General features: G+C 61.5%; 54 protein-coding genes, 1 tRNA gene and 2 pseudogenes. 13 read left to right on the forward strand and 44 right to left on the reverse strand.

What is annotated here, in order from left to right:
• The first annotated feature begins 607 nt into the window (after nucleotides 1-607).
• The gene (locus HKX24_RS16695; protein WP_271692991.1) at nucleotides 608-1,249 is read left to right on the forward strand and encodes a 2-hydroxychromene-2-carboxylate isomerase; all 642 of its coding nucleotides are present in this window, start codon (nucleotides 608-610) and stop codon (nucleotides 1,247-1,249) included.
• Nucleotides 1,250-1,287: 38 nt separating this feature from the next.
• Here the strand turns inward: HKX24_RS16695 and HKX24_RS16700 are convergent.
• The 4 genes from HKX24_RS16700 to HKX24_RS16715 all read right to left on the reverse strand — a co-directional run bounded on the left by HKX24_RS16700 (nucleotide 1,288) and on the right by HKX24_RS16715 (nucleotide 4,987).
• Nucleotides 1,288-1,364 (reverse strand) — tRNA-Arg (locus tag HKX24_RS16700).
• Nucleotides 1,365-1,440: 76 nt separating this feature from the next.
• Nucleotides 1,441-2,826: a HAMP domain-containing sensor histidine kinase gene (locus HKX24_RS16705; RefSeq protein WP_271692990.1), complete on the reverse strand. Its 1,386-nt coding sequence runs from the start codon at nucleotides 2,824-2,826 to the stop codon at nucleotides 1,441-1,443.
• An 8-nt stretch (nucleotides 2,827-2,834) separates the two neighbouring features.
• Entirely contained in the window at nucleotides 2,835-4,256 is a 1,422-nt protein-coding gene (locus tag HKX24_RS16710; RefSeq protein ID WP_271692989.1) for an FAD-dependent oxidoreductase, read from the reverse strand.
• Nucleotides 4,253-4,987 carry a VTT domain-containing protein gene (locus tag HKX24_RS16715; protein ID WP_271692988.1) on the reverse strand — a complete coding sequence of 245 codons (735 nt, stop codon included), beginning with the start codon at nucleotides 4,985-4,987 and terminating at the stop codon, nucleotides 4,253-4,255. Before HKX24_RS16715 ends, HKX24_RS16710 begins: the two co-directional genes overlap by 4 nt.
• 316 nt (nucleotides 4,988-5,303) lie before the next feature.
• Here HKX24_RS16715 and rpmH point away from each other — a divergent pair, with 316 nt between their 5' ends.
• From rpmH to HKX24_RS16765, 10 genes and pseudogenes are all read left to right on the forward strand, one after another.
• A complete protein-coding gene (gene rpmH / locus HKX24_RS16720; RefSeq protein WP_007118882.1) occupies nucleotides 5,304-5,438 on the forward strand; it encodes a 50S ribosomal protein L34 in 135 nt (44 codons plus the stop codon).
• Between the two features lie 26 nt (nucleotides 5,439-5,464).
• Nucleotides 5,465-5,887 carry a ribonuclease P protein component gene (gene rnpA, locus HKX24_RS16725; RefSeq protein WP_271692987.1) on the forward strand — a complete coding sequence of 141 codons (423 nt, stop codon included), beginning with the start codon at nucleotides 5,465-5,467 and terminating at the stop codon, nucleotides 5,885-5,887.
• Nucleotides 5,884-6,105, forward strand: coding sequence for a membrane protein insertion efficiency factor YidD (yidD, locus tag HKX24_RS16730; RefSeq protein ID WP_067267460.1), 222 nt, complete (start codon nucleotides 5,884-5,886; stop codon nucleotides 6,103-6,105). The genes rnpA and yidD overlap by 4 nt, the downstream gene beginning before the upstream one ends.
• A 66-nt stretch (nucleotides 6,106-6,171) precedes the next feature.
• The gene (gene ttcA / locus HKX24_RS16735) at nucleotides 6,172-7,041 is read left to right on the forward strand and encodes a tRNA 2-thiocytidine(32) synthetase TtcA (RefSeq protein ID WP_067267458.1); all 870 of its coding nucleotides are present in this window, start codon (nucleotides 6,172-6,174) and stop codon (nucleotides 7,039-7,041) included.
• 107 nt (nucleotides 7,042-7,148) lie between these two features.
• Nucleotides 7,149-8,689, forward strand: a pseudogene (locus tag HKX24_RS16740) (bifunctional diguanylate cyclase/phosphodiesterase).
• Nucleotides 8,690-8,993: 304 nt separating this feature from the next.
• Nucleotides 8,994-10,865 carry a membrane protein insertase YidC gene (gene yidC / locus HKX24_RS16745; protein ID WP_271692986.1) on the forward strand — a complete coding sequence of 624 codons (1,872 nt, stop codon included), beginning with the start codon at nucleotides 8,994-8,996 and terminating at the stop codon, nucleotides 10,863-10,865.
• Nucleotides 10,865-11,602, forward strand: a complete 738-nt coding sequence (locus HKX24_RS16750) for an MOSC N-terminal beta barrel domain-containing protein (RefSeq protein ID WP_271692985.1) — start codon at nucleotides 10,865-10,867, stop codon at nucleotides 11,600-11,602. Before yidC ends, HKX24_RS16750 begins: the two co-directional genes overlap by 1 nt.
• Complete coding sequence (gene yihA, locus HKX24_RS16755; RefSeq protein ID WP_271692984.1) at nucleotides 11,602-12,252, forward strand: ribosome biogenesis GTP-binding protein YihA/YsxC; 651 nt, start codon at nucleotides 11,602-11,604, stop codon at nucleotides 12,250-12,252. Before HKX24_RS16750 ends, yihA begins: the two co-directional genes overlap by 1 nt.
• A 37-nt stretch (nucleotides 12,253-12,289) precedes the next feature.
• Nucleotides 12,290-13,153, forward strand: coding sequence for an acetylglutamate kinase (gene argB / locus HKX24_RS16760; protein ID WP_271692983.1), 864 nt, complete (start codon nucleotides 12,290-12,292; stop codon nucleotides 13,151-13,153).
• Nucleotides 13,154-13,219: 66 nt separating this feature from the next.
• Nucleotides 13,220-13,714, forward strand: coding sequence for a histidine phosphatase family protein (locus HKX24_RS16765; RefSeq protein WP_271692982.1), 495 nt, complete (start codon nucleotides 13,220-13,222; stop codon nucleotides 13,712-13,714).
• Nucleotides 13,715-13,776: 62 nt separating this feature from the next.
• On the opposite strand, the gene HKX24_RS16770 is transcribed toward HKX24_RS16765, so the two are convergent.
• The 28 genes from HKX24_RS16770 to rpmC all read right to left on the reverse strand — a co-directional run bounded on the left by HKX24_RS16770 (nucleotide 13,777) and on the right by rpmC (nucleotide 34,303).
• Nucleotides 13,777-14,544 (reverse strand): amino acid ABC transporter ATP-binding protein, encoded by a 768-nt coding sequence (locus HKX24_RS16770; protein ID WP_067263096.1) that lies wholly within the window; start codon nucleotides 14,542-14,544, stop codon nucleotides 13,777-13,779.
• 14 nt (nucleotides 14,545-14,558) lie between these two features.
• Nucleotides 14,559-15,857 (reverse strand): amino acid ABC transporter permease, encoded by a 1,299-nt coding sequence (locus HKX24_RS16775; RefSeq protein WP_271692981.1) that lies wholly within the window; start codon nucleotides 15,855-15,857, stop codon nucleotides 14,559-14,561.
• Between the two features lie 3 nt (nucleotides 15,858-15,860).
• Complete coding sequence (locus tag HKX24_RS16780; RefSeq protein WP_067263100.1) at nucleotides 15,861-17,075, reverse strand: ABC transporter permease subunit; 1,215 nt, start codon at nucleotides 17,073-17,075, stop codon at nucleotides 15,861-15,863.
• A gap of 242 nt (nucleotides 17,076-17,317) precedes the next feature.
• Nucleotides 17,318-18,334, reverse strand: a complete 1,017-nt coding sequence (locus HKX24_RS16785; RefSeq protein WP_209218372.1) for an amino acid ABC transporter substrate-binding protein — start codon at nucleotides 18,332-18,334, stop codon at nucleotides 17,318-17,320.
• A gap of 193 nt (nucleotides 18,335-18,527) precedes the next feature.
• Nucleotides 18,528-19,241, reverse strand: a complete 714-nt coding sequence (locus HKX24_RS16790) for an ATP12 family protein (RefSeq protein WP_271692980.1) — start codon at nucleotides 19,239-19,241, stop codon at nucleotides 18,528-18,530.
• A complete protein-coding gene (locus HKX24_RS16795; protein ID WP_276154167.1) occupies nucleotides 19,238-19,921 on the reverse strand; it encodes an HAD-IA family hydrolase in 684 nt (227 codons plus the stop codon). Before HKX24_RS16795 ends, HKX24_RS16790 begins: the two co-directional genes overlap by 4 nt.
• Nucleotides 19,918-20,964: an RluA family pseudouridine synthase gene (locus HKX24_RS16800; protein WP_271692978.1), complete on the reverse strand. Its 1,047-nt coding sequence runs from the start codon at nucleotides 20,962-20,964 to the stop codon at nucleotides 19,918-19,920. Before HKX24_RS16800 ends, HKX24_RS16795 begins: the two co-directional genes overlap by 4 nt.
• On the reverse strand, nucleotides 20,961-21,314 hold the full coding sequence (locus HKX24_RS16805) for a CrcB family protein (RefSeq protein ID WP_271692977.1): 354 nt from the start codon (nucleotides 21,312-21,314) through the stop codon (nucleotides 20,961-20,963). The genes HKX24_RS16800 and HKX24_RS16805 overlap by 4 nt, the downstream gene beginning before the upstream one ends.
• A gap of 31 nt (nucleotides 21,315-21,345) precedes the next feature.
• Nucleotides 21,346-22,653, reverse strand: a complete 1,308-nt coding sequence (locus HKX24_RS16810) for a replication-associated recombination protein A (RefSeq protein WP_271692976.1) — start codon at nucleotides 22,651-22,653, stop codon at nucleotides 21,346-21,348.
• A gap of 1 nt (nucleotide 22,654) precedes the next feature.
• The gene (locus HKX24_RS16815; RefSeq protein ID WP_271692974.1) at nucleotides 22,655-24,028 is read right to left on the reverse strand and encodes a trypsin-like peptidase domain-containing protein; all 1,374 of its coding nucleotides are present in this window, start codon (nucleotides 24,026-24,028) and stop codon (nucleotides 22,655-22,657) included.
• A gap of 114 nt (nucleotides 24,029-24,142) precedes the next feature.
• Nucleotides 24,143-24,559: a 50S ribosomal protein L17 gene (gene rplQ, locus HKX24_RS16820; protein WP_067263154.1), complete on the reverse strand. Its 417-nt coding sequence runs from the start codon at nucleotides 24,557-24,559 to the stop codon at nucleotides 24,143-24,145.
• Between the two features lie 164 nt (nucleotides 24,560-24,723).
• Nucleotides 24,724-25,740 (reverse strand): DNA-directed RNA polymerase subunit alpha, encoded by a 1,017-nt coding sequence (locus HKX24_RS16825; RefSeq protein WP_007118862.1) that lies wholly within the window; start codon nucleotides 25,738-25,740, stop codon nucleotides 24,724-24,726.
• 114 nt (nucleotides 25,741-25,854) lie between these two features.
• Nucleotides 25,855-26,244, reverse strand: a complete 390-nt coding sequence (gene rpsK / locus HKX24_RS16830; protein ID WP_067263152.1) for a 30S ribosomal protein S11 — start codon at nucleotides 26,242-26,244, stop codon at nucleotides 25,855-25,857.
• 15 nt (nucleotides 26,245-26,259) lie between these two features.
• Nucleotides 26,260-26,628, reverse strand: a complete 369-nt coding sequence (gene rpsM / locus HKX24_RS16835; RefSeq protein WP_067263150.1) for a 30S ribosomal protein S13 — start codon at nucleotides 26,626-26,628, stop codon at nucleotides 26,260-26,262.
• A 262-nt stretch (nucleotides 26,629-26,890) separates the two neighbouring features.
• Nucleotides 26,891-27,538, reverse strand: a complete 648-nt coding sequence (locus tag HKX24_RS16840; protein ID WP_271688297.1) for an adenylate kinase — start codon at nucleotides 27,536-27,538, stop codon at nucleotides 26,891-26,893.
• Entirely contained in the window at nucleotides 27,535-28,917 is a 1,383-nt protein-coding gene (gene secY, locus HKX24_RS16845) for a preprotein translocase subunit SecY (protein WP_271692973.1), read from the reverse strand. The genes HKX24_RS16840 and secY overlap by 4 nt, the downstream gene beginning before the upstream one ends.
• A gap of 119 nt (nucleotides 28,918-29,036) precedes the next feature.
• The gene (gene rplO, locus HKX24_RS16850; protein ID WP_271692972.1) at nucleotides 29,037-29,519 is read right to left on the reverse strand and encodes a 50S ribosomal protein L15; all 483 of its coding nucleotides are present in this window, start codon (nucleotides 29,517-29,519) and stop codon (nucleotides 29,037-29,039) included.
• A gap of 432 nt (nucleotides 29,520-29,951) precedes the next feature.
• Complete coding sequence (gene rpmD / locus HKX24_RS16855) at nucleotides 29,952-30,140, reverse strand: 50S ribosomal protein L30 (RefSeq protein ID WP_067267994.1); 189 nt, start codon at nucleotides 30,138-30,140, stop codon at nucleotides 29,952-29,954.
• A 2-nt stretch (nucleotides 30,141-30,142) separates the two neighbouring features.
• Nucleotides 30,143-30,724, reverse strand: a complete 582-nt coding sequence (gene rpsE, locus HKX24_RS16860; RefSeq protein WP_067267992.1) for a 30S ribosomal protein S5 — start codon at nucleotides 30,722-30,724, stop codon at nucleotides 30,143-30,145.
• Between the two features lie 169 nt (nucleotides 30,725-30,893).
• Entirely contained in the window at nucleotides 30,894-31,253 is a 360-nt protein-coding gene (gene rplR / locus HKX24_RS16865; RefSeq protein WP_271692971.1) for a 50S ribosomal protein L18, read from the reverse strand.
• Nucleotides 31,254-31,264: 11 nt separating this feature from the next.
• Nucleotides 31,265-31,798 carry a 50S ribosomal protein L6 gene (gene rplF / locus HKX24_RS16870; protein WP_067267988.1) on the reverse strand — a complete coding sequence of 178 codons (534 nt, stop codon included), beginning with the start codon at nucleotides 31,796-31,798 and terminating at the stop codon, nucleotides 31,265-31,267.
• Nucleotides 31,799-31,808: 10 nt separating this feature from the next.
• Complete coding sequence (rpsH, locus tag HKX24_RS16875; RefSeq protein WP_271692970.1) at nucleotides 31,809-32,201, reverse strand: 30S ribosomal protein S8; 393 nt, start codon at nucleotides 32,199-32,201, stop codon at nucleotides 31,809-31,811.
• A 12-nt stretch (nucleotides 32,202-32,213) separates the two neighbouring features.
• The gene (rpsN, locus tag HKX24_RS16880; RefSeq protein WP_136720403.1) at nucleotides 32,214-32,519 is read right to left on the reverse strand and encodes a 30S ribosomal protein S14; all 306 of its coding nucleotides are present in this window, start codon (nucleotides 32,517-32,519) and stop codon (nucleotides 32,214-32,216) included.
• A gap of 18 nt (nucleotides 32,520-32,537) precedes the next feature.
• Nucleotides 32,538-33,101 carry a 50S ribosomal protein L5 gene (rplE, locus tag HKX24_RS16885; protein WP_209218383.1) on the reverse strand — a complete coding sequence of 188 codons (564 nt, stop codon included), beginning with the start codon at nucleotides 33,099-33,101 and terminating at the stop codon, nucleotides 32,538-32,540.
• Nucleotides 33,094-33,405, reverse strand: coding sequence for a 50S ribosomal protein L24 (gene rplX, locus HKX24_RS16890; protein ID WP_067267981.1), 312 nt, complete (start codon nucleotides 33,403-33,405; stop codon nucleotides 33,094-33,096). Before rplX ends, rplE begins: the two co-directional genes overlap by 8 nt.
• 2 nt (nucleotides 33,406-33,407) lie before the next feature.
• Nucleotides 33,408-33,776: a 50S ribosomal protein L14 gene (gene rplN, locus HKX24_RS16895; RefSeq protein ID WP_005621870.1), complete on the reverse strand. Its 369-nt coding sequence runs from the start codon at nucleotides 33,774-33,776 to the stop codon at nucleotides 33,408-33,410.
• A 63-nt stretch (nucleotides 33,777-33,839) separates the two neighbouring features.
• Complete coding sequence (gene rpsQ / locus HKX24_RS16900; protein WP_067267977.1) at nucleotides 33,840-34,085, reverse strand: 30S ribosomal protein S17; 246 nt, start codon at nucleotides 34,083-34,085, stop codon at nucleotides 33,840-33,842.
• Nucleotides 34,086-34,099: 14 nt separating this feature from the next.
• Nucleotides 34,100-34,303: a 50S ribosomal protein L29 gene (gene rpmC, locus HKX24_RS16905; protein WP_209218384.1), complete on the reverse strand. Its 204-nt coding sequence runs from the start codon at nucleotides 34,301-34,303 to the stop codon at nucleotides 34,100-34,102.
• Between the two features lie 181 nt (nucleotides 34,304-34,484).
• On the opposite strand from rpmC, the gene HKX24_RS16910 reads away from it, so the two are divergent.
• Complete coding sequence (locus HKX24_RS16910) at nucleotides 34,485-35,108, forward strand: TIGR02466 family protein (protein WP_271692969.1); 624 nt, start codon at nucleotides 34,485-34,487, stop codon at nucleotides 35,106-35,108.
• Nucleotides 35,109-35,219: 111 nt separating this feature from the next.
• On the forward strand, nucleotides 35,220-35,774 hold the full coding sequence (locus tag HKX24_RS16915; protein ID WP_271692968.1) for a hypothetical protein: 555 nt from the start codon (nucleotides 35,220-35,222) through the stop codon (nucleotides 35,772-35,774).
• A gap of 72 nt (nucleotides 35,775-35,846) precedes the next feature.
• Here the strand turns inward: HKX24_RS16915 and rplP are convergent, their stop codons facing one another.
• From rplP to tuf, 12 genes and pseudogenes are all read right to left on the reverse strand, one after another.
• On the reverse strand, nucleotides 35,847-36,260 hold the full coding sequence (gene rplP / locus HKX24_RS16920; protein WP_007118841.1) for a 50S ribosomal protein L16: 414 nt from the start codon (nucleotides 36,258-36,260) through the stop codon (nucleotides 35,847-35,849).
• Between the two features lie 13 nt (nucleotides 36,261-36,273).
• Nucleotides 36,274-36,981, reverse strand: a complete 708-nt coding sequence (gene rpsC / locus HKX24_RS16925; protein WP_067267970.1) for a 30S ribosomal protein S3 — start codon at nucleotides 36,979-36,981, stop codon at nucleotides 36,274-36,276.
• Nucleotides 36,981-37,361 carry a 50S ribosomal protein L22 gene (gene rplV / locus HKX24_RS16930; protein WP_067267968.1) on the reverse strand — a complete coding sequence of 127 codons (381 nt, stop codon included), beginning with the start codon at nucleotides 37,359-37,361 and terminating at the stop codon, nucleotides 36,981-36,983. Before rplV ends, rpsC begins: the two co-directional genes overlap by 1 nt.
• A gap of 3 nt (nucleotides 37,362-37,364) precedes the next feature.
• Nucleotides 37,365-37,643 carry a 30S ribosomal protein S19 gene (rpsS, locus tag HKX24_RS16935; protein WP_067267967.1) on the reverse strand — a complete coding sequence of 93 codons (279 nt, stop codon included), beginning with the start codon at nucleotides 37,641-37,643 and terminating at the stop codon, nucleotides 37,365-37,367.
• Between the two features lie 3 nt (nucleotides 37,644-37,646).
• Entirely contained in the window at nucleotides 37,647-38,489 is an 843-nt protein-coding gene (gene rplB / locus HKX24_RS16940) for a 50S ribosomal protein L2 (RefSeq protein WP_067267965.1), read from the reverse strand.
• Between the two features lie 312 nt (nucleotides 38,490-38,801).
• Nucleotides 38,802-39,944, reverse strand: a complete 1,143-nt coding sequence (locus tag HKX24_RS16945; RefSeq protein ID WP_271692967.1) for a PRC-barrel domain-containing protein — start codon at nucleotides 39,942-39,944, stop codon at nucleotides 38,802-38,804.
• 240 nt (nucleotides 39,945-40,184) lie between these two features.
• Complete coding sequence (locus HKX24_RS16950; RefSeq protein WP_271692966.1) at nucleotides 40,185-41,216, reverse strand: fatty acid desaturase; 1,032 nt, start codon at nucleotides 41,214-41,216, stop codon at nucleotides 40,185-40,187.
• A gap of 233 nt (nucleotides 41,217-41,449) precedes the next feature.
• Nucleotides 41,450-41,746, reverse strand: a complete 297-nt coding sequence (locus HKX24_RS16955; RefSeq protein WP_067267962.1) for a 50S ribosomal protein L23 — start codon at nucleotides 41,744-41,746, stop codon at nucleotides 41,450-41,452.
• The gene (gene rplD / locus HKX24_RS16960; protein WP_067267960.1) at nucleotides 41,743-42,360 is read right to left on the reverse strand and encodes a 50S ribosomal protein L4; all 618 of its coding nucleotides are present in this window, start codon (nucleotides 42,358-42,360) and stop codon (nucleotides 41,743-41,745) included. The genes HKX24_RS16955 and rplD overlap by 4 nt, the downstream gene beginning before the upstream one ends.
• Complete coding sequence (gene rplC / locus HKX24_RS16965; RefSeq protein ID WP_271692965.1) at nucleotides 42,357-43,235, reverse strand: 50S ribosomal protein L3; 879 nt, start codon at nucleotides 43,233-43,235, stop codon at nucleotides 42,357-42,359. Before rplC ends, rplD begins: the two co-directional genes overlap by 4 nt.
• An 18-nt stretch (nucleotides 43,236-43,253) precedes the next feature.
• The gene (rpsJ, locus tag HKX24_RS16970; protein WP_067267998.1) at nucleotides 43,254-43,574 is read right to left on the reverse strand and encodes a 30S ribosomal protein S10; all 321 of its coding nucleotides are present in this window, start codon (nucleotides 43,572-43,574) and stop codon (nucleotides 43,254-43,256) included.
• Between the two features lie 427 nt (nucleotides 43,575-44,001).
• Nucleotides 44,002-44,201, reverse strand: a pseudogene (gene tuf / locus HKX24_RS16975) (elongation factor Tu); the annotation flags it as partial.

Raw genomic sequence — 44,201 nt, forward strand, 5'->3', positions numbered from 1 at the left:
GAGTGGCTCTGGTCCTACAACAACGAACGCCCCAACATGGGCAACGGCGGGATGACCCCCGCCCAGAAATTGAGAATGGCTGCGTAAGTTCTACGATCGAGCCCCCATAAAAATGGGGGGATTACCCTGACCCTGCCTGCCATCGCCACCATGGCCGTGGTGCGGCAGATGGGCTGACGCCCGGAGCGGGCACTGCCGAAAGAAGGCCGTCGCAAAAATGCGGCGGCCTTTTTGACTTGCGGCCCCGGCCAAAGGCCGCCACCATCCCGGCCAAGACGGAACCCATCGGGCATAGCTAAGGTTAACCTTATGAACATGCCCTAGGAGGAATGGCTCATGTGGACTTACGAACTCTTGATCCTGATCATTGCCGCGGTGGCGGCACTGGCATTCATGGCCAAGCAACGCCCCCAGCCTCGAAAGGTCCGCGCAATCGCCCCCCGCCCCCGCGCGAACAGATTGCATAACCGCCGGTATTGAGGCGTCAGCGCGGCTAGAAACGCCCCGCTACGGGCACCCCCGCGATTCCGCACTCGGCTCTCGGCCCCCGTCCTTGTCTCCCCGTCGGTTTCCGCCATGATGCTGGCAAAACCGGAGGGAGCCGACCTTGGACACCATTGAATATTTCTATTCCGCCCATTCCGCCTACGCCTATCTGGGGCATCGCAAGCTCTTGGAGATTTGCACGGCCCGCGGTGCGCGGCTGATGCATCGCCCCTTTGACCTCAACCCCGTGATCGCCTCAGGCCGTGTCAGCCATTTCCGCGGTTTCACGCCCCATTACATCGACTATTTCTTTGGACGAGAGATTGAGCGTTGGGCGCAGTATCGCGGGCTGGAGATTCTCAACCACCGCCCGACCCACCACGACAACCCGCTGAACCTTGCAAACGGCTACCTGATCGCCGCCGCTCAGGCAGGGCGGGATGTCGACGCGCTTTCTTTCGCGATTCTTCAGGCCCATTGGCGCGATGATATCGACCTCGCGAATCCCGAGCATCTGCGCCGCGCGACTGAAACGGTCGATCCCGATTGCGACGGGCTGATCGCACGGGCGATGGAAGAGGATGTGCAGGCAATCCACGCGCAAAACACCGAAGAGGCCATTGCCCGCGGCATCTTTGGCTCGCCCAGCTATTTTCTGAATGGTGACATGTATTACGGCCAAGACCATCTGGAACTGCTGGACCACGCCTTTGACCAGCCCTACCGCGACACGGGCTTCTACAACCCGCCGCGAGACGGATAAGACGCCCCGAAAGGGCCGTGTTCTTCAATTTTGGGTAGTGGCGGACCGAGGAGGATTCGAACCCCCGACCCCCTGATTCGTAGTCAGGTACTCTATCCAGCTGAGCTATCGGTCCACTGAGCGGGGGTTTAGTCTTAGCCCCGGGGAGTTGCAAGCCCTCGTTTCAAGGAAATGCAATTTTCTTCAAAAATCTACAGGGCGCCGTCCCCCTTGGGGAGTGTTATGTCAAAAGCCGTACCTTCCGGCCCGCTGCTGCGCAGCGCGAGGCTGCCACCGTGGCCACGCACCAGTTCGGAGGCGATTACCAGCCCCAAACCGGAGCCACCCTTGCGCGCCCCGCCCTGGAAGGCGGTGAAGAGATGCTCCCGCGCCTTGGGCGGCAGGCCGGGGCCGGTATCGCTGACGGTGATGCACCATGCTTCGCCCATATCCTCGGCCCGCAGATAGACTTCGCCCGGTTTGCCGGTGGCGGTGATCGCCTGCCGGGCGTTACGCATGAGATTTGCCAGCACGCGGTACATTTGTTCAGGATCCGCACGCACGGTGAGATTCGCGGGAATATCAGCGGCAAAGCGCACGATGCTTTCGGGATCGGCAAGGCGTTCGCCGTCTATGACCTCCTCCACCAGTTCTTCGAGCGGCATGAGCGTCAGCGTCGGCCCCGGCTCTTCGGCCTTGCCGAAGGCCAGCGTCGATTCGCATAGGTGCACCGCCCGGGTGATCGACCCCACAAGCTTGGGCGCCATGCGCTTCACGGTCGGGTCTTCGGACATTTCGATCCGGTCGGTGAACAGCTGGGCAGAGGTGAGGATGTTGCGCAGATCATGGCTGATCTTGCTGACGGCGCTGCCCAATTGGGCCAAACGCTCTTTCTGTTTGAGCGCCTGCGTGAGGTCGGTTTGCAGCTTCTGAAGCGCCTCTTCGGCCTCGCGCAATTCGGTCACGCTGGCGGAGGGTTCAATGATCCGCCGCGCATCTTCGGGTGCGGCGGCATAGCGCTGCATATGCCCCGCCACCCGTTTGATCGGTTTCAGCAGCAAGGCCCGCATGGCAAAGAACAAAAGCACCGCCGTGATGACCGAGATCACCGCCGAAAGGATGAGGATGCGAATCCCGTAGTCGAGCATGGCGACACGCATGGGCGCTGTCTCCATCGTGACCTCAATCAGCAGCCCCGCTTCGCGCACCGGCGCGCCGATCACGCGGACCACCTCATTCCCCGGGCGGAACAGCCGCAGCATCGCATCGCGGATCAAGATCGTCGCCGAGGCATCGCGCAAATCATAGGTCTGCGACACCATGCGCGGCATGGGCGACGCCAGCACCAATTGCCGCGCCTCATCCCGGCGCAGCACCACGTTGAACACCTCGGCGTTGCGCAGCAGCTCCTCTTCCAACTCCGGGTCGAGCATATCGTCGGCCAAAAGCGCCAGCGAGGCGATCTGCGCCCGCTCCAACCGGGTCAGCATATATTCCTCGCGGAACCGCGCGATGGAGGGGACAAAGATCAGCACTTCGGCCAGCATCACAAAGATGGTGGTGAGGATCAGCAGGCGGCCAGAAAGCGAGTGGATCATGGGCGATCTCAGGGCAAGAGGCGCTGCACGGCGCGCACCACCGTTTTGACCAGAGCGCTTTCGAACAGGCGCGGGCTGAAATAGGCCCCCGCCGCGCGTTTGTTAATCTCCGAGATCGTGGGGTAAGGGGCAACCATAGCAGCAATCTGGCTCATCTTCATCTTATTGACCAGCGCAAGCGACCACAGGGTGATCAATTCGCCCGCCTGATGGCCGACGATGCTGGCGCCAACCGGGCGGCCCTTGACCACCATGACTTTGATGAACCCTTTGGTCTGACGCTCGGCAATCGCGCGGTCGTTGTGGTTATAGTGGAACCGCACGACCTCCAGCTTGTCGCCATGCTCTTCGCGCGCCTGCGCTTCGGTCAGCCCCACCTGCGCCAGCTCCGGCGCGGCATAGGTGACCCATGGGATATGGTGCAGCTTCGTCTTGCTCGGCAGACCAAAGAGGATCGAGCGGATCACCACCCCGGCATGATAGCCCGCCACATGGGTAAATTGCAGCCCGCCTGCCACATCGCCGATGGCATAGACCCGGCGGTTGCTGCTGCGCAGGCTGTCGTCGACCTTGATGCCTGCCTTGGTGGTCTCCACTCCTGCCTTATCCAGATCGAGCCGGTCGATGTTGCTCTTGCGCCCCACGGCCATCAGCAAATGCGAGCCCTTGATCACGCGGCCATCCTTGGTCTCGACCGTGATCGCCCCCGCCGCACCGCTGACCTTGGCCGCATCGCTGCCTTCCTCGAAAACCACCCCCTCGTCCCGCATGGTCTGCAACACCACCTCGGACAATTCGGGGTCATCCTTGCCAAGCGCGCGACTGCCTTCGATCACGGTGACCTTGCAGCCCATCCGCACATGGGCCTGCGCCATCTCGATGCCGATAGGGCCGCCCCCGATGATAATCAGATGCTCGGGCTTCTCGCGCAGATCAAAGAGGGTCTCGTTCGTCTCATAGGGCACATCCTCCAGCCCCGGAATCGGCGGCACCAGCGGAGAGGAGCCGGTGGCCACGACGATGCGCCGCGCGGTTATGATAGTATCGCCCGCCTGCACCTCTTTATCGGAAATGAAACGCCCGTACTCGCGGATCACCCGCACGCCCAAGCCCTCGAACCGCTCAACCGAATCGACCGGCGCGATTTGCGAGATGACATCGGCCACGTGATCCTTGGCGGCAGCGTAATCCACCACCCCGGCGGCAGCCTCCACCCCGTATTGCGCGCTGTGTTGCTGGGTATAGGCGGCCTTGCCGGTCTTGATCAGCGCCTTCGAGGGCACGCAGCCATAGTTCAGGCAATCGCCGCCCATCTTGTGCCCTTCCAGCAGGGTCACATCCGCGCCCATCTGCACGGCCCCCGCTGCCACCGACAACCCGCCAGAGCCTGCGCCGATGATCAGAACGTCGGTCTTGATACGGTTGGTCATTTCAGCAGATCCTTCTTACCGGTAAATGTCTTGATCGCCACGGGCAGCAGCGACAGCACGCAAAGACCCAGAATGGGCAATAAAATATGAGGCTCGAAAATAATCCCAAGGTCGGGCGACTCACCCCGGGCGAAAACCGCACCTAGCCCTGCGCCCACCGAGGTAAAGACCAAGGCCCCCGGCATGATCCCGAAAAACGTCGAGATCACGAAGCGAAACAGCGGCACACCGAGAAAGGCCGGCAGCAGATTCGCGACAAAGAAGGGCACCACCGGCACCAGCCGGATAAAGAAGAGCATCGACCACTGGTTGTCGTCGATCCCCGCCTTGATCTTGCGCACCATGCCCTCAGAGGCGTCCATCCGCTCTTTCAACCGTGCGCCAAGGCCCCATTGCGCGGCCAGAAAGATCACCACCGCGCCCAAGGTCGCAGCACTGACGTTATAAAGCACGCCCGGAAACAGCCCGAAGAGGAAACCGCCCGTCAAAGTGGCCGCCGTGGCCCCCGGCAGGGAGAAAGCCACGATCACCACATAGGCGGCGACAAAGACAAGCGCGGTCAGCAGGTAGTTGCTGTCGCGAAAGGCGATCAGCGCCTCGCGATTGTCGCGCAGCGCGTCGAAACTCAGGTAATCGCGCAGGGTAAAGGCCCCGATGGCTGCGACGACGGCGATCAGCGCAAGGGGCAGATAGCGCATCAGCGCGGGTTTACTTTGGTCATTGCGGCTCATTTTCACACTTCCTTGGGCCTGCATCAGACCAATTTCGCTTTCCTCAATGATGGCGTGAAGCGGGGCGCGGGAACAGGCTCCTCACGCGCGCTTGATGGGACTTGTGCGGGAAAGGGCGATTTTGCAAAGTTACGGGGTGAACTGAAACAATTCCGGCCCCGCAAACCGGCATTTTGTTGCAAAGCGCGGTTTTTCCCTATCAGGGGGTTTGACTTGCGCGTCACGCCGCATTAGAGGACGGGCTTGAATTGACGCTGGCCGCGGTGGAACCTTCAAGTGATTCCGTGCCCAGCCAGCTTTAGATGGAGACGGAGCGATGAAACGCACCTTTCAACCCTCGAACCTCGTGCGCAAGCGGCGCCATGGTTTCCGCGCGCGCATGGCCACCAAAGCCGGCCGTAAGATCATCAACGCACGCCGCGCACAGGGCCGGAAATCGCTGAGCGCATAAGCGCCCTCGATCTTCGGAACCAGAATATGACACCGCCGGAGGCACCCTTGAATGGCACTTGCGCCACGAAGGGGAACCCTGCCCCGGCGGTTTCCCTGCGTCTGGAGACCCTGACCAAACGGGCTGATTTCCAACGTGCCAGCCGCGCCAAACGCGTGGCCACCCCCGGCTTCATTCTACAAATGCGACCCCGCCGGGAGGATGAGCCCAGCGCGGCGCCCATTCGCGTGGGATTCACCTGTTCCAGGAAGGTCGGCAATGCCGTGGCCCGCAACCGCGCCAAGCGCCGCCTGCGCGAGATCGCGCGGCTCACCCTGCCGCAGGCCGGGCGCGCGGGCATGGACTATGTCTTTGTCGGGCGGCGCGAGGCGACAGCCACCCTGCCCTTTGATCAGTTGCTCGCCGATCTGGCCCGCGCGCTGGATATCCTGCATGGGGTCCGAAAATGACTCCCCTGGCCGCGCTTCTTGCCCTGCCGGTGCGCGGCTATCGGCTGATCTTCAGCCCATGGGTCGGGCATAACTGCCGCTATCAGCCCACCTGCAGCGCCTATGCGCTGGAAGCCTTGCAAAAACACGGCGGGCTACGGGGCGGATGGCTGGCCGCCCGCCGGATCGCGCGCTGCCACCCTTGGGGGCAAAGCGGGATCGATAACGTTCCCGATTAGCACCGAGCTTGCGGCAAAGGGGCAAAATGCCCTAGGTGAAGCCAAGCTGATAGTGAGAGACCGACGATGCTGGACGAAACCGACGAGATTCACCCCCTCTTTGCCGGTGCACCGCAAAGCACCGAGTTCAAGAAACTGCGCAAACGCATCGTACGCATGACCCGCGAGGCGATTGATCAATACGGCATGGTTGAGCCGACCGCCCAAGGCGCACCCAAGCCGAAATGGCTGGTCTGCCTGTCAGGCGGCAAAGACAGCTATACCCTGCTGGCGGTTCTGCACGAGCTGCAATGGCGCGGCCTGCTGCCGGTGGAGCTTTTGGCCTGCAACCTCGATCAGGGGCAGCCAAATTTCCCGGCGACCGTGCTGCCGGAATTTCTTGAAAAGATGGGCGTCCCGCATCGCATCGAATATCAAGACACCTATTCAATCGTGATGGACAAGGTCCCCGCCGGGCGCACCTTCTGCGCGCTCTGCTCCCGCCTGCGCCGGGGCAATCTCTACCGGATCGCGCGGGAGGAGGGCTGCTCTGCCGTGGTGCTGGGGCATCACCGCGACGACATCCTCGAAACCTTTTTTATGAACCTTTTCCATGGCGGTCGACTGGCAACCATGCCGCCCAAATTGGTTAACGAAGAAGGCGATCTTTTTGTCTACCGCCCCCTCGCCCATGTCGCGGAAAGCGATTGCGAGCGTTTTGCCACGGCGATGAACTACCCGATCATTCCCTGCGATCTCTGCGGCTCGCAGGACGGGCTTCAGCGGCAGCAGGTGAAGGCGATTCTCGACGGGTGGGAGGCCAATAGCCCGGGTCGTCGGCAAGTCATGTTCCGCGCGCTGATGAACGCCCGCCCCTCCCACCTGCTGGATCCCAAGCTTTTTGACTTCGCCGGGCTCATGCGGAACGTTGAGGGTACGGAGCAAGAACAATTTTAGATAACAATCCGCAAAAAAGCGGGTTCTGTTAACCCACAGCACACCCTAAAGGCGATATCCCTCCCCCGTCAGCGCAGGCATTGCGCGTATTGGGAAGGGATATCGCGATGGCAATTCACCGGCTTTCCGGGCTCACGCAACTGCGCCAGTCGTTCGCCGCTTTGCTCAGCGGTCAGGCTGCTTTGGCCTTCTTCCCCGCGCTGACGCTGCTGGCCTTTTGGATCGGCGGCGAAATGGCCCTGATCGCCGCCTCCGCTGCGCTGCCGCTTCTTTTTCTTGCGAGGCAGCGCTTTGGCGGGAATTCTCAGCCCCCCAAGACGCGCGCGGCGGCATCCTACAGCGCAGCGCTTTTGAGGAGTTGGCCGAACAAGTTTTTCAAACCGCCCAATCTCGGGGGCGTTTGTCGGCCACATGTTTCATTGCGCTCGAAGGGCTTGACCAAATCTTCGAACGCCACGGTCAGACCGCCGCCGACACGGTCCTGCGGCAAAGCGGCGAACGATTGCAAGGGGCCCTGCGCGACGATGATCTCATCGGCAAGATGGGAGAGGCGCGGTTCGCCGTCTGCACGGCCCCTGTACGGCAGCTTGACCTTGAACTCTGCATTCAACTGGCCGGGCGGCTACAATCCGCTTTGGAAGAACCGTTTTTCGTCGATGGGGTTACGATCTACCTCACGGCCTCCGTCGGCTTTTGCCTTAACACCCGCACCCCGGGCGGGGATGCCGCCGCATGGCTTGCCGCCGCTGCCACCGCCCTGCGCAGTGCGCAGCGGCGCGGCCCCTCCTCCATTCGCGCCTTTTCCGACCAGATGCGCCGGGAAACCGAAAGCCGCGCCGAACTGCGCGAAGAGGTCGCGCAGGCCTTAGACAGTGGCCAAATACAACCCTGGTTCCAGCCGCAAATCTCAACCGACACAGGCCAGATCACCGGCTTTGAAGCCTTGGCGCGCTGGAACCATCCGGTACAGGGCATGATCCCACCATCGGATTTCCTGCCCGCCTTCGAAGAGGCCGGTCTGTTGGAGCGTTTGGCCGAAGTCATGATGTACCACTCTTTCGCGGCCCTCAAAGCCTGGGATGGGTCCGGCACCGTGGTGCCGCAGATCGGGGTGAATTTCGCCGGAGGTGAACTTGCCAACCCCCGGCTCATCGACAAAATCACTTGGGAGCTGGACCGGTTCGACCTGTCCCCCGACCGGCTCGCGATCGAAGTGCTGGAAACCGTCGTCGCCTCAACTGCCGACGATGTGATCACCCGCAATATCAACGCCCTGCGCAAGCTCGGATGCCGCATCGATCTTGACGACTTCGGCACGGGCCATGCCTCCATCGCATCCATCCGCCGCTTTTTCGTCAGCCGGATCAAGATTGACCGCTCTTTCGTCATGAAAGCCGACCGCGACCCCGACCAACAGCGCATGATCAGCGCCATTCTCACCATGGCCGAACGACTGGGCATTGAGACCCTCGCCGAAGGGGTGGAAACGGTGGGGGAGCATGTCTTGCTCGCCCAACTCGGCTGCGACCATGTGCAGGGATTCGGCATCGCCCGCCCCATGCCCTTTGAACAAACACTCGATTGGATCGCCCGCCACAACGCGAAACTGCAAGACGTGCCGCGCATCATGAATGGGCGTGCCACCTAGCGGGCTCTGTGCTTAGCCCGGGCCCGGGGGTATTAAGCGACGGAGGTCGCGACTGGCGAAGAGGTCTGAGGCAGAGGAGAACACCCCGCGCCCCGAATTACGGTCACACCCTTCGCCCCCTGCCCCGTTCAATGCCGAGGCCACCGCTCCCCCGCAACCGCCCCCGGCGAAACTCCGCAAAACCCATGCCAGATGGACCAAAACCACCCTGCATCCCCCTTCATCCCGCCCGATTCCACTTGACCTTTGGTCCCGCACTCTGTTGAACCCCCGTGATATTCAAAGACATCAGGTGGCGGTCCCCATGGACGAACAGAACAAGAATCTCATCCTTGCCACGGCGCTCAGCTTTGCCGTCATCCTCGTGTGGTTCCTTCTGTTCCCGCCCCCTGAAGCCGACCCAGCATTGGAGCCCGGCAGTGAGATCAGCGATACTGTCGAAGGCACTTCGGTTCCCGCCTCCACCGCCGATACCGCGGCCGCGCCCGGCACGGAAGATGGCGAAGGCGCCGCCCCCGAAGGCCGCCGCGCGGCACTGGCGGCAGCGCCCCGCGTGGCAATCGCGACCGACAAGGTCAGCGGCTCCATCTCGCTCATGGGCGGTCGGATCGACGATCTGAAACTGAACGATTACCAAACCACGCTCGACGCGGACGCCGAAATCGTGACCCTGCTCTCCCCCGAAGGATCGAGCGATGCCTACTACGCGCTTCACGGTTGGGCCGCCGGTTCGGGCCTCGCCCCCGATGCCGTCCCGGGTGTCGACACGCTTTGGACCCTGAGCGAGGGCGAAACGCTGGGCGTCGACAGCCCCGTGACCCTCACTTGGGACAATGGCGCCGGGCAGGTCTTTACCCGCACCATCTCGGTCGATGACCAATATATGTTCGACATCACTCAGAGCGTGACCAACAACGGCGAAGGCGCAGTGAACCTCGCCCCCTTCGGCATGATCGCGCAGCACGGGCTGCCCGAAGACCTGAAAAGCTTCTTCATCCTGCATGAAGGCGCCGTGGCCATGGCCAATGGTGAACTTTCCGAAGTCGATTGGGACGATATCACCGAAGCCGATGTGAACAGCACCTGGGGCCGTCCCGCCGTGGTCACCGAAGGCGTCACCGAGGGCTGGGTCGGCTTTACCGATCACTATTGGCAGGCGGTGCTAATCCCCGATGCGGGCGAAACCTTTGAACAGGCGCTCACCTATGATCCGCGCGCGGACACCTACCGCGCCTTCACCCGCCAGCCGACCCGCTCGGTCGCGGCAGGCGAAAGCGTAAGCACCTCCAGCAAGTTCTTCGCCGGTGCCAAGGAATGGGAAACCCTTCAGAATTACCAATCCTCCGGTGTTGCCAAATTCATCGACAGCATCGACTGGGGCTGGTTCTTCTTCCTGACCAAGCCGATCTTCTGGCTGCTGCATGAGCTGAACAAACTTATTGGCAACATGGGTGTCGCCATCATCGGCCTGACGCTGCTGATCAAGGCGGTCCTCTTCCCGCTGGCCTATAAATCCTACGTCTCCATGGCGCGGATGAAAGAGCTTCAGCCCGAGATGGAAAAGCTGAAGAAAGAAGCGGGCGACGACCGTCAGAAGATGCAACAGGGCATGATGGAGCTCTATAAGAAGAACAAGGTGAACCCCGCTGCGGGCTGCCTGCCGATCCTGTTGCAAATTCCGATCTTCTTTTCGCTCTACAAGGTGATTTTCGTCACGATCGAGTTGCGCCACGCGCCCTTCTTTGGCCCGTTCCAAGACCTCAGCGCGCCCGATCCGACATCGATCATGAACCTCTGGGGCCTCTTGCCCTATGCCGCGCCCGAGCCGGGCTCGATGCTGGCGCTGATCTTCATCGGCATCCTGCCGCTGCTCTTGGGTATCTCCATGTTCTTGCAGCAAAAGCTGAACCCGGCGCCCACCGACCCGACACAGCAGATGATCTTTGCATGGATGCCTTGGGTCTTCATGTTCATGCTGGGCGGTTTCGCGAGCGGCTTGGTGGTGTACTGGATCGCCAACAACACGATCACTTTCACCCAGCAATATCTGATCATGCGCAGCCAGGGGTACAAACCTGACCTTTGGGGCAACATCAAAGGCGGCTTCAAACGCACGCCCAAGAGCGCTGCCGCCAATGCGGATGCCAAGCCCAAATCGGGCAAGTCGAAAAAGTGATGCAGGTCACCGCGCTCAACCGGCATCCGCTCAAGGCCCATGGCCGCGAGACGGTTGAGCATGTGACCCTGCGCGCCGGGCAAGCCATGCCCTATGACCGGCTCTGGGCCGTGGCCCATGATGCCTCCAAAGCCGCGCCCGGAGACTGGGCGCGGTGTTTGAATTTCACCCGGGGGGCCTCTTCGCCGCAGTTGCAGGCGATCACGGCCAAGCTGGATGAGACCACTGAAATGCTCACCCTGCGCCACCCGATGCGCGGCGAAATCACCTTCCTCCCGGATCGCGAACAGGCTGCCTTCCTCGACTGGGTGCGCCCGCTGGTGGCCGAAGGCCGCGCTGCCCCGGTGGATATCCTCCGCCTTGATGGCCGCGGCTATACCGACAGCGCGGAGCCAACGCTGTCGCTTAACAGCCTCACCTCCCATCGCGCGGTCGAAGAATTGGCGAATGCCCCGCTGCAAACCGCCCGCTGGCGCGGCAACATCTGGTTTGATGGCGCCGCCCCTTGGGCCGAGTTCGACTGGCTGGGGCGTGACTTGAAAATCGGCGAAGCACGGCTGCATGTCTCCAAACGCATCACCCGCTGCCTTGCCACCACCGTAAACACCGACACCGGCGCGCGCGACGTGGACACGCTCGCCGCACTCGACCAATTGGGTCACCGGGATTTCGGTGTTACCCTGACCGTCACCAAAGGCGGAGAGATCGCCGTGCGCGACGAACTGGAGCTGATCTGATGCAAGTGAACTACACCATCGCCGAAGAGCCCGACGCCCCGAGCGCCGAGAAGGGCCGGATGCTTTTCGCCGGGGAGACGACATTCGTCAAAGGCGTGGTGGCGATGGATGGGTTGCCGCCCCCCGACCGGATGGAGGTCTGCTTTGCCGGGCGCTCCAACGTCGGGAAATCGACGCTGATCAACGCGCTGACAGGGATGAAAGCGCTGGCACGGGCGTCGAACACACCGGGCCGGACGCAAGAGATTAACTTTTTCACCGCGGGGGAAGAGCACTACCTCGTCGACCTGCCGGGCTATGGCTATGCCAATGCGCCGCTGCCGGTGGTCGAGAAGTGGCAGCGCCTGCTGAAACAATACCTCTCGGGCCGCCAGACCCTGCGCCGCGCCTTCGTGCTGATCGACGCGCGCCATGGTGTGAAGAAGGTCGATGATGAGATCATGTCTCTGCTCGACAGTTCCGCCGTCACCTTTCAGGTCGTGCTGACCAAGGCGGATAAGGTTAAAGAAGCCGAACGCGCAAAGATCCTGTCACAGGTGAAAGACGCGCTGAGCAAACACCCCGCCGCCTTCCCGGAGATTGTCGTGACATCTTCGGAAAAGGGCTGGGGCATCCCTACGCTGCGTGCCATCATCGCCACGCTGGTATAGCACCTCCCGCCGCTATCGGCTTCCCATAGGTCAACAGATGAGAACGCAAGACATGAACCGCGACTGGATCGCCACCGCCCAAACCCTCAGCCAAGCTCTGCCCTTTTTGCAACGCTACGCCGATGCCACCGTGGTCATCAAACTGGGCGGCCATGCGATGGGCAGCGACGAAGCGATGGACGAATTTGCCCGCGATGTCGCGCTGATGCGGCAGGTGGGGGTGAACCCGGTGATCGTCCATGGCGGCGGCCCGATGATCAACGACATGCTGGCACGGTTGAACATCAAATCCGAATTCGTGAACGGCAAACGGGTGACCGATGCCGCGACCATGGAAGTGGTCGAGATGGTGCTCTCGGGCCTTGTCAACGCGCGAATCGTGCAGGCGATCTCGGAGCAAGGCGGCCGTGCGGTCGGTGTTTCGGGCAAAGACAGCGGGTTGATCGTTTGCGACCCCGAAGACCCCGCTCTGGGCCTCGTGGGCAACCCGACACAGGTCAACCCGCGCATCCTGCGGGACTTTGCCGACAAGGGCATCATTCCCGTCATCGCGCCGCTCGGTATGGGCCACGGGGGGGAGACCTATAACATCAACGGCGACACCGCCGCTGGCGCCATCGCAGGCGCGTTGGAGGCCGACCGCTTGCTGCTGCTGACAGATGTGGCGGGCGTCAAAGACGGCAAGGGCGAGGTTGTGACCGACCTCACAGCGAGCCAAATCAACGAGATGATCGCCGATGGCACTATTGCGGGCGGGATGATTCCCAAGGTTCAGACCGCGCTGGACGCGCTCGAAGGCGGTGTGCGGGCGGCGGTCATCCTCGACGGGCGCGCGCCCAATGCCTGCCTGTTGGAGCTTTTCACCGAACACGGCGCGGGCAGCATCATTCGCCAGGGCTAGGCCCAAAGCGCTTGCCCCCTGCCCCTGCTTCGCGCCTATGATGGGCTGAGCAGTGAAAGGAACGACATGCGCCGCCTGATCCTGATGCGACACGCGAAATCGGACTGGTCCCATGGGACCAGCGATCATGACCGCCCCCTGAATGCCCGCGGGCGCGGGGCGGCCCAAGCCCTTGGCAACTGGCTGCGCGCAGAAGCGCTGCTGCCTGATGCGGTGCTCTGCTCAACGGCGGCCCGCACCCGCGAAACCTGCGCCCGCTTGGCGCTGCCTGAGGGCTGTCAGGTGGAGTACCTTCGCCAACTTTACCTCGCCGAGCCTGATCAGATCATCACCAGCCTGCGCCAGCGCGGCACGGGCAATACCCTGCTGCTGGTGGCGCATAACCCCGGCATCGCCGCTGCCGCCGCTGGACTGTTGCAGCAGCCGCCCGAACAGGAAGCCTTTGATCGCTACCCCTCGGGCGCGACGACGGTGATGGATTTCGCGGTTGAATGCTGGGCCGAGGTGGCCCCCAGCAGCGGAGTGCTGCACGCCTTCACCGTCCCCAAACAACTGGTTTGAAACGCAAACGCCCCGACCAAATGGCCGGGGCGCAGGTTTTACCTTGGTCCGATTTTCCCGGTTCAGTGCCCGAGGATCTGGCTCAGGAACAGCTGCGTGCGCGGGCTTTGCGGGTTGTTGAAGAAAGCCTCAGGCTCGTTTTGCTCAACAATTTGGCCTTCGTCCATGAAGATCACCCGGTTCGCCACCTGACGGGCAAAGCCCATCTCGTGGGTCACGCAGAGCATGGTCATGCCCTCTTCGGCAAGCTCGATCATCGTGTCGAGCACCTCCTTGATCATCTCGGGGTCGAGGGCCGATGTCGGCTCGTCGAACAGCATGACCCGCGGGCGCATGCAGAGCGAACGGGCAATCGCCACACGCTGCTGCTGACCGCCCGAAAGCTGGCCGGGATACTTATTGGCCTGATCGGGGATCTTCACCTTTTCAAGGAAATGCATCGCCGTTTCTTCGGCTTCCTTCTTGGGCGTCTTGCGGACCCAGATCGGCGCCAGCGTGCAGTTCTCAAGGATCGTCAGATGCGGGAAGAGGTTGAAGTGCTGGAAGCACATGCCGACCTCGGAGCGGATCTTGTCGATGTTCTTGAGGTCCGAGCTCAGCAGCGTGCCGTCGACCTCAATGGTGCCCTTTTGATGCTCTTCGAGCGCGTTGATGCAGCGGATCAGCGTCGACTTGCCCGAACCCGAAGGCCCGCAGATCACGATCCGCTCGCCCCGATGCACGGTCAGGTTGATGTCGCGCAGCACGTGGAAGGCCCCGTACCACTTGTTCATGTTGTCGATGCGGATCGCGACTTCGTCGGATACTTTCATTTGTGCGGTCTCAGCCATGCGAGAACCCTCCCTTAACGATGGTCAGTCGCAAGACGGCGTTCCAGCCACTGCGAGTATTGAGAAATGCCGTAGCAGACGATGAAGAACAGCACGGAAGCAAAGAGGAAAAGCTCCCAGTAAACGCCGTTCCAGTCGGTCGAGGCGAGGATCGGACCGCGGATCATGCCGATGATGTCGAACAGCGAGATCACCGAGACCAGCGTGGTGTCCTTAAACAGGCCCACCGCGATGTTCACGATGCCCGGGATCGAGATCTTCAGCGCCTGCGGCAGGATGATCAGCCGCATCGCCTGCGGGTAGTCGAGGCCAAGGCTGTCGGCGGCCTCGTACTGGCCCTTCGGCAGCGCGGCGAGGCCACCCCGGATCACCTCGGCGATATAGGCCGAGGAGAACATGGTGATCATGATCACAACACGGATGAAGAGGTCCACCCCCGAGCCCGGCGGGAAGAAATAGGCCAGCATCACGTTCGCCACGAACAGCAGCGTGATCAGCGGCACGCCGCGGACGAATTCGATAAAGACCACGCAGATGCCCTTGACGATCGGCAGATGCGACTGACGCCCAAGCGCCAGCGCGATGCCGATGGGCAGCGACAGCGACACGCAGGTGATGCCCAGCATCATGTTGAGCATGAAGCCACCAAGGTCACGGCTCGGGATCGCTTGCAGCAGCGGCGATGCGGGGCGCAGCGCCTCGCCAATAAAGCCGCCGATATACCAGACAATCACCGCAGCGACGACGCCGCCCGCCAGCGCCATGGCAAAGCTCTTCTGCACCAGACGGCTATAGACGACATAGCCCGCCACGACGCCCAAGAGCGCGAAGATCGGCCCCCAGATCGGCCCGCCCCAGATCAGCCAGAAGGCAAGGAACGGGTAGACGCCGGTGAAAAGCAGCAGCTTGCGCGGCAGGTCGATGAAGAGCACGGGAGCCGCGGCAAGGAACAGCAGCACCAGCGCGAGGGTGGGACGCCAGTATTGATCGCTGGGATATTTGAAGCCGAAGAGCAGTTGATGCCAACGCTCGCTCAGCACCGAGAAACAGGCCCCGGTCGCGCCGTCCAAAATCTCACGACATTCCGACAGGCTGCTTGCCGACCAGACGCCGTTCAACAGCCACGGCAGAGAGCCGGAGACCAGAAGATAGAGGAAATAGAGCGCTACAATCGTCAGGATCGCATTCGCCCATGTCGGGAAAAGGTTGTCCTTCACCCATTTCAGCGGGCCGCCGACCTTATCCGGCGGGGCCGCAGGCGGCAGCGAGGTTTCACGCACGAAGGCGATGGATTCAGCATGTGTGTCTGACATGGCTTAACGCTCCTTCAGCTTCGTTGCGTTGTTGTAGACGTTCATCACCATGGAGATGCCCAGCGAGATGACGAGGTAGAAGAGCATCAGAAGAACCACGCATTCGATCGCCCGCCCGGTCTGGTTCAGGGTGATCCCGCCCAGCGTCGCGGTGATGTCGGCATAGCCCACGAGGATCGCCAGCGAGGAGTTCTTGGTGATGTTGAGGTAGTTCGAAATAAGCGGCGGGATGATCACCCGGAGCGCCTGCGGCAGCACCACAAGGTTCATGATCCGGCCCGACCGCAGGCCCAAGGCGGCAGCGGCTTCGGACTGGCCCTTGCTGACCGCTTGAATGCCGGCGCGGACGTTCTCGGCAATGAAGGCACCGGTGTAGATCGACAAGGCGAACCACAGCGCGATCAGCGGCGCGCCGATCTGGATGCCGCCGCGGAAGTTGAAGCCCTTCAGCGCGGGGTAGTCGAGCCCGATCGGCATGCCCATGATGAAGAACATGATGATCGTCGGCAGCAACAGGATCGCGACCGAAGGCCAAAGCATCGGCAGCAGGCGACCGGTGTCATAAAGCAGCTTGGTCGCATAGCGGCGGTAGGCAAAGACGCCGATCACCGAGGCGACAAAGGTCGCCACCACGATCATCGACCCCGGCCCCCAGACCGGCCCGGGAATATAGACGCCCCGGTTGGTAAAGGCGAAAGAGCCCAGCATCATGGTCGAGGCCGGATCGTCACCGCGGAAGGCCGAAGGCGCGGGCATGGCGGCGGTCATGATGGTGTAGATGATCAGGATCCAGATCAGCACCGGGATGTTGCGGAAAATCTCGACGTAGCCCGCCATGAGCTTGCGGACCAGCCAGTTGTTCGACAGGCGCAGAACCCCGGCGATGACGCCAAAGATCGTGGCCGTGACACAGGCAAGGAAGGACACCAGCAGCGTGTTGATGATCCCGACCCAAGCCGCCTGAAGGTTCGACGATTGGCTGGTATAGGGGATCAGCGTCTGGTTGATGTCATAGCCCGCCGGATTGCCGAGGAACTGGAAAGAGATGTTCAAACCGGCGGCGCGCAGGTTCGCGGCAAGGTTCGATCCCAGATACCAGATCGCCGTGACCAGCAGCGCCAGCGCGATCACCTGAAAGGTGATCGACCGATAGCGGGTATCGCTCAACAGCATAGATGGCCGGAACGACGCCTTGGGAGGGTCGGAGAATGTCGTCATGTATGTATCCCTGTGTTCCGGCTTGTTTTTTATCGGTGCATTTGGCGCACCTTGGCCGAATCATTTTTGGTCGTAGATCGATTTATCTCGATCGTGGGTTTTTATTGTCTCGTTGGGGTTTCGTCAGTCGTTTTTTGACCGTTCTTCTTGTCAGTAGGGAGCTTTTGTTGACCAGAGGCAGGCAGCCCCACCGGCCAGAGGCGCAAGGGGCGCAGGAACTCCTGCGCCCCTCGCTTCGCGATTTAGCGGAAGGGCGGTGCGTAGAGCAGGCCACCGTCTGTCCACTGGGCGTTCAGCCCGCGTGCCAGACCGATCGGTGTCTCTTCCCCGATGTTCTTGGCAAAGATCTCACCGTAGTTGCCTTCGGCCATGATGGCGCGCTTGGCCCAGTCGGCGTCGAGGCCGATCATCTCACCCAGCGTGCCTTCGGTGCCCAAGAGGCGGGCAACTTCGGGGTTGTTGGTGTTGCCGGTCATCTCTTCGATGTTGGCCGAGGTGATGCCCAGTTCTTCGGCAGCGATCAGCGCGTTCAGCACCCAGCGGGTGATGTCGCCCCAGTCGTTGTCGCCGTGACGGACCAGCGGGCCCAGCGGCTCTTTCGAGATGATCTCGGGCAGCAGCACGTGCTCATCGGGGTTTTCGAAGGTCGCGCGTGTCGCGGCAAGGCCCGATGCGTCGGTGGTGTAGGTGTCGCAGGCACCGGCAAGGTACTGCTGCTGGCCTTCGGCGTTGGTTTCAACCGGGACGGGCTCGTAGCTGATGTTGTTCTTGCGGAAGAAGTCCGCGAGGTTCAGCTCGGTTGTGGTGCCGGTCTGGATGCAGACGGTCGCGCCGTCCAGATCCTTGGCCGAGGAAACGCCAAGCGCTTTCGGGACCATGAAGCCCTGACCGTCGTAGTAGTTCACGCCGATGAAGTCGAACTTCAGGTCGGTGTCACGGCTGAAGGTCCATGTGGTGTTCCGTGCGAGGAAGTCGATCTCGCCCGAGGCCAGCGCGGTGAAGCGGGTTTTGCCGGTTGTCGGCACGAATTCCACGGCGTTCTTGTCGCCCAGAACGGCGGCGGCAACGGCACGGCACACGGCCACGTCGAAACCTTCCCATTCGCCGTTGGCGTTCGGCGCGGCAAAGCCAGCAAGGCCGGTGGTCACGCCACAGTTCAGCTTGCCACGGGCTTTGACGTCATCAAGCGTGGCGGCACCAGCAGCACCGGCCGCAAGGCCAGCAACGGTCAGCGCGCCAAAAATTACGGTTTTTTTCATTTTTACCTCTTCCTGATAGTCCGCCACGTTCACTGGCGGTTAATCCGACGCCAGATGACGCCGAAAGCGATCTTGTGCAGGGTTTCCCCTGCTCAATGAAAAGCAGTGTGGGCGGATTCAGGTTTGAAGGTCAAGGGCGCGATGGGCAAAATCAGGGCGGGTTTTCACATCGAGTCGCAAAGCTTTTATCAAGTTAAGCAGCTTTGCAAAGCACTATTATTGCACATGCATGTAAAAACGCCTGCCGCTTGATTTCGGCCTCTTGCTCGGCCACGTCATCGCGGCCCCATTGCTCGGCCTGCCATGTCTCATCCAGCCGCGACAGGGCCCAAATTTCCTCGGGGTCAAAGGCCTGTTCGAGCGCAGCAAAGCCAAGGATCAGCGAGCCGGTGAGGCTCACAAGGTCATGAAAAGCCGCCAGTTCAAAGGGATCGAGCGCCGCCGTCCGCCGGTGCAACTCGGCCAGGGCTTCGGGCGCTTGCGGCTCATGCATGATGCCCTCCCGCGTCTCCAACCGCACGCCAAGGGTTTGCGCCGCCCAGTCCAGCATCGGATCCCACTCAGCCGATTGCCGGGCGACCAGACCTTCGGGGCTGTCGGCGCGGTAGCACAGAAGATCGCTGTCGCCATAGGCCGCGAGCATCTCGACGACCTCGGCCTTTTGCACCGCGACCTTGTCGATCGCGGCATTGGCGGTCTTGGTCACCGGCATGGTGCGCGGGTCGATTTGTTTCTCCTGCGCCTGCCATTCGGCGGCGACGGCCTCGGCCATGGCGCGGGTCGGCAGGGTCAGCAGGCGCTTGGCCGGGGTCTTCACCCGGCGGCCGTCCAATTCGACGGTGAAACCACCTTCGACCGCGACCACGGCGGCGTCTTTCCAAAAGCGTTTGGCTTTCCAGTCACTCATGCGGGAATGCTCCAGATTTGTTCCAGCAGGGCGGGCAGCGCCGCGAAATCCTCGACCAGATGCGCGGCGGCGGCCAGCCGTTCCGGGCCGTGATAGCCCCATTTGACGCCGATCCCGGTCACCCCGGCAGCGGCGGCCATATCCATGTCGAAAGAGGTATCGCCGATCATCACCGTGGCCTCAGGCCCTACCCCGGCATCGGCCATCGCCTGATGAATCATCGACGGATGCGGCTTGGAGGGATGAGAATCCGCCACCTGCTGCGTGATGAAAAGCCCCTCCAGCCCGTGACCGGCGATCAGCTTATCCAACCCGCGTTTCGATTTGCCCGTGGCGACGCCCAACAGCACCTCCGGCTCTGCGTGAAGACGCCGCAACGTCTCAACCGCGCCGGGGTAAAGCGGCGAGGATTGCGCCACCCCCGCCTCGGCCCGCAGTGTCATATAGGCAGCCTTATAGGCTTCAACCATCGCAAGGTGGTCCCCCGCCGGGCGCGTGGGGGCCAGCACCGTCATCGCCACATCCAGCGACAGGCCGACGATCGACAGGATCTCGGCCCGCGTTGGCGCGGGCGCCTCCACAGCCGCGAAGGCCGCCGTCATCGCCGCGAAGATATCGCCTTGGCTGTCGACCAGCGTGCCGTCGACGTCAAAGATCACCAAACGGAGCGGTTTGCTCATTGCAGCGACTCGAAAGGGTCTTCTTCGGCGAGATCCTCGGTCCAGCCGAAGGTGTCCCAGCTATGCGCCATATGGTCGGGCAGTTCAGCGGTGATTGTCACCACCTTGCGCGTGTGCGGATGTTCGAAACGCATCATCCGCGCGTGCAGATGCAGCTTCTTCGAGATGATCCCGCCCAGTTGCGCGCCCCAGCCATCGCCGAGGTTCTCCTGCCCCGAACCGCCGTATTTGCCGTCGCCGACGATCGGATGCCCGATCTCGGCCATATGCGCGCGCAGCTGGTGGGTGCGGCCCGTGACCGGCTCCATCGCCACCCAAGACGCGCGCGAGCCGACGCGGAACAGTGTGGCATAAAGCGTATGCGCGCGTTTCGCGCCCGGCGTGTCGTCCATGTCGCGCGGGTGCACGGCGATCATCTTTTCGCCCTCGCCCTTGCGACCATGGCCGCCCGCCTTGACCAGACCGTATTTGATCTCGCCCAAATACGGGGTCGGTACGCCCGCGACGATGGCCCAATAAATCTTGCGCGTCTCGCGGTGCCGCATCGCCGCCGTCAGCGCCTTGGCCGCCGCGCGGGTCCGCGCCAAGAGCAGCACGCCCGAGGTGTCGCGGTCGAGCCGGTGCACCAGCCGCGGCTTTTCCTCGGCATCGAAAATGAGCGCCTCGGACAGCGCGTCGACGTGGCGGTCGGCCTGACCGGAGCCGCCCTGCACCGCCAGTCCGGCGGGCTTGTTCAGCGCGATGACATGGTCGTCGCGGTAGATCACGCAGTTGCGGATCATCTTGGCGTCCGCCTCGGTGATGCGTGTCCTCTTGGGCGGTGGGGGCGGCGCGGCATCGGGCAGCGGCGGCACGCGCACCTGCTGGCCCGCCTCGAGCCGCGTGTTGGCCTTGACCCGGCCCCCATCGACGCGGATCTCGCCCTTGCGGCACATCTTCTCGATGAGGCCCTGATTGATCTGCGGAAACATCCGCTTGAACCAGCGGTCGAGCCGCTGGTCGCCATCGCCCTCGGCGACGGTCACTGTCTGTACGCGGCTCATGCCAATACCTCTCGGGCCAACCAGAGACCCAGCAAACAGGCGGCCAGCGACAAGATCACCGAGGCCCCCACATATGAAAATGCGACCCCTGCCCGGTCCGCTTCGAGCAGCCGCAGGGTATCGAGTGAAAACGCCGAGAAGGTGGTGAAGCCACCCAAAAGCCCGGTCATCGCAAAGGGCAGCAGCAGCGCCTTATCGGCCAGCGCGACCCAGACCACCCCAATGAGGAGCGAACCTGCAACATTCACCGCAAGCGTGCCCAACGGAAAGCCGACGGCCAGACCGACAAGGTAGCGCAAGCACGCGCCCAGAGCGCCGCCGAGCGCCACCATGATCAGTGTTTTCATCATCGACACCCCATCGCGCGGGTGCGGCCCGAAGTCAAGTTTTCCGCTTGGCCCGCAGTCCGGCAAAGTAATCCTGCCGCTTTTTCAACTCTCGCTCGAAACCGCGCTCGACCGGCTCGTAGAGGCTGGGCCGCTCCATCGTGTCGGGGAAGTAGTTCTGGCCTGAGAACCCATCTTCGGCGTCATGGTCATAGGCATAGCCCGAGCCGTAGCCCTGTTCCTTCATCAGCTTGGTGGGCGCGTTGAGGATATGTTTCGGCGGCGGCTCCGACCCGGTGCTGCGCGCCAGACGCCGCGCGCCCTTGTAGGCCTTGTAGACGGCGTTGGATTTCGGCGCGAGGCAGATGTAGGTCAGCGCCTGCGCGATGGCCAACTCCCCTTCGGGGCTGCCGAGCCGCTCGTAGGTCTCCCATGCCTGCAGGCAAAAGGCCTGCGCCTGCGGATCGGCAAGGCCGACGTCCTCCACCGCCATGCGGGTGATCCGCCGCATCAGGTAGCGCGGGTCCTCGCCGCCCTCCAGCATCCGCCCCAACCAGTAGAGCGCCGCGTCCGGGTCCGAGCCGCGCATGGATTTATGCAGGGCCGAGATAAGATTGTAATGCGAATCCCCCGATTTGTCGTATTGCGCCGCGCGGCGCATGAGGCGTTTCGACAGGCCCGCCTTGTCGAGCGGGGCATCGTCCTTCCACGCGGTCACCTGCTCGATCAGATTGAGCAGCGCCCGCCCGTCGCCATCGGCCATCTCCAAAAGCGCCTCACGCGCTTCGGGTTGCAGCGGCAGGGGGTTGCCCAGCTCGCGTTCCGCCCGCTGCGCCAAGCGTTCCAGATCGCCATGCGGCAGGCGCTCCAGCACCAGCACCTGCGCCCGGCTGAGCACAGCGGCGTTGAGCTCGAAGCTCGGGTTCTCCGTGGTAGCGCCGACCAGAAGGATCGTGCCATCCTCCATATGCGGCAGAAAGCCGTCCTGCTGCGCCTTGTTGAAACGGTGGATCTCGTCGACGAAGAGCAGCGTCCCCTGCCCTTGCCGCCGCCGCATCTTGGCCGCGTCAAAAACCTTGCGCAGTTCCGGCACGCCCGAGAAAATCGCGCTGATCTGCACGAAATGCAGATCGGTCTCATCAGCCAAGAGCCGCGCGATCGTGGTCTTGCCGACGCCGGGCGGCCCCCAGAAGATCAGCGAAGACAGCGCCCCGGCGGCCAACATCACCGAAAGCGGCGCATCGGGGCCGAGCACTTGCTCCTGACCGATCACATCGCCAAGCGATTTCGGCCGCAACCGGTCGGCCAAGGGGCGGTGGCCGCCCTCTTCCGCCTTTTCCGTGTCTCCGAACAAATCCGCCACGCTACCCCCTGAACCGCAGCGCCATGCGCCGGTCACCGCGTTGTATCACCATTTGGATGCGGCGCACCTGCCCCGCGAGCAGCGCCACGAGGGCTGCGGTATCCTCCACCGCTACGCCGTTGACCGAAATGACCACGTCGCCATCCCTGAGCCCCACGCGTGGGCCGAAACGCCCGGCGTCGAGCACCACCACGCCCGCGCTTTCCAAGGGCAGGTTCATCTCGGCAATGACTGCCGGATTGATCCGCGCCGCTTTGAGCCCTGGCAGCAGGCTGCGCGCGCCCAAGGTGACCTCGGCCCGGTCCGGCACGTCCGGCGCGGCGATCAGGGCCACGGTCACCTCCTGCAGCCGCCCCTCGCGCATGACGCCCACGCGCGCGGAATGGCCCAGACCTGCCACCGACATGCGGTAGATCATCTCGGCGGGCGTGTTCACCGGCTGGTCGTCGACGCTGACGATCACGTCGCCAACCATCAGCCCCGCGCCGTTGAAGGGGCTGGCGGGATGCAGCCCGGAAACGATGATCCCGCCCGGACGGTCCAGCCCCAAGGGCCCCGCCATGTCGGCATCGACCGGCTGGCCCGAAAGCCCCGCCCAGGGGCGCTGGAAAGCGGTCTCCCCCGCGCGGGCCTGTGCGACGAAGGCGGCCACCAGATCGGCGGGAATGGCAAAACCGATGCCGTTGCTGCCGCCCGAGCGCGTCAGGATCGAGGTATTCACCCCGATGAGCCGTCCGCCCATGTCAATGAGCGCCCCGCCGGAATTGCCCGGGTTGATCGGCGCGTCGGTCTGGATGAAATAGCCCTGACCTCCCCCGCCCGCGGCGCCTGAGCGGGCCAGCCCCGAGACGATCCCGCTCGAAACGGTCTGGCCCACGCCGAAGGGGTTGCCGATGGCCAACGCAAGCTCGCCCACCTCCACCGCGTCGCTGTCGCGCAACTCAAGAAACGGCAGGTCCTCCGCGCCTTCGAGTTTGAGGATCGCAAGATCGCTGTCGGCATCGCCCAGAAGCACCCGGGCGCTGTACTCGCGCCGGTCGTTCAGCACCACGCGGATGTCGGTGGCGGTACCGACGACATGGTAGTTCGACACGACGATGCCGTCGGCGGAAAGGATCACGCCGGAGCCGAGCGAGTTCTGCACCCGGGGCCGCTCGGAGAAGGGATCGCGGAAGAAACGCTCGAAGAAGGGGTCGGCCTGCAGCGGCGTGCGGCGGGCCTTGGTGATGGTGCGGGCGTAGATGTTGACCACCGCCGGCGCGGCCTCCTTGACAAGCGGCACAAAGCTCAACTGCATCTGTGCGGCGGAGCTTGGTACCTGCTGCGCCATCGCGGGCGCGGCCAGTAGCATGAGGATCAGGGCAAGGGTTCTCATGCCCCAGATATGCGCAGGGACTGGGGCCGGTGCAACTGCGTTTTCCGTCACTCTCCCCTGCAAAAGAAAAGCCCCGCCGAGGGCGGGGCTTTCCGAATAACCATGGCGGGGATCTTATTCCGCCGCTTCTTCCTCGGCCAGACGCGCCTTATCGGCGGCACCCTTGGCGTCGCGGTCGCGGTCAACGAATTCGATGATCGCCATCGGCGCCATGTCACCATAGCGGAAGCCGGCCTTCAGAACGCGGACGTAGCCACCCTGACGGTCTTTGTAGCGCGGGCCCAGCACGTCGAACAGCTTGGCGACATACTGGTCTTCTTTCAGCTTCGACGCGGCCTGACGGCGGGCGTGCAGGTCGCCGCGCTTGGCGAGCGTGATCATCTTCTCGATGATCGGCTTCAGTTCCTTGGCTTTCGGCAAGGTGGTCTTGATCTGCTCATGCTCGATGAGCGAGCCTGCCATGTTCGAGAACAGCGCCTTGCGGTGTTCATGTGTACGGTTCAGGCGGCGGTATCCACGTGCGTGACGCATTGTCTTACTCCAATCGTGATGCCCTCTACGGGCGGTTTTGCTTTGTCTGGCCCGCGATGCGTGTCACGGGCTCTCCTTGGGGCTTGCGCCCGGTCTTCACGGGGTCCCGATTTCTTTGAAAGAAATCGGTGCCGGAAACTTTGAAAGTTTCCGGCGCCCGTATCTTAGAACGAATCCTCGAACTTCTTGGCGAGGTCTTCGATGTTTTCTGGCGGCCAGTCTTCGACGTCCATGCCAAGGTGCAGGCCCATGCCCGACAGCACTTCCTTGATCTCGTTCAAGGACTTGCGGCCGAAGTTCGGCGTGCGCAGCATCTCCGCTTCGGTCTTCTGAATCAGGTCGCCGATGTAGACGATGTTGTCGTTCTTCAGGCAGTTTGCCGAACGGACCGAAAGCTCCAGCTCGTCGACCTTTTTGAGCAGCAGCGGGTTGAACTCCAGACCGTCGTCGTCGTCCTGACGGGACGCCGATTCAGGCTCGTCGAAGTTCACGAAGATGCCCAGCTGGTCCTGCAGGATACGCGCGGCAAAGGCCACGGCGTCATCCGGCGTGATGGACCCGTCTGTTTCCACTTTCATGGTCAGCTTGTCATAGTCCAGCACTTGCCCCTCACGGGTCGGCTGCACGTCATAGGAGACCTTCTTGACCGGCGAGTAGATCGCGTCGATCGGAATGAGACCGATAGGCGCATCTTCGGGCTTGTTCTTGTCGGCAGAGACATAGCCCTTGCCGGTGTTGACGGTCAGCTCCATGTAGACGTCTGCACCATCGTCAAGGTGGCAGATCACATGCTCACGGTTCAGAATCTCGATACCGGCAGATTCGGAGATGTCACCGGCGGTGACGACGCCCGGACCTTTGGCGGAGATCGACAGGCGCTTCGGCCCTTCGACTTCCATGCGCAGGCTGACGCCTTTGAGGTTCAGGATGATGTCGGTCACGTCTTCGCGCACACCGGCGACGGAGGAGAACTCGTGCAGCACGTTGTCGATCTGCACGGAAGTGATCGCCGCACCCTGCAGCGAGGACATCAACACGCGGCGCAGCGCGTTGCCGAGGGTCAGACCAAAGCCCCGCTCCAGCGGTTCGGCCATGACGGTCGCCTGACGGGCCGGGTCATTGCCCGGCTTGACGTCAAGCTGTTGCGGCTTGATCAATTCAGCCCAATTCTTGTGGATCATGCGTCCCTCCATCCTTGTTTGTGCCTCATGTCCAAATGACACAAACGCTCGAGGTTTCTGAAAAGCGGTATGGGGCCGCACGCAAGGCGCGACCCCATGTAAATCAGTCCCGGCTTAAACGCGGCGGCGCTTCGGCGGGCGGCAGCCGTTGTGGGCCATCGGGGTCACATCACGGATCGAGGTGATGTTGAAACCGGCAGCCGCCAGAGCGCGCAGTGCGGATTCACGACCCGAACCGGGGCCCTGAACTTCGACTTCCAGCGTCTTGACGCCGTGATCCTGAGCTTTGCGGCCTGCATCTTCTGCGGCCATCTGGGCAGCGTAGGGTGTCGACTTGCGCGAACCCTTGAAGCCCATGGTGCCAGCGGAGGACCAGGAAATTGCGTTGCCTTGAACATCCGAGATCAGGATCTTGGTGTTGTTGAAGCTCGAGTTCACATGCGCCACACCTGCGGCGATGTTCTTGGAGACCTTACGCTTGGTGCGTGTCTTATCGCGTGCCATTGATCGAACCCTCCCTTATTTCTTCTTGCCAGCAATGGCCTTCGCGGGACCTTTGCGTGTGCGTGCGTTGGTATGGGTACGCTGGCCGCGAACCGGCAGGTTGCGACGGTGGCGCAGGCCACGGTAGCAGCCGAGGTCCATCAGGCGCTTGATGTTCATCTGCGTGTCACGACGCAGGTCGCCTTCGACGGTGTAGTTGGCGTCGATGTGCTCACGCACGGCCAGAACTTCGGCGTCAGACAGTTCGTTGACCCGGCGGGTCTCGTCGATGCCGACAGCTTCGCAGATGGCCTTGGCGGAGGAGCTGCCGATACCGGTGATATAGGTGAGGGCGATGGGAACCCGCTTTGCAGTCGGGATGTTTACGCCGGCAATACGTGCCACGTTAGCTATTCCTTTTCGTTGCGGGTCCGTGATTCCAGACCCTTTTTTCACAACACAAGCCCGAGGCGGTAAGACCATCGGGCTAAGGCTGATCAGGTGATCTTGCGGGGTTGGGCGGAACCCTTGCCGCAATTTGATTCTCTTACGAGATAGGGGTGACTATGAGGTTTTGCGCAGGGCGTCAAGGCCCGCACAAAACCTCATAGCTGATCGGCAGCGCGAAGGCAAAGGACAGCGCCCCCTGCCCCGCGCCGCCGGGAAATCACTTGTCCAGAACCTGCGCGATCGCGCCGCGCACTTCTTCGATCTGGCCCAGACCGTTCACGCCGCTGAGCATGTCTTTGGCATAGTAGTAGCCGATCAGCGGAGAGGTCTGTTTGTAATAGGCCATCAGACGGGTTTTGAGGCTTTCCTCATTGTCGTCTGCGCGGCGCTTGAACTCGGTCCCGCCACAGTTGGTGCATTTGCCATCTTCGGGAATCGGTTTGGTCAGGTCGTTATAGACCTCGCCGCAGCTTGCGCAGGTGGACCGCGCGGTGATGCGGGCGACCAGCGCCTCATCATCGACCTTCATCTCGATCACGGCGTCGAGGGTCTGGCCCTCTTGCGCCATCAAATCGGCCAGCGCATCGGCTTGCGCCAGCGTACGGGGGAAGCCGTCGAAGATGAAGCCGCCATGTTCGGCCTTGTCGGTCAGCTTTTCGCGGATCAGGCCGATGACGATTTCATCGGTGACGAGCGCGCCGCGGTCCATCACGTCGGCCACGATCTTGCCCATCTCTGTCCCGCTGTCCTTGGCTTCACGCAGCATGTCGCCAGTGGACAGCTGAACCATGTTGCGGGTCTCGACCAGATGACGTGCTTGGGTGCCTTTGCCTGCGCCCGGAGGCCCGAGTAGGATAATATTCATCGACGTACGGGGCTCCGTTTCTTGCGTGTACCTTTGCCTTTGCCCGCGCCCTTGCCGCGCAGCTGAGACTTCTCAAGCAGACCTTCATACTGATGCGCCAGCAGATGGCTCTGAACCTGTTGGATCGTGTCCATGGTGACCGAGACGACGATCAGCACCGAGGTGCCGCCGAAATAGAAGGGGATCGCGAACTGGCCGCGCAGAATCTCAGGCAGAACACAGACCGCCGCCAGATAGGCCGAGCCGAGGACGAGGATGCGGTTGACCACATACTCCAGATACTCAGCGGTGCGCTTGCCGGGGCGGATGCCGGGCACGAAGCCGTTCTGGTTCTTCAGGTTATCGGCCACGTCATCAGGTTTGAAGCTGACGTTGAAGGTGTAGAAGTAGGCGAAGAAAACGATCATGCCCACGAAGAACAGCAGGTAAAGCGGCTGACCGGGGCCGAAGTTCGCCAAGAGCCAAGACATCACCGGGCTGGTGGAGTTGCCCGAGAAGGTGCTGACAGTGACGGGCAGCAACAGCAGCGAGGAGGCGAAGATCGCCGGGATCACGCCCGCCGGGTTCACCTTGATCGGCAAGTGGCTGGTGCCGCCATCGTACATTTTCATGCCGACTTGGCGGCGGGGGTATTGAATGTGGATCTTGCGCAGCGCGCGCTCCATGAAGACCACGAACATGATCGTCGCAATCACCATGACCAGCACGCCAACGATAACGGCGGGGCTGATGGCACCCGAACGGCCCGAGGCGAAGAACTGCGCGATGGCGGCAGGAACCTCGGCAATGATGCCGACGAAGATAATCAGCGAGATGCCGTTGCCGATGCCGCGTGCGGTGATCTGCTCACCCAGCCACATCAGGAACATGGTGCCGCCCACGAGGGTAATCATACAGGCCGCGATAAAGCCGAAACCCATCTGGCCATCGGCCACGATGTCACCGGCCTGAAGGCTCACGGCAAGGCCATAGGACTGCAAAGTCGCCAGCGCCACGGTACCGTAGCGTGTATACTGGTTGATCTTCTTGCGCCCCTGCTCGCCCTCTTTCTTGAGCTGTTCCAGCGCAGGCACCATGGAGGTCAGCAGCTGAACGATGATCGAGGCCGAGATATAGGGCATGATGCCCAGAGCGAAGATACCCATCCGGCCAAGCGCACCGCCGGTGAACATCGACACCATGCCGCCGATGCCTTGGCCTGCGCTCTCCATAAAGTCACGCAGCGCGCCACCGTCGATGCCGGGAACCGGAATGAAGGTGCCAAGGCGGTAAACGATAAGCAGCCCGAGCGTGAACAGAATCCGGTTGCGCAGGTCTGTTGCCTTGCCCAATGCGGACCAGCTCGTGTTCGCGGCCATGTTTTCGACGGCAGATACCATGAGGGGTCTCTTCTCTTGTTGCGAAAACGCCGCCCGGGCCGTTTTCCGGCGGGCGGCGTTCGGGAAAACTTGAGGTTATGTAAGCGGCTGGCGCGCCGCTCACAAGCCTTAAGGCCGCTTTACTCGGATGCCTCGGCCGCCTTGGGGGCGGTCACGGTCACCTTGCCGCCTGCCTTCTCGACCGCCTCGATGGCGGGCTTAGAAGCGCCAGCGACGTTCAGGTCGATCTTGGAGGTGATGTCACCCTTGGCCAGAACGCGGATACCGTCCAGCTCACGACGGACCAGACCGGAAGCGACCAGCGCTGCGGCGTCGATTGTGTTGCCGGCGTCGAGTTTCTTCGCGTCGATGAATTTCTGGATCAGGCCCAGGTTGACGACAGCGAAGGATTTGCGGTTCGGCTTGTTGAAGCCACGCTTGGGCAGACGCTGGTAGATGGGCATCTGGCCGCCTTCGTAGCCGTTGATGCTCACACCCGAGCGGGATTTCTGACCCTTGATACCACGGCCACCCATTTTACCCTTGCCAGAGCCGGGACCACGGCCAACGCGCATACGCTTCTTGGCTGCGCCTTCGTTGTCGGAAAGTTCGTGCAGTTTCATGTCGCTTCTCCTTATGCCGGAAATGGCCCCCAGCGACGGGAGTGGCCAAACGCGGCGTTGCGATTCCATTGCGACCCAACACGGGCCACCGGGGGCGTATAGGGGATGGCGGGGGGCGTGACAAGGGGGGCATGGCGCCTAGCGCTTTTTGCGCAGCCACGAGGGCCAGCGCCTGCCCGTGGGGTGGCGATCTTAACGGCTATCCGACCCACTTCATGGCGCAGCGATAGTGTACTTTATCAGGGTCGTGCCCACCCCCACCAAATCGCCAGCCTGCCGGTGCGGGCAGGCGATGGCCCGGCGCCCTCGGCTGGATTCCGAGCCTGCGGCCCAACGAAGCGACGCCCGCTGCCCCACAACGCAAAACGCCCCGCAGTTTCCTGCGAGGCGCTTTCGTAGGGTGGTCTTCCACCCTACCGCTGAAACCTAGCTTCAGCCTTTCTCTTCAACGATCTCGACCATATGCGAGACCTTGTTGATCATGCCGCGCACGGAAGGTGTATCTTCCAGCTCACGAGTGCGACCCATTTTGTTGAGGCCGAGGCCGACCAGCGTTGCGCGCTGTTTGGCGGGGCGGCGGATCGGCGAACCGACCTGCTTGATTACGAGTGTCTTGGCCATGCTTATGCCTCCTCAGCCACTTGAGCGGAGGACTCTACGTTGTCTTCACGCTTGGGCAGAATGTCAGCCACTTTCTTGCCGCGACGCTGCGCGACGGAACGGGGCGATTGCTCTTTCTTCAGACCGTCCAAAGTGGCGCGGATCATGTTGTAGGGGTTCTGCGAACCGACCGATTTGGACACAACGTCTTTCACGCCCAGCATCTCGAACACGGCACGCATCGGACCACCGGCGATGATACCGGTACCTTCAGGTGCTGTACGCATGATGACGCGGCCCGCGCCGTGGCGACCATGCATGTCGTGGTGCAGGGTACGGCCTTCGCGCAGTTGAACGCGGATCATCTGACGCTTGGCTTGCTCGGTCGCCTTGCGGATGGCCTCGGGCACTTCTTTCGCTTTACCCTTACCAAAGCCGACGCGGCCTTTCTGATCGCCCACGACCACGAGTGCGGCAAAGCCGAAACGCTTACCACCCTTAACGGTCTTGGACACGCGGTTGATCGCGACCAGACGGTCAGCGAATTCCGGGGTCTCGTCGCGTTGGTTGCGGCGGTTGCCCCCACGGTTGTCATCTCTTGCCATCTGGCATCTTCCTTTTTCTGTGGCCTCACCGGCCCTTAGGATCAATCCTGGTGAGCCGATGGCCCCCGGATCATCGAGAGGGCCTTCCCGGCCCTCTTCGCAGGAGAGCTATGCACGGGGCATAGCCTTCGTATGAAAGCGGGTGCGTGGTTGCCCACGCACCGCACAATCAGATCTTCAAACCGCCTTCACGCGCGGCGTCGGCCAGAGCCTTCACCTTGCCGTGGAAGAGGAAGCCGCCACGGTCGAAGTATGCTTCTTCGACGCCGGCTTTCTTGGCACGTTCGGCAATCGCGGCACCGACTTTGGTCGCTGCTTCGATGTTGTTTTTGCCAACCACGCCCAGATCCTTCTCCATTGAGGAGGCGGAGGCCAGTGTCACGCCGTTCACATCGTCGATCAGCTGGGCCGAGATGTTCTTGGACGAACGGTGTACCGACAGGCGAAGACGCCCGGCGTTGACTTTGCGGAGTTTGTTCCGAACGCGCATGCGGCGCTTCAGGAACAGCTGTCGTTTGGTATTTGCCATCAATCCGTTCCTTACTTCTTCTTGCCTTCTTTGCGGAAGATGAACTCGCCCTTATAGCGGATGCCTTTGCCCTTATAGGGCTCGGGCTTGCGCCATGCGCGGATGTTCGCGGCAACCTGACCAACGAGCTGTTCGTCGATGCCTTCCACAACGATTTCGGTCTGCTTGGGTGCCGTCACGGTCACGCCCTCGGGCGCAACGTAGTCGACATCGTGGCTGAGGCCGAGGTTCAGTTTCAGCGTGTTGCCGTTCATGGCCGCACGATAACCAACACCCTGGATTTCAAGCTCTTTCTTGAAGCCCGTGGTGACGCCGGTCACCAGGTTTTCGATCATGGTGCGGGACATGCCCCACTGCTGACGGGCGCGCTTGGACTTGCCGCGCGGAGTCACAGTGATTGCGTTGTCTTCGACCGCGAGGCTCACGTCATCAGTGGCACGGAAGCTGCGGGTGCCCTTAGGGCCCTTCACTTCGATGGTCTGACCGCTCACCTCTGCCGAGACACCCGAAGGCATAGCGACTGGTTTCTTACCGATACGAGACATTGTCTTCTCCTTAGAATACGGTGCAGAGCACTTCGCCGCCAACATTGGCAGACCGTGCAGATGCGTCCGACATCACACCTTTGGAGGTGGAGACAATCGACACGCCGAGGCCCTGACGGACGACGGGGATGTCATTGACGGACATGTAGACGCGGCGACCGGGCTTGGAAACCCGCTTCAGCTCGCGAATAACAGGTTCGCCTTCGTAGTACTTGAGGCTGATCTCGATGGCGGGGTGGCCATCGGCGCCCGTGACTTTTTCATAGCCGCGGATGTAGCCTTCGTCGGCCAGCACGTCCAGAACCCATGCACGCAGCTTGGAAGCCGGTGTCATGACGGTGGATTTGCCGCGCAGCGAAGAGTTACGGATGCGTGTCAGCATATCTGCGATAGGATCGTTCATCTGATGCGCTCCTTACCAGCTCGACTTGACCATGCCGGGAATCTGGCCGGAAGAGCCAAGGTCCCGCAGCGCGATCCGCGAAATTTTCAGTTTACGATAGTAGGCGTGGGGGCGGCCCGTCAGCTGGCAACGGTTGTGCAGACGCACAGCAGAGCTGTTGCGCGGCAGTTTCGCCAGTTTCAGGGAAGCGCGGAAACGCTCTTCCATCGGTTTGCTTTCGTCGCTCACGATCTCTTTCAGAGCCGCGCGCTTGTCAGCGTACTTCTTAACCAGTGCTTCGCGCTTCTTCTCGCGCTCAATCATGGATTTCTTAGCCATTTCTAATCCTTCCCGCGCTTATGAATTGAAGGGCATGTTGAATGCTTTCAACAGCGCCTTGGCTTCAGCGTCGGTTTTCGCCGTGGTGGCGATCACGATGTCCATACCCCAAGTCTCGTCAACTTTGTCGAAGTCGATTTCGGGAAACACGATATGCTCTTTCAAGCCCATGGCGTAGTTGCCACGGCCGTCGAAGCTCTTGCCCGAGATGCCGCGGAAGTCGCGGATACGGGGCATTGCGATCGTGATCAGACGATCGAGGAATTCGTACATACGGTCGCCACGCAGGGTCACTTTCGCACCCAAAGGCATGTCCTCACGCACGCGGAAACCAGCGATGGATTTCTTGGCCACGGTTGTCAGAGCCTTCTGGCCTGCAATCGCGGTCAGGTCTTCCTGAGCCGACTTGGCTTTCTTGCTGTCGCGCACGGCTTCGGCACCGCAGCCGATGTTCAGAACGATCTTGTCCAGCTTGGGGATCATCATGTCGTTCTTGTAGCCGAATTCCTCTTTCAGGGCGGCGCGGATCTTCTCGCGGTATTCGGCCTGAAGGCGGGGTGTGTAGGTTGCGGTATCAAGCATCGATCACGTCCCCCGTGGTCTTGGCAAAGCGCACTTTCTTGTCGCCTTCGATTTTGAAACCCACGCGGGTGGCTTTGCCATTGGCATCCACCAGTGCGAGGTTGCTCAGGTCGATCGGCATCGCTTTGGGGATGCGGCCGCCTTGAGATGTCTGTGTCTGGCGCGTGGCGCGGATGGCGATTTTCACGCCGTCAACGATGGCCTTGTTCGACTTGGGGTCAACGGACGAGATGGTGCCCGTCTTGCCTTTGTCCTTGCCGGACAGGACGATGACCTTGTCACCTTTGCGAAGTTTAGCAGCCATGATTACAGCACCTCCGGAGCGAGCGAGATGATTTTCATGAAGTTCTTCGCGCGCAGCTCACGAACGACCGGCCCGAAGATACGGGTGCCGACCGGCTCGTTGTTGTTATTCAGGATAACAGCGGCGTTGCGGTCGAAGCGGATGGCGGTGCCATCTTCACGACGAACTTCTTTGGCGGTGCGAACGACGACGGCCTTGCGGACGTCGCCCTTTTTCACACGACCACGCGGGATGGCTTCCTTGACCGACACGACGATGATGTCGCCGACGGACGCGTATTTACGCTTGGAACCACCCAAGACCTTGATGCACTGAACACGGCGCGCGCCGCTGTTGTCAGCAACATCCAGGTTGGTCTGCATCTGGATCATTTGGTTTCTCCCGACCTTCTGGGGGGCGATGCGGCCCTCATCCCAGGGTTTCGTTTAAGGGGCTCAGGCCTCGGCTTTGTCCGAAGTCAGAACTTCCCAACGTTTGGTTTTCGACTTGGGGGCACATTCGATGATGCGCACAGTGTCGCCCACCTTGAACGTGTTGTTCTCATCGTGAGCCCGGTACTTTTTGGACTTACGGATGGTCTTTTTCAGAACCGGATGCGTAAAGCGGCGCTCTACGGAAACGGAAACTGTTTGTGCGTTGGCGTCCGATGTCACGGTGCCTGTAAGGATACGCTTGGGCATGTTTCAGGCTCCTATTATTCGGCTGCCGCAGCAGCGGCTTTCTGGTTCAGCACGGTGTGGACACGGGCCACGTCACGCTTAACAGTCTTCAGACGTGCGGAGTTCTCCAGCTGGCCGGTGGCCTGCTGGAAACGCAAGTTGAAGGATTCTTTTTTCAGGTTCACAAGTTCGTCGCGGAGCTGGTCCGGCGTCTTGTCGTGCAGTTCGCTGGCTTTCACGGCCTCTTCCTTTCAACATCACCAGTAGGCCCCTGTCAGGGTGACCATGATTCTGGTGGAGTTCATGATGAAAGGTGCCAATACGCGTTGAGGTCGCACATGGCAACCCCCGTTGGCCCGCATCCGCGCTTTTGGCGCAAATAGGCTGGCGATAGGGGTATGTTCGGCGTAAGGAGGAACCATGTCAAACATCAAATCGCTTTTCGCCACCCGCCTCTATCACGCCGCCCTGTCGGACCATGGCAAGCCCATCGACACCGATGAACTGGCCGCCTCTTGCTTCTCGATTGCCGAGGATGATGAGGCCGGTCAGGACTGGTGCGAGGAGAACGGCTATGCGGGCTACACCTCTTATGCCTCGCTGGATGACCTGCCCTACCGCTTTCCGATCTTCGCGGATCTGAAGAAGGTGCTGGACGCACATGTTGCGGCCTTTGTCGAGGATCTGCAGTTCGATCTGGGTGACCGCAAGTTGGTGCTCGACTCGCTTTGGCTGAACATCCTGCCCGAGGGCGGCATCCACACCTCGCATATCCACCCGCATTCGGTGATTTCAGGCACGACCTATGTGACCATGCCCGAGGGCGCCAGCGCGATCCGCTTCGAAGACCCGCGCCTGGCGATGATGATGGCCGCCCCGGGCCGGATGAAGGACGCGCGCGAGGAGCTGCGGCCCTTCATCTATGTGGCCCCCGAAGCGGGCGACGTGCTGCTGTGGGAAAGCTGGCTGCGGCACGAGGTACCGATGAACATGATCGAGGAAGATCGGGTTTCGGTGAGTTTTAACTACAACTGGGAGAGCTGAGGTTCGGCACCTGCGGCCTGAGTCCGGGCCGGGGTGGCAATGACATGCTTCTTGCCCTGATGGAAAACTTGCCCGACAGTTGATCGCATTTAAAAGGTCATTCGCGTCGCCATGTTTCTCCGCCTGCTCTTCCTCGCCTCAGCCGCCGCCACGGTCGCCGCCTTCCTGTACCCCACATTCCGCGACCTTCTGCTCATCGCCCTGCCCTGCGTCATCGCCAGCGCGATCCTCCTCCTGCGATCACTCCGCTGGGGGCGCAAAGACTGGGTCATCGTCGACGGCTCCAACGTCATGTTCTGGAAAACCGGAGCACCTGACATCCGCGCCGTGCGCGAGGTGGTGGACGAACTCCGCGCGCGCGGACAATCCCCTTGCGTGGTCTTCGACGCCAACGCGGGATACCGCCTCATTGGCCGGTATCAACATGACAAGGCGTTGAGCAGCCAGCTCGACCTGCCCGCAAGCCGCGTGATGGTCGTCCCGAAAGGCACGCCCGCCGACCCCTACATTTTGAAAGCGGCCCGCGATCACCGCGGCCGGATCGTCAGCAGGGACCAGTTCCGGGATTGGAGCGAGGCCCACCCCGAGATCGGCACCCCGGGCCATCTGGTGAAAGGCGGCTACCGGGGCGGGAAACTCTGGCTCGCACTGGACCGCGAAGACTGACAAAGCAAAACCCCCGCCGATCGCTCGACGGGGGTTTCTTTTCTCTCAGCCACCCCTTGCGGGGCTTCGGGCTTACCAGTCCTCGCGGACCACGACCCGGGTCTTGATCGGCAGCTTCATGGCTGCCAGACGCAGGGCTTCGCGCGCTACGTCTTCGCCGACACCGTCGATCTCGAACATGATGCGGCCCGGCTTGACCTTGGCGGCCCAGAAGTCGACGGAACCTTTACCTTTACCCATACGAACTTCGACGGGCTTGGAGGTTACCGGAACATCCGGGAAGATGCGGATCCAGACACGGCCCTGACGCTTCATGTGACGCGTCATGGCGCGGCGTGCCGCTTCGATTTGGCGGGCGGTAACCCGCTCCGGCTGCAGTGCCTTCAGGCCGTAGGTGCCGAAGTTCAGGTCAGACCCGCCCTTCGCCAGACCCTTGATCGAGCCTTTGAACTGCTTGCGGAATTTAGTACGCTTTGGTTGAAGCATTTCTCATTCCCCCTTAGCGACGACCGCCGGCACCGCGAGGTGCTGGGCCGTCTTGGAGTTCCTGTGCCTTGCGGTCACGCGCGGCGGGGTCGTGTTCCATGATCTCGCCTTTGAAGATCCAGGTCTTGATCCCGATGATGCCGTAGGCGGTGGACGCCTCGACATGCGCGTAATCGATGTCGGCACGCAATGTGTGCAGCGGCACGCGACCTTCGCGGTACCATTCGGTACGCGCGATTTCGGCACCACCCAGACGACCCGCGAGGTTCACGCGGATGCCCAGTGCGCCCATGCGCATGGCGTTCTGCACGGCACGTTTCATGGCACGGCGGAAAGACACCCGGCGCTCCAGCTGCTGTGCAATGCTCTCACCAACCAGATGTGCGTCCAGCTCGGGCTTGCGGACCTCAACGATGTTGAGGTGCAGTTCCGAGTTGGTCATCTTGGCAATCTTCTGGCGCAGCGTCTCGATGTCCGCGCCTTTCTTGCCGATGATGACGCCGGGGCGTGCTGTGTGGATCGTGACGCGGCACTTCTTGTGCGGACGCTCGATGATCACACGGGCAACACCGGCCTGGTGGCACTCTTTCTTGATGAAGTCGCGGATTGCGAGGTCTTCGAGCAGAAGATCACCGTAATCCTTGGTGTCGGCGTACCAGCGGCTGTCCCAGGTGCGGTTCACCTGAAGGCGCATACCGATCGGATTGACTTTGTTACCCATCAGGCTTGCTCCTCAACTTGACGCACTTTGATCGTGATCTCGGCAAACGGCTTGATGATCTTGCCGAACCGGCCACGGGCACGCGGGCGACCGCGCTTCATGGTCAGGTTCTTGCCGACATAGGCCTCGGCCACGATCAGCTCATCGACGTCCAGGTTGTGGTTGTTTTCCGCGTTGGCGATGGCGGACTGAAGGCATTTCTTCACGTCCTGCGCGACCCGCTTCTTGGAGAAGGTCAGGTCGGTCAGCGCCTTGTCCACGGACTTGCCACGGATGAGGGCAGCAACCAGGTTCAGTTTCTGCGGGCTCGTACGAAGCATGCGCAGTTTCGCCATTGCTTCGTTGTCTGCCACGCGGCGGGGATTCTTATCCTTGCTCATGGCTTATTTCCGCTTCGCTTTTTTGTCGGCGGCATGACCGTAGTAGGTCCGCGTCGGGGAGTATTCACCGAACTTCTGACCGATCATTTCTTCGCTGACGTTGACAGGAATGTGCTTGTGACCGTTGTAGACGCCGAACGTCAGACCCACGAACTGGGGCAGGATCGTGCTGCGGCGCGACCAGATCTTGATCACTTCGTTGCGGCCGCCCTCGCGGGAAGCCTCTGCCTTTTTGAGGACATAAGAGTCGACAAAAGGACCTTTCCATACTGAACGAGCCATTGATTAACGCCCCTTCTTCTTGGCGTGACGCGAGCGGATGATAAGCTTGCTGGACGCTTTGTTCTTGTTGCGGGTCTTGGCACCCTTCGTCGGCTTACCCCAAGGAGTAACCGGGTGACGACCACCAGAGGTCCGGCCTTCACCACCGCCGTGCGGGTGGTCGATCGGGTTCATCACCACACCACGCACAGAGGGACGGATGCCCTTGTGACGCATGCGGCCCGCTTTACCGTAGTTCTGATTGGAGTTGTCGGGGTTGCTGACGGCACCAACGGTGGCCATGCATTCCTGACGCACGAGACGCAGCTCGCCAGAGCTCAGACGGATCTGAGCGTAGCCACCGTCACGACCCACGAACTGGGCGTAGGTGCCGGCGGCACGGGCGATCTGACCGCCTTTGCCGGGCTTCATCTCGATGTTGTGGACGATCGTACCGATCGGCATGCCCGAGAAAGGCATCGCGTTTCCGGGCTTGATGTCCACTTTGGCGCCGGCGATGATCTTGTCGCCGATGGCCAAACGCTGCGGGGCCAGGATGTAGGCCTGCTCGCCGTCTTCGTACTGGATCAGTGCGATGAAGGCGGTACGGTTGGGGTCATATTCGATCCGCGCGACAACAGCGGACATGTCCAGCTTGTTACGCTTGAAATCAACGATACGGTAGAGGCGCTTTGCACCACCACCTGTACGACGCATTGTGATTCGTCCGGTGTTGTTCCGGCCACCGGATTTGGTCAGACCCTGAGTAAGGGCTTTGACCGGGCGGCCTTTCCACAGCTCCGAACGGTCGATCAGTACCAGTCCACGCTGGCCTGGCGTCGTCGGTTTGTACGACTTGAGTGCCATGTTCTCTGTCTTCCGTTTGCTAGGCACGCTCGCACCGAGATGAAAGCGCGTTGGTTATAGGGCCCCGAAGGTCCCCTGTGGGAGTGGTGGATGGGTTTAAATCTCTTGCGAGGCAGGCATCCCAGCCACCGGGATCGTTCAAATAGCCAAACCCCGGACGAATCCGGGGTCTGAGCCGATGTGGCGACCTAACAGGTTCGCAACAGCCCGTCCAGTGGGCATGGCGAAAATCCTCCTCCCTGCCCCGCAGAAAAGAAAAGAAGGCGCCGAAGCGCCTTCTTCTATTGGTTTAGCAGTTACCCAAGGTGGGTATTAGTCAAGGCCAACGCTCTCGGCCAGACGCATACCGGGGTCGAGGATTTCAACTTCGGCTTCGTTGAATTCCGGCATGCTTTCCAGACGCTCCTCGGTCACGCCGGGGACGATGACTTCGTCTTCACGCATGATCAGCTTTTCAACCGGAATGGCGACTTCGTTTTCGCCCATACCAAGGAAACCACCAACGCCGATGATCGCAACAACGGTGTCACCACGGACGCCGATGAAGTCGATTTCGCCAACATCTTCACCGTTTTCGGTAGCAACGCTACGGCCGGTCAGTTCTTCTGCGGTCAGGTTGAAGATCGGCAGACGCTGCACGTTCTCCTGATAGCGGGCACGGTCTTCTTCGGCCATATTGCCCTGCTCGTCGGCGTTGAAGTCTTCCATCAAGACACGCGCTTGCTCTTGCTCGACGTCGATCTCGGCGCCTTCGGCACCTTCAACGTTAACCTGCGGCGCTTCGGCTTCTTCGACGACGACATTCGCGTCTTCGCCCTGCTGCACGTTCACGTTGGCTTCTTGCTGCTCAACGTCGACGCGGGCTTCTTCGGATTCAGCCACGTTTACATCGGCTTCGGCCTGCTCAACGGTCACGCGCGGCTCGGCTTCTTCGATGGTTACTTTCGGCTCGGGGCGCACAAACTTCACGACGGGTTCGGGCTGCTCGAGGTCAACGATCGGCTCGCCGGTGTCGACATCAACCTGTGGCTTAGGCACCTGCACGGTTACGACGGGCTCGGGGATGCGCACGGTAACCTGCGGCTGGGCCTGCTCAACGGTGATGATGGGAGCCTGCTGCTGCACGCGAACGGTCGGCTCGGGAACGGCGACGTTCACTTCGGGCTGGCCCTGCTCAACAGTCACAACGGGTGCGTCCTGCGAGACGTTCACATCGGGCTCGGGAACGGTCACGTCAACTTCGGCGTCTTCCTGCTCGACAACCACTTGGCCGCCAGCAACATTCGCGGTCGCGGCTGCGCCACCTTCGACTTCGGCTTCCATCTCGGCTTCGACTTCGGCATTGCGCTCGATGGTCTCTTCGACGTTCTCTGTCGCATCCTGCGCCAGAACCGGAGCGGCCGCGAAAAGGGCAACGGCGGATACGCCAGCCATGAGTGTTTTGGTATAGATCATTAGGTCTCTCCCGTGTTCGTTTACGATAAGTGAGGCGCGCAGCACCCCGTCTTCCACGGTGAGACAACCGGCAGCTTTCTGCTCTGTTCCAAATAAATTGAGCTCTTTTTTTTGGAACTTTTAAGGGGTCGCCGCATGATTGAACCCGGCGGCAGCAGGATCGCGTATGAGTAATATCACGACCTCAAAACGCAAAAACCCCCGCCAAGGCGGGGGCTTTTTTCATCATTAGCGAGCGCTTCAAGCGGCGCGACGTGCCTGCGCGAAGGACAGCAGACGTTTGCTTTTCTCATCCCAAAGGTGCAGCCGCGCGTTGGCGAGGCTTTCGCGAATGGTCATGCGATTACCTTCGGCCAAGGCCACATGATCCCGCAGCACCTCTGGCAGACGATAGAACGGAATGCGGCTGTAAAGATGGTGCACATGGTGAATGCCGATATTCGCGCTCAGCCATTGCAGCGGACGGGGCAGGATATAATGCGACGAGCCGTGGAACGCCGCATCGTGCAGGTCCCAAGCGTCGTTCTCTTCCCAATGGGTCGTCTCGAACTGATGCTGCACATAGAACAACCACATCCCCGCCGTCGCCGCCAACAGGGTGCTGGGCACGAAGATGAGCAGAATGGGCATGATCCCCCCGAAATAGAAGATCACTGCAAGTGCTACGAGGATCGTCAGGTTGGTGCCCATCGCGCTCAGCCAATAGCGTGTCTGCGCCATCAGCCCCAGCGGGACGCGGTTCTGCACGAAAAACAGATAGGTCGGCCCAAGACCAAAGAGCACGATCGGGTTCCGATACAAGCGGTAATGCAGTCGCCCGAACAGCCCAAGCGCGCGATACTCCGCCACGGTGAGTGTATGGATGTCGCCGATTCCGCGACGGCCAAGGTTCCCGGCCGAGGAATGGTGGATCGAATGGGTCCGTCGCCAGACATCATAGGGCGTCAGCGTCAGCACCCCCAACACGCGGCCCACCCAATCGCTTGTGCGACGGCTGCTGAAAAAGGCCGCATGGCCGCAATCATGCTGGATCGCGAAGAGCCGCAGCAAGAAGCCCGCGTTCACCAGCGAGATGGCAAGCGTCAGCCAGCCGCTGATCGAGAGCGCCCACCAAGCGAGCGCCCACAGGAGAATGAAGGGGCCAAGCGTGATCGCAAGTTCAAAACTGCTGCGCCACGTGCTCGGCTCGCGGTAACGGGCCAGCACGCGCACCCAGTCGCGCGCGTTCGACACGTCCGCAGACGCGCCAGAGGTAGATTTTTCGTGGGACATGGACCTGCTTTTTGTCGTTATCCGAGGTCTTGTAGAGGAAAGCGCGCAGCAAGCAACGCCCACGGTGCTTTTTGGCCCCCCATTGCCGCATTTAGGCCGGAAACGGCCTGTGAGGTTTAGGGTTCATCCACCGCTGAGATTCCGGGCCCGGCGGCATTCAGCCCCCCAGTTCCACCTCAAACGAAAAAGGCCCCCGCAACGCGGAAGCCTTTCCCAAATTCCAAACCGAAGGCTTACAGTCCGGTGGAGACGTCGATTGTGTTGCCCTCTTCGAGCGTCACATAGGCCTTTTTCACGTCTTTGCGGCGGCCCATTTGGCCCCGGAAACGCTTGACCTTGCCTTTGGTGATGGTCGTGTTCACGGCCTTCACCTTGACGTTGAAGAGCGCCTCGACGGCCTCTTTGATCATCGGCTTGTTGCTGTCGATCGCGACTTCGAAGACGACGGCGTTCTGTTCGGACGCCATGGTTGCCTTCTCGGTGATGACCGGCTTGCGGATCACGTCGTAGTGTTGATGCTTGGCGCTCATTTCAGGCGTGCCTCCAATGCTTCGATCCCCGCTTTGGTGATCACCAGAGTGTCACGCTTGAGGATGTCATAGACGTTTGCGCCCATCGACGGCAGGATGTCCAACCCATCGATGTTGCGCGCGGCCTGTGCGAAGTTCTCGTTGACCGAAGCGCCATCGATGACCAGCGCGCGTTTCCAGCCCAGGTTCGAGACCTGCTTGGCCAGAGCGGCGGTTTTGCCCTCGGAAGTTGCTTCGTCGATGATGACCAGCGAACCGGCTTTTGCTTTGGCGGACAGCGCGTGGCGCAGGCCCAGCTTGCGGAACTTCTTGGTCAGCTCGTGGCCGTGGCTGCGCGGGGTCGGACCTTTGTAGATACCACCCTTGCGGAAGATCGGCGCGTTGCGGTCACCGTGGCGTGCGCCGCCGGTGCCCTTCTGGCGATAGATCTTCTTGGTCGAGTAGCTGGTCTCGGACCGGGTCTTGACCTTGTGCGTCCCCTGCTGCGCGTTGTTACGCTGCCAGCGCACGACGCGGTGCAGGATGTCGGCACGCGGCTCCAGGCCGAACAGGGCTTCGTCCAGGTCTACGGACCCGGCTTTGCCACCGTCGAGTTTGATGACATCGAGTTTCATGCGTCACCTTCTTTCTTGTCAGCGTCGGCATCGGAATTGTCGGCATCCGAACCTTCAGCTGCGATTTCGGCTTCTGCGGCTTTCAGCGCTTCAGCTTCCTGTGCGGCTTGCTCTTCGGCCAAACGCTTGGCTTCGGCTTCTGCCTCTGCGGCGGCTGCGGCGGCGGCCTCTTCGGCGGCTTTCGCGGCTTCGTCAGCGGCAGATTTCAGAGCGGCGGGCAGAATCGCGTCTGCGGGGAACGGCTTTTTGACCGCGTCCTTGACGGTGACCCAGCCACCCTTGGAACCGGGAACGGCGCCTTTGACCATGATCAGGCCACGCGCGCTGTCGGTCTTGACGACTTCGAGGTTCTGCGTGGTGACACGGGCAGCACCCATGTGACCGGCCATTTTCTTACCTTTGAAAACCTTGCCGGGGTCCTGACACTGGCCGGTGGAGCCGTGCGAACGGTGGCTGATGGAGACACCGTGTGTCGCCCGCAGACCGCCGAAGTTGTGACGCTTCATCGCACCGGCAAAACCTTTACCGATCGATGTGCCTGCAACGTCAACATACTGACCGGCGAAGTAATGGTCAGCGGTGATTTCCTCACCGACGTTGATCATCGCATCCGCGTCGACGCGGAATTCGGCCAGCTTGCGCTTGGGTTCCACTTTCGCCGCGGCGAAGTGACCACGCATGGCTTGGCTTGTGCGTTTGGCTTTCGCCGTACCGGCACCGAGCTGAACGGCGGTGTAGCCGTCACGTTCCGCGGTGCGCTGTGCGACAACCTGAAGCTTGTCCAGCTGGAGCACGGTCACAGGGATCTGCTTGCCGTCTTCCATGAACAGCCGGGTCATGCCGACTTTTTTTGCAATAACGCCTGAGCGCAACATATGATTACCCTCCCGGCTTTACGATTGCAGCTTGATCTCGACGTCCACGCCAGCGGCGAGGTCGAGCTTCATCAGCGCGTCCACGGTCTGGGGGGTCGGATCGATGATATCCAGCAGACGCTTGTGCGTGCGGATTTCAAACTGGTCACGGGATTTCTTGTCGACGTGGGGACCACGCAGAACGGTGAATTTCTCGATCTTGTTCGGCAGCGGAATGGGACCGCGAACCGAAGCGCCTGTGCGCTTGGCGGTGCTGACGATTTCCTGAGTGGAGGCATCGAGCACCCGGTAGTCAAACGCCTTCAGGCGAATGCGGATGTTCTGGCTTTGAACGGCCATATGCATATCCCTTGTTTTGGGATTCTAACGGATTGGAGGAAGCAGGCTCATCCGGCCCCCTCTTCGCGCCTTGGTAATAAATCAAACGGGGCGCGTCTAACGCACCCCGGTTCGATGCGCGTCCTATAGGGGGAATCAAAGCAAGTGGCAAGAGGGTTCTAAAAACCCCCGTGTTTTTAGAACCAGTGCGCAAAGTCACGCCGCCCCGGCGTGACCGCGCACCCCGTCAGCGTTGAATCACAACCGGAAAACGCGCCGTCTCCCCCAGTATCACGCGCACGCCAAACGCCCCTCTCCCGCCAAAGCAAAAGGCCGCAGCAAAAGCTGCGGCCTTTCGAATATCTGAACCGTGGTCCCCGGTCAGGCCAGGGGGAGGGCTCTCATCGCTCCTGCGGAGCGACTGCCGCCCACCGGGTCCGTTTCAAAATCACTCAGTGATTTTGGAAACGACGCCCGCGCCGACAGTGCGGCCACCTTCGCGGATCGCGAAGCGCAGACCGTTTTCCATGGCGATCGGTGCGATCAGCTCAACGCCGAAGGATACGTTGTCGCCGGGCATGACCATCTCGGTGCCTTCTGCCAGCTGAACGGTGCCGGTCACGTCAGTTGTACGGAAGTAGAACTGCG

The organism is Sulfitobacter sp. M85, from assembly GCF_029285915.1.
GTDB lineage: Bacteria > Pseudomonadota > Alphaproteobacteria > Rhodobacterales > Rhodobacteraceae > Sulfitobacter > Sulfitobacter faviae.

Coding starts and splice junctions, on each gene's coding strand:
- HKX24_RS16775 (WP_271692981.1), bottom strand. CDS start 15,857: ATGTCAGACACACATGCTGAATCCATCGCCTTCGTGCGTGAAACCTCG.
- HKX24_RS16800 (WP_271692978.1), bottom strand. CDS start 20,964: ATGAGCCGCGTACAGACAGTGACCGTCGCCGAGGGCGATGGCGACCAG.
- HKX24_RS16715 (WP_271692988.1), bottom strand. CDS start 4,987: ATGAGCCGCAATGACCAAAGTAAACCCGCGCTGATGCGCTATCTGCCC.
- rplC (WP_271692965.1), bottom strand. CDS start 43,235: ATGTTGCGCTCAGGCGTTATTGCAAAAAAAGTCGGCATGACCCGGCTG.
- rpsK (WP_067263152.1), bottom strand. CDS start 26,244: ATGGCACGCGATAAGACACGCACCAAGCGTAAGGTCTCCAAGAACATC.
- HKX24_RS16950 (WP_271692966.1), bottom strand. CDS start 41,216: ATGTCCCACGAAAAATCTACCTCTGGCGCGTCTGCGGACGTGTCGAAC.
- rpsN (WP_136720403.1), bottom strand. CDS start 32,519: ATGGCTAAGAAATCCATGATTGAGCGCGAGAAGAAGCGCGAAGCACTG.
- rplX (WP_067267981.1), bottom strand. CDS start 33,405: ATGGCTGCTAAACTTCGCAAAGGTGACAAGGTCATCGTCCTGTCCGGC.
- rpsC (WP_067267970.1), bottom strand. CDS start 36,981: ATGGGTAACAAAGTCAATCCGATCGGTATGCGCCTTCAGGTGAACCGC.
- rplO (WP_271692972.1), bottom strand. CDS start 29,519: ATGAAACTGCACGAACTTTCCGACAACGAAGGCGCAGCCAAGAAGCGT.
- HKX24_RS16710 (WP_271692989.1), bottom strand. CDS start 4,256: ATGACCAACCGTATCAAGACCGACGTTCTGATCATCGGCGCAGGCTCT.
- rplQ (WP_067263154.1), bottom strand. CDS start 24,559: ATGCGTCACGCACGTGGATACCGCCGCCTGAACCGTACACATGAACAC.
- rplP (WP_007118841.1), bottom strand. CDS start 36,260: ATGCTTCAACCAAAGCGTACTAAATTCCGCAAGCAGTTCAAAGGCTCG.
- HKX24_RS16815 (WP_271692974.1), bottom strand. CDS start 24,028: ATGAGAACCCTTGCCCTGATCCTCATGCTACTGGCCGCGCCCGCGATG.
- rpsJ (WP_067267998.1), bottom strand. CDS start 43,574: ATGGCCGTTCAAAGCCAGAACATCCGCATTCGCCTGAAGGCGTTTGAC.
- yidC (WP_271692986.1), top strand. CDS start 8,994: ATGGACGAACAGAACAAGAATCTCATCCTTGCCACGGCGCTCAGCTTT.
- HKX24_RS16795 (WP_276154167.1), bottom strand. CDS start 19,921: ATGAGCAAACCGCTCCGTTTGGTGATCTTTGACGTCGACGGCACGCTG.
- HKX24_RS16915 (WP_271692968.1), top strand. CDS start 35,220: ATGTTTCTCCGCCTGCTCTTCCTCGCCTCAGCCGCCGCCACGGTCGCC.
- HKX24_RS16785 (WP_209218372.1), bottom strand. CDS start 18,334: ATGAAAAAAACCGTAATTTTTGGCGCGCTGACCGTTGCTGGCCTTGCG.
- HKX24_RS16770 (WP_067263096.1), bottom strand. CDS start 14,544: ATGGCTGAGACCGCACAAATGAAAGTATCCGACGAAGTCGCGATCCGC.
- rplN (WP_005621870.1), bottom strand. CDS start 33,776: ATGATCCAGATGCAGACCAACCTGGATGTTGCTGACAACAGCGGCGCG.
- yidD (WP_067267460.1), top strand. CDS start 5,884: ATGACTCCCCTGGCCGCGCTTCTTGCCCTGCCGGTGCGCGGCTATCGG.
- rplD (WP_067267960.1), bottom strand. CDS start 42,360: ATGAAACTCGATGTCATCAAACTCGACGGTGGCAAAGCCGGGTCCGTA.
- rplR (WP_271692971.1), bottom strand. CDS start 31,253: ATGGCAAATACCAAACGACAGCTGTTCCTGAAGCGCCGCATGCGCGTT.
- HKX24_RS16780 (WP_067263100.1), bottom strand. CDS start 17,075: ATGACGACATTCTCCGACCCTCCCAAGGCGTCGTTCCGGCCATCTATG.
- HKX24_RS16840 (WP_271688297.1), bottom strand. CDS start 27,538: ATGAATATTATCCTACTCGGGCCTCCGGGCGCAGGCAAAGGCACCCAA.
- HKX24_RS16805 (WP_271692977.1), bottom strand. CDS start 21,314: ATGATGAAAACACTGATCATGGTGGCGCTCGGCGGCGCTCTGGGCGCG.
- rpmD (WP_067267994.1), bottom strand. CDS start 30,140: ATGGCCAAGACACTCGTAATCAAGCAGGTCGGTTCGCCGATCCGCCGC.
- HKX24_RS16910 (WP_271692969.1), top strand. CDS start 34,485: ATGTCAAACATCAAATCGCTTTTCGCCACCCGCCTCTATCACGCCGCC.
- secY (WP_271692973.1), bottom strand. CDS start 28,917: ATGGTATCTGCCGTCGAAAACATGGCCGCGAACACGAGCTGGTCCGCA.
- rplE (WP_209218383.1), bottom strand. CDS start 33,101: ATGCTTGATACCGCAACCTACACACCCCGCCTTCAGGCCGAATACCGC.
- HKX24_RS16790 (WP_271692980.1), bottom strand. CDS start 19,241: ATGAGTGACTGGAAAGCCAAACGCTTTTGGAAAGACGCCGCCGTGGTC.
- rpsS (WP_067267967.1), bottom strand. CDS start 37,643: ATGGCTCGTTCAGTATGGAAAGGTCCTTTTGTCGACTCTTATGTCCTC.
- rpsH (WP_271692970.1), bottom strand. CDS start 32,201: ATGAACGATCCTATCGCAGATATGCTGACACGCATCCGTAACTCTTCG.
- yihA (WP_271692984.1), top strand. CDS start 11,602: ATGCAAGTGAACTACACCATCGCCGAAGAGCCCGACGCCCCGAGCGCC.
- HKX24_RS16955 (WP_067267962.1), bottom strand. CDS start 41,746: ATGAGCGCCAAGCATCAACACTACGACGTGATCCGCAAGCCGGTCATC.
- HKX24_RS16765 (WP_271692982.1), top strand. CDS start 13,220: ATGCGCCGCCTGATCCTGATGCGACACGCGAAATCGGACTGGTCCCAT.
- HKX24_RS16945 (WP_271692967.1), bottom strand. CDS start 39,944: ATGATCTATACCAAAACACTCATGGCTGGCGTATCCGCCGTTGCCCTT.
- ttcA (WP_067267458.1), top strand. CDS start 6,172: ATGCTGGACGAAACCGACGAGATTCACCCCCTCTTTGCCGGTGCACCG.
- rpsE (WP_067267992.1), bottom strand. CDS start 30,724: ATGGCAAGAGATGACAACCGTGGGGGCAACCGCCGCAACCAACGCGAC.
- rplB (WP_067267965.1), bottom strand. CDS start 38,489: ATGGCACTCAAGTCGTACAAACCGACGACGCCAGGCCAGCGTGGACTG.
- rplV (WP_067267968.1), bottom strand. CDS start 37,361: ATGAGCAAGGATAAGAATCCCCGCCGCGTGGCAGACAACGAAGCAATG.
- HKX24_RS16705 (WP_271692990.1), bottom strand. CDS start 2,826: ATGATCCACTCGCTTTCTGGCCGCCTGCTGATCCTCACCACCATCTTT.
- rnpA (WP_271692987.1), top strand. CDS start 5,465: ATGACACCGCCGGAGGCACCCTTGAATGGCACTTGCGCCACGAAGGGG.
- rpmH (WP_007118882.1), top strand. CDS start 5,304: ATGAAACGCACCTTTCAACCCTCGAACCTCGTGCGCAAGCGGCGCCAT.
- HKX24_RS16825 (WP_007118862.1), bottom strand. CDS start 25,740: ATGATCCACAAGAATTGGGCTGAATTGATCAAGCCGCAACAGCTTGAC.
- rplF (WP_067267988.1), bottom strand. CDS start 31,798: ATGTCTCGTATCGGTAAGAAACCAGTCGCTATGCCTTCGGGTGTCTCG.
- HKX24_RS16750 (WP_271692985.1), top strand. CDS start 10,865: ATGCAGGTCACCGCGCTCAACCGGCATCCGCTCAAGGCCCATGGCCGC.
- argB (WP_271692983.1), top strand. CDS start 12,290: ATGAGAACGCAAGACATGAACCGCGACTGGATCGCCACCGCCCAAACC.
- rpsQ (WP_067267977.1), bottom strand. CDS start 34,085: ATGCCCAAGCGTATCCTTACAGGCACCGTGACATCGGACGCCAACGCA.